This is a genomic window from Vibrio phycocola (genome assembly GCF_053850235.1).
The window spans coordinates 229,975-287,645 of sequence record NZ_JBSQDJ010000006.1 but is presented as its reverse complement, the minus strand read 5'-3'; the positions used below and the strand labels follow the sequence as shown (position 1 = coordinate 287,645).

Sequence of the window (57,671 nt, the reverse complement as noted above, 5' to 3'; positions counted from 1 at the left end):
CACTATGCTCAAAACGATATGGCACTTCAGCGGTTGGGCTCTCGCCTCAGTACCAAACCCTTTGATTTAACGAAATAAAGAAGGGAAGCGTTGTACAAATTGTCCGTAAATAATCTATTTTTTCTGACAGTAGTTCTATTGAGGAATTTTAATTCACAGTGTAAATTCTAACGTTATTAAAATCTTCTTTTCTGATTCAAGTTTCAGTAGGTCAATCTGTAATGTCAAAAGCGATTATCATTGTCCACGGCTTATTTATGTCACCAACTGCGATGCGAGTAATTGAATTACGTTTTCGGAAGCTCGGTTACGATACCTACAACTTTGGCTATTCATCTCGTCACTATTCTCATAAAGTTCTCGACCGCTTACATGCGTTGTGCTGCTCTCTTAAACACGACAACGTATACTTCCTAGGCCATTCCCTAGGCGGTATTGTCATTAACCAATACCTTGGTGAATATCAAGCTCCAGCGAACTGCAAAAGTGTCGTAACACTTGGTACGCCTTATCACGGCAGTAAGATAGCACAATACTTCTCCAGCACACCTTACCGTGACTTTCTGTTTGGGCATGATAAAACATCACAAGTGTTATCAAACGGAGTTTCAGAATTTACCCGGCTTCCCATCGGCGTAATTATCGGAACGAAGAATATTGGGGTGGGTTTGGCATTTGGTATTGAGCGTGGTGATGGGACAGTTGATATCAAAGAGGCGACATTTGATGGAGCAACCGATCAGGTTCTAATTTCTCTAACCCATACTGCCTTAATTTATTCGAAACAATCAGTAAAACTCGCGCATTCATTTTTTATGAGCAATAAATTTAAATAGCTTAAGCCATCCAAGGCCGACTGGATCAAATGAATACAGATAGATTTCAGATACCGATGAATATGAGTAGAGGGAAAGAATTATTAATGAAGATACCTAGAGTGACACCTTTCATAATTGAATGCGCGACTAGTTAACTTCTATAGGGAAAATCTTAAAATCTAAGACTGACCAGCCGCGTATCGATTTGATCAATTCCACTTCAACAACCGTTGTTGCCTCTTCAAATTCTACATACGCTTGATATTTGGCAGTAATGCTATGCTCTGATGTATCCCAAAATTTAAACCCCCTAGCTGCTTTTCCTGTCAAGCCAGTAAACTCTACAAAATCTCCAAATTCCGTATAATCGTTCATCATGGTATCAAGTTCATTAATCGAATAGCGTTCTTTAATCTGGCTACTCGCAAATTGCAAGAAATTATTACTATCAAAGCGACGAGAAATTGCTGGGATCGCTCGTTCAGCATAAACTCGGCTTTCATCATCAAGTTTTGAACCTGTGAAATATCCTGTAAATAAGCCCAAAAAAACCGCTATTAGAGCGATGGCAAAAAGCCATTTCTTCATGGTGTAGGCGTCCTTAAAACAACGATTAAATATATAGAAATATGAGGATAATTGTAGACTGAATTTTTGGCTTATGCATAAACTAACACTCCAAAATCATAGAATTGGTAAGGTTTTATTCTATTTGTTTTATATCCGAGACATCAAAAATGTTTGATTTTATACTGACAAAGATCAAATAACCCTTAACAAATCGATGACATTACTCAATCATTCCTATTGAGTTTTTACATAATAATGACATAAAGTGATTTCACGCCAGAAGAAACCCCTATTACCTGGCTATTTATAATTAAGATAAAAAATGGCATGAGTTCAATCTACGAGTTTAACTCCTAAGCTCTCCAATAAATTCAGTGCTTCAAAACGACTAAATACCGCATTCTCCACTTGGTTATTTAGTACATTGATGTCGTAATAACATGACTCGCTCAAATCGACATTTTTCAGATTAGTGTTCATGAATAAGCTATTTGAAAAGTCACAACCTTTCCAATTTGAATCGACAAAGTTTCCTTCTCGAAAATCGGCGTCTATGACTTTACATTCAGCAAAGATCAATCGATTCAATGTCAAACCAAACATAGAAATACCGTTTAATATTGAACGGGAAAACTGCAGTTCAAAGTCAACATGAAACGTTGGCCAATCAACCTTAGTAAAATCAATACCAACCAACTTTGATTCACTGAATATAACATCGAATAAACGACTCGCGGGTAAATTCACTAAACTCAAATTACAGTTAACAAATTTGCATTCATTAAATGTACAATTGAGAAAAGTAGATTGAGAAAAATCACAGTCGACAAATTCACAAACTTCAAAAGTAACACCTTCAAATTCGAATTCTGAATAACAGAGCCTATTAAACCGCTGATCATAATATTCATCGTGAGAATTAATTTTAGTTTGCGACATATTTGCTCCAAATAAGCCTTTATACTAATAGATAAGATTTTTAAACGATTAAATGAGTCGCTAACGCATATTTGGTTTACGTGTCGAAGCGAGTACCAAAACTGATTGCTTTTCTTTGATCGTCATCGTGTGCCAAGAAATAATTTCCTCGTAACTGCGAAAACAACCAACACAAATATCATGTTGATCAAGACAACAATTCCGAATGCAAGGATTTTCAATCTGCGCAGCACCATTGGCGTTCGATTTATCTTTCATTATCACGATTCCAACGTAAGTTACCCAGTAAATCTAATGAAATGTTTCGATATATACTGCTTCGACTTTGTTTCTTGCCCATTCGGTCCGACGTAAAAACTTCAATGACGACTTAATTGATGGGTTTGAATTAAAACAATTAATCGGAATCATTTCACCAAGGCGTTTCCAACCAAAATGTTCGACCAATCTCGTTACAATCATCTCTAAGGTAACGCCATGAAGCGGGTTATTGGCTTGAGAGGTATTCATATCACTTCCTTATTCATATTTTTCTCGTGATGCTCAAGACGGCAAGCCTATCATAGTTCAATACGCCTTCGCAGCACTAACAAAACCCGTTACACTAATGATCTAATCCTCGATATGACCCAGAATGTGAAACTCGGAACTCGCTTAACTCAACTTGCCTCCATGACAGACGGACAGTATGACCATATTTGGGATTGCTGCTGCGATCATGGCTACCTAGGCTCACATTTGCTCTCTAAAAGCTCCACAAGTACGGTGCATTTTGTTGATATTGTTCCTGAATTAATGGCACAACTTGAAGATAAACTTAAGCGACACCTGCCCGACTGTTCCCAGCGCTGGCAAGTTCATTGTGCAGATGTCGCCAAACTGCCCTTAGAGTCCTTTTCAGGTCGCCATCTTGTGATTATCGCTGGTATTGGCGGTGATTTAATGGTCACGATGCTAGAAGCTCTGCTAAAAAACACCCAATACGACAATATTGAGCTGTTGCTGTGCCCTGTCAACAACGCATTTCACGTTCGAAAAACGTTACGACATCACCACTTATCGCTCATCGACGAAACCGTTTTAGAAGAAAACGGCCGTTACTATGAAGTCATTAAAATTAAAAAGCAGATAGATACAGCAGGCTCAGACGTAGCGTTAGTTGGAAGTAGAATGTGGCAGGTTAATCGCCCCGAACAGTATGCAATAGTGCAACAATATTTAGATAAAATATTGTTGCACTATCATCGCAGTGCCAAGAGTGACCCAATAATGGCGAGCAAGATCATCGCGGCTTACCAAAAGGTGAATATTAAATCAACGTGTCGTAGCAATTAAAGGTCGAAAAACGTCATAAATTGGCGGTAAGCATCAGATTCATTCTCAATTTCAGCTCGATAAAAATTTAACCGCGTTCCTGGCTTGGCTTGAGCTAACTTCATCAAACTCATCTTTGAAACACAGCCAAGCTTGGGATAACCACCGAGCGTTTGACGGTCATTCAATAAGATAATCGGTTGGCCATTGGCTGGAAACTGAATAGCTCCTAACGCAATGCCTTCGGAGATAATGCCCGACACATCACACTGAACCACATTCCCCTCTAATCTCATCCCCATTCGATCCATCTTATCAGTCACCATATAGGGTTTCTCATAAAATGCACATCGAGCCTCAACAGAAAACTTGTCTGCTTGATAAGATTCAATAACCCCAATGCTTAAGCAATCAGAATACTTTGGAATAAAACGACGTGGTACCCAATTATCGATATCATCTCTTATAGCTTGTTCATTTGCCTTAACAGGTAGAATATCGTTCACCGCTAACGCCTTTCCAGCACGTTCAGCTAACCCACCTATCCCGTTCCTGACGACTGTTGACGCACTATCAAAGACCATCGGGACATCATATCCACCTCTCACAGCAAGGTACGCTCTCATACCTGTTTTAGCGTATCCCAGCTTAAGAGTTTGACCTTTACGGAGGGTAAATGAGCGCCAATTCCCTATCGGTTTTCCGTCAACGTTTGCACACAAATCGGCACCACAAATAGACAGCATCACGTCGGAAAGTGCGCTAAAAGCCGCTCCCCCCATCGTGATTTCCAAAGCAGGTGTATTGGCTGAGTTATCTAATAAATAATTCGCCCAACAAAATGCATGCATATCGACGGGACCACCGACGCTCAAACCTTGCCGTGCAACACCCATTCTTCCTAGATCTTGAATTAGCGACAACACACCGGGAGCAACGACCTTTAATCCCATTAGATTATCCCCCCAAGATCCAAAAACTGTTCACGACTAATTGCAGAAAACTTAATACGGTCACCGACATTAAATGGCATCATTGGATCACTGTTCACATCAAAGAGCGCCAGCGGGCAATTTCCAATAATGTTCCAACCTCCAGGAGTTTCCAGTGGATAAACAGCGGTTTGCGAATCGGCAATACCAACGCTGCCTTTCGCAACCTTGAGTCTCGGCTCTTTATGACGAGGAGCAGAAATTCGTTCATCCACCGATCCTAGAAAAGCAAAACCCGGAGCAAAACCTATCGCATATACTGTGTATTCAGCCTGCCGATGAATATTAATGACATCCTCAACTGAAAGGCCTTTAGCAAACGCGAGCGCCTCAAGGTCTGGAGCGACTTCTGGGTGATAATAAACGGGTAGCTCTACCACATTTTTCAGATCGTTTTGGGACGTATCTCGATCTAAATTCACAAGTTCGGTTTCGCACCATTCGAGTAACTCTCTAACTGCCAACTTTAATGGATGAAATTCAATCAAAACTGACGTATATGAAGGAATAACATCAGTTACTTGCAGAGGAAATTGTGCATGAACCCGTTGTGTAAACAATGACAGTTTGTCTACTAATTCTGGAGAGATTTCATCACCAATATAGGCAATAACACTCGTCTCCGATATTTGAGAAACCTGTATTTCCATCAACGAATCGCTTTTCGTAATTTTTCAATTGTCGCCACGGATTCTTTATTGTCTCCATGAACGCATATTGTGTCAGCTTGCAGTGCCAAAGTATGACCATCAATGGTTGTCACCGTACCTTGTTCTGTGAGTTGCTTAACCTGGTCAATAATAAGCTGAGGATCGTGATATACCGACCCAGCAATCTCACGTGATGATAAAAAGCCCTCAGTGGTATAGGCTCGGTCAGCAAACGCTTCAAATAGCAGTTTTACGCCATAAGACTCTGCAATTGCTTGGTAGGCTTGGTTATCTGCTTTTGCCAGAATCATCAATGGTACTGAAAAATTCGCTTCTGAAATGGATTCAACAATTGCGGTAAATACACGCTCGTTGGCCATCATGTCATTGTATAAAGCACCATGAGGCTTGATGTAATCCATACTCGCCCCATTTAGCTGACACATACCAAGCATTGCTCCGACTTGATAAGCGACTAAATTCTTGAGTTCGTCATGGGTATGCGGAATTGAACGGCGCCCAAATCCTTTCTTATCATCATACCCAGGATGTGCACCGATCGAGACACCATGGCGCACTGCATTTTTAATTGTTCGTCCCATAACATCTGGGTCTGAGGCATGAAAACCACACGCTATATTTGCCATATCAACAAAAGGCATTACCGCGTCATCCATGCCAATTGTCCAACAACCGTAGCTTTCACCTAAGTCACAATTCAGTTTCATAACAAGCTTCCTTATTCAACTAACGTCATCCATGATAATACAATTCACTTTTAAATACATTTTGTATGCACTTTAAATCCTAATCACTTTTTAATTGTTGTCAAACTGTTTAAATGCCGTTAAGGTAAAGTTGAATTCGTTGATTATTCCAGCAACAAGCTAGTATTTATTATGCGTTATGGAATATTCAGGTGATTTTTACTCCACATCCAATTTTCAGTGCCATGGAATTACTTTCGAGGAATAGGCTATGATCAAACCAATATTGAAAAAATCTCTCATCGCGATTGCACTTCTCACGAGCAGCACCAGTTACGCTGCAACTCGTTGGGACATGGCAACGCCTTATCCAGATGCGACTTATCACACCCAAAACATTGTCCAGTTTGCTAACGAAGTGAAACAAGCAACCAATGGTGAACTAGAGATTGTTGTACATACAGGCTCATCTCTAATCAAGCACCCAGAAATTGCTCGTGCAGTTAGGACTCAACAAGTCGCGATTGGCGAAGTTTTCATTGGTATCTTAGGGAATAGCGACCCAATTTTTAAACTTGATAACATTCCATTTTTAGCGACCAACTTTGAGCAAGCTAAAGATTTATATGCCGCATCCAAAGCCGCTCTTGAAGCAAGACTAGACGAAGATGGTTTAATGTTACTGTATTCCGTTCCTTGGCCACCTCAAGGCATTTACAGTAAAAAACCAGTCAACTCTGTCGACGATATCAAAGGCTCCAAAATGCGTGCTTACAGCCCAACGCTCTCTCGCCTGGCGGTATTGCTTGATGCGACTCCAACAACCGTACAAAACGTTGAGATTCCGCAAGCCTTCTCCACTGGTATTGTCGATATGATGATCACTTCATCAAGTACTGGTGTAAATAGCCAATCTTGGGACTATTTATCCAACTATACCGATGTACAAGCGTGGATTCCGAAGAACATGGTTATTGTTAACAAACGCGCTTTCAAACGTTTACCAAGCGAAGTGCAGAGCGAATTACTGGCGACAGCTGAGCTTGCGGAAACTCGCGGTTGGGAAATGGCAGAAAAAGAAACTGTTGTTCAAACTGCAGCCCTTGCAGAGAACGGAATTGAAGTGGCAGCGCCAACGGAAGATCTGATGACATCGCTTAAGTCTGTAGGCGAAACAATGGCTAAAGAGTGGGCCGAGGAAGCTGGAGACAACGGAAAGGCCATTTTAGCTGACTATCAAAAATAGTCTCTCATCTCAAACTAAGTCATAAAATGCGAGAACAGGGAGTTCGAACATGCAACGGATACTTGATAAAACCTATGCCATGGCAGGCGCAGTGTCAGGGTTATGTATCGTACTAATTTGTATCACTATATTAGTTCGAGTCATAGGTAGATGGTTTGGCATAGTCATACCGTCGAGTGATGATTTTGCTGGATACCTTTTAGCCGCCTCCAGCTTCCTTGCTTTAGCCTATTCATTTCGCCAAGGTTCACACATCCGTGTAACGCTGTTTCTTCATCGTTTGGATGAAAAGCGCAATGTTGCTATCGAACGCTTTGTTCTCGTATTGGCTTCTATTTTAGTAAGTTACCTCTGTTATCAACTAAGTTATATGGTCTGGGAATCATGGGTTTTTGAAGAACTCACTCATGGCTATATTCCCATTCCACTTTGGTGGGTTCAACTTCCCGTCGCTATCGGAGCAATTGTTTTCTTCATTTCAATTGTCGATACAACGGTGAGACATATTTATAACGGCGACCGTATTCCAAAGTCTGACGAAGAAGAGCTCGCAGAATCCCAACCTATCGAATTGTCTTCTGAGAAAGGAGATTCTCTATGAGCGAAATATCCATTGGCATTATTTTAGTTGTCCTGCTTTTAACTCTCCTTGCAAGCGGGACGTGGGTTGCACTGTCTCTTATCTCTGTTGGTATCGTAGGTATGATGCTGTTGGGTAATGACTCTTTTGGGCTTATATATTCAACATCGACATGGGGCGCCATTTCCGATTGGTCTCTAGCTGCACTTCCACTTTTTATATGGATGGGAGAAATTCTCTTTCGTACTCGATTATCGAAAGATCTTTTTGAAGGATTAACGCCTTGGTTAAGCCGAGTGCCAGGTGCTCTTTTACATGTGAACATACTAAGCTGTGGGATCTTTGCTGCGGTTTCAGGGTCATCCGCAGCCACCGCGGCTACCATTGGTAAAATGACACTTCCAGAGCTTAAACGAAAAGGTTATGACGACAAAATGGCGATTGGCACATTAGCGGGTTCTGGTACGCTGGGTCTGCTGATTCCGCCATCAATTATCCTCATTGTCTACGGCGTATCCGCTGAGGTATCCATCGCTCGTTTGTTCATAGCGGGTGCTATCCCAGGAATCATGTTGCTGTTATTGTTTGTTGGCTACACCATGCTTTGGTCGGTCAAACACAAATCAACCATTCCTCATGAAGAAGCTCGTTACACCTTTGCCGATAAACTGGCTGGGCTAATCAAACTGGTCCCTGTCAGTTGTCTCGTTCTCTTTGTACTTGGCTCTATTTATGGTGGTATCACTACCCCGACCGAAGCGGCATCATTTGGCGTCGTTGGTTCACTCATTCTCGCCATTACCAGTCGAACATTAAGTTGGGATACCTTTACTGATAGCTTGATGGGTGCGGTAAGAACATCCTGTATGATTATTTTCATTCTTGCTGGCGCGGCCTTTCTAACAGTTGCAATGGGCTTTATTGGCCTCCCAAGAATGCTGGCTGAGCAGATAGGATTACTCGAACTGTCTCCATTCATGCTGCTATTTTATCTTACAATTCTGTTTGTCATACTTGGCTGCTTTCTCGATGGTATTTCTGTTGTCGTGTTAACCACATCAGTAGTACTACCAATGGTGACACAAGCCGGTATCGACCCATTGTGGTTTGGTATTTATATCGTCCTCGTGGTGGAAATGTCTCAAATAACGCCCCCTGTCGGATTTAATTTATTTGTTATTCAAAGCTTAACGGGTAAAAATATACTCTACGTCGCGAAAGCAGCATTACCTTTCTTTTTCGTTCTGCTCTTCGCCGTAATATTAGTCACAGTATTCCCTCAAATTGTAACGTGGCTACCAATGAGTATGACTCAATAATAAAGGAATCAACAATGGGTAACTCCGACTCAAATACACCACATTTGCCGATAGTTTCCTCATCTCATTTAGCCAGTAATGAAGCGATGGCCTTGAGTGAATTTGAATACGCATTAACTATGATGCACAATGCTTTCCAGCGCTGGACCCAATCGTGCAGTTCCACCGCTGGCATGCCGGAGCTTAGCCCTCTTGATATTCTGGTCGTTCACAATATATACCACCGCGATCGACCAAAACGCATAGCCGATGTCGCCTTTACGCTTAACATCGATGACCTTCACACAGTGTCTTATGCAGTGAGAAAATTAGTCAAACTCGACTTAGTAAAAAGCATTCGTCAAGGAAAAGACACGTTTTATCAGGTCACCGAATCGGGTGAACAGTTTTGTATTCAATATCGAGATGTCAGGGAGCAATGCCTCGTCGATGTTATTCAGCGTATCGGCATTAACGACCAATTGGGAGATGTCGCAACATTAATGCGAACCCTTTCGGGATTTTATGACCAAGGCTCTAGAGCGGTTCGTTCATTGTAAGTGCATCTCCATCCCCATTGGGCTGGGGATTATATGAATGACTGCAACTAATCAAAAAGAGTTAGAAGAATTACCGCAAGCGATCCAACACGACGGCTTGATCTAGCTCCATTTGATAATCGCTGTAATCCAGTCCTTTATCGAAAACAAATTCGGTGATTAGAGTCCGCACACGAGCCACTAGCTGCTCTGATGTCCATGGTTTTTCAAAGTAGCTGTCTATACGAGCATGATTGATTGCGGTAATGGTATCGCTGTGAGTTGCTTGGCCAGTAAGTAAGATTTTTCTGGTTTGACGAAAGCGATCGTCTTGAGAAATTTCGGTTAACAGCTCGACACCAGTCTTAATTGGCATAATATGATCTGAAATAACCAGCGCAACAAAATCTCCTTCAGCATCCAGCTCTTCCATCAATTCCGACGCTTCATTTGCAGATTCACAATCCTCGATATAAACCCAACTACTTAGGCTATCAAGATCATTCAATACTGCATCCAATACTTCTCGCTCATCATCAATACAAATCAGATTTAGCTTTTCCATGTCATTCCCCTATTGGTAATCAATTACTGTCGGTTGCTCTACATGCTATTTCTTGTACCCATACCTTAAAACTTAACCTATAAATCCCACAATATTCAGAATCCACACTAAGACAAAACTGCCCAATACCCCAACAACACCCAACACAACGCCGACTTGTGCCATTTGATTACTTTGAACGTTCCCCGTCGCATGTGCCAACGCATTTGGTGGCGTGCTGATAGGCAATGACATACCGAGTGAAGCAGCAAACGTCACCACAAGTATGAGCGTCATTTCCCCACCAAGTGGATCCAGCGATACCATAGACGCGCCAAGTGCAGCCATAATCGGCATTAACAGGTTTGCCGTTGCGGTATGAGACATAAAATTCGCCATCAACAAACAAAGGAAGGCCGCTCCAAATAACACGACATAGGGCGAATAAGCATCGAAAGGAATACTGTGAACTAATGATTTGGCTAATCCGGTTTTATCAAGTGCTAAACCAAGGGCAATCCCCCCCGAAACGAGCCAAAGTACGTCCCAGGAAATTTTCTTTAGGTCTTCTCGATTGATAATTCCAGTAATGGAAAATACAGCAACAGGAATTAAAGCGACCGTATACGAGTTCATACCGTGAGCTGATCCCATCAACCAGAGCAAAATCGTTCCTGCGAAAGTGATATATACCGTAATTGCTTTAGGCGTTTTTAAAAACTTACCTTTAATATTTAACTCAATCGTTTGCTGTTCTGCACAGTACAAACTTTTGATTAGAAACCACGCTAACGCCATCATAATAATCACAAACGGGACACCAAAAACCATCCATTCTCCGAAGGTGATCAAGCTGTCATCAACCAAATATTTTAGCGCGATGGCATTTGGTGGCGTGCCAATTGGCGTACCTATGCCACCAATATTTGCCGCGACTGGAATACTCAACGCAAAGGCAACACGCCCGGGGTCTTTCGGCCCAAATACGGCGATAACCGGAGTAAGAATCGAGAGCATCATCGCTGTCGTGGCGGTATTGGACATAAACATTGAAAAAACGCCGGTAATCAACATCAATCCAAGCATGACGAACTTCGGATCTTTACCAAACGGCTTAAGGAGAATTCTCGCCAAGTTGACATCCAAGCGATACTTAGTTGCTGCAATCGCAAGAAAAAAACCACCAAGAAAAAGCATAATAATTGGGCTTGCGAAGGTGGCCATAATGTCTTTGTAACTTAGTAAATCGCCAAACCCAGCCTCCCCGGCACCACTGCGTAAAAAGATGATCCCTTTATCGGATAAGAGCATCAGTTCAAGCACAATAATGACAACGGAGGTGGCATAAATGGGGATGGGTTCAAACACCCAACAAAGTGCCGCAAGTAGGAATATTGCAATCACGCGCTGCTGGATAACAGTAATATCGTCAAATGGAAATGCCGATTGAGGTAATAGCAAAATTATCAAAGGGATGAGGAGCGGAATGATATATTTAATATACTGACGCATGATGAATTAGCTTCCGGTTAAAAATTAAATTAAGACCAGAAAGTACCGTCGGGCAGGATGAAAAATACGATGGCATTTTTCACACAATCAAGCAAACTCGTAACGGACTTATCAATGTAGTTGTCGCCAACTGTTAGCATAACCACATTAAGAGCTTAAGCTCAAAATAGGTTAAAGAAAACACAATTAGTCCGAGACCGTGACCAGTGTAATACCATTCATTTTAATAAGGGTATTAACCTAAGATCTTCCCATCACTGATCTACGCAAACACCGTTCTTATAATTAGCAGATGCCATTTATATTTGATAAGTGTACACTATTCAAATCACACTGATAATGAGAGCTGATTGTGAACGATCACGACAATAAAAAGCATCGTTTCTGCAACCGAGGTGGACCAAGACCCGGTTGTGGTCGTAAACCTGGCGTTAAAACTCGACCAGTACGCATTCCTGAATGGTTACTAGATGCATTAGAAGAAATCGGCGAACCTCGTAAGTGCATTGTTAAAGCCTGTATTGCTCATTATGGAATTGAACACCCACGTAAGAAAGAATCTCATGACTAAAAAAGCGTTCATCATCCACTTTCTACAAATGAACCGCACATCATACCTACTAGCAATTGTTCTGATTATTCTTGTTAACTGGTTGCAAGTGGAAATTCCGCGTTATATTCAATTGGCGATTGATTTGATCGACGATGCCTCCGTTACGGGTCACGATCAGCTTATAACCTATGTATCAATCGTCATATTGATGTCGGTTGCTATGATCATAGTTCGAATTTTTTCACGTATTTATGCACTCAACCCAGGCCGTATCACCGAAGCGGCATTAAAAAATATTCTTCTAAATAAACTCAACCGCTTACCTAATCGGTTTCATGGTCGATTTGCATCGGGGAAGCTTATTTCGATCATAAATAACGATCTAAATGGGATTCGCTTGTTCTTTGGGGCCGGCTTTCTTCAAACATCTAATGCGCTGCTTGCTCTTTCATTTACACCAATCTGGATGTGGCATATTTCACCAGAGCTTACTCTTTATTCTATGATCCCAATTGTTATTGCATTCGTGATATTTCGAGTCGGTTTTAGAAAAATGAAAACATTGCACATGGAACACATGCACCGTTTACAAAATCTATCGGCTCAATTGATGAATTTTTTATCCGGTATCGACCTTATAAAAAGCCAACAAATGTCGCCTTGGGTACGTGTAGAGGCTGAAAAACTGAATCAACAGTTGCTCACCTGTCGGATGCAAATAACCCGCATCCAAGTGTTCATCATGCCGGTTCTCGATTACGCCAATAACCTAATGAAAATCATGATCCTTGGGCTTGGAGGCTACTTGTTAATGAGCCAGCGGTTAACGTTGGGAGAAATTACCGCTTTTCTCGCCTATTCCGTGTTGCTCGCAATGCCGTTAATGCAATTAGGTAGAATTGCCACGATTTATCAAAGAGGCATGGTCGGTATCGATAGTGTCCAAACAATATTAAATGCAGAAGTACCTGAACAAGATTCGCAACACCTTCCTCAAACAGAGGTAGAAGAATTAAAAGGCAACACTCTTTCGGTGCGTAATTTGAGCTTCAAGTACCAAGGTGATGATCGGTTAATTTTGGATAACATCAGTTTTGATATACCGGCAGGAAAAAAAATAGGTTTTCTTGGAAGTATCGGCTCGGGTAAAACAACCTTGGTTAACTGCTTAAATCACCATCTTGATGTTCCAGAAGGCACTATTTTCCTCGGGAACAAAGACATCACCACATTTGCTCGTAACGATTTACGCCGCTATATAAAAACCGTGACCCAAGACCCCTATTTGTTCTCAGCAACCATTGAAGAAAATATCCGTTTTGGCAGTGCCAATAAAGGTTTCGACAAGTCCTACATTAATGAAGTGCTTGAACTAAGCCAATTGGCTAGCGATGTGTCTCGGTTTGAAAAAGGTGACCAAACACTCGTCGGTGAGAAAGGCATTATGTTATCTGGTGGTCAAAAACAACGTCTCAGCATTGCCAGAGCATTACTTAAAACGAGTGATTTAATCATCATGGATAACGTGCTTTCTGCCGTTGATTATGAAACCGAGCGTAAGATTCTAGAGGGTTTGTTTGAACGTCTCACCAATCAGTCGGTACTTGTGGTTTCTCATCGGGTCAATGCTCTAGAATATATGGATGAAGTTATCGTTCTAAATCACGGCAAGATTATCGCAAAAGGCGACCACGCTACTCTGCTTAAAACATGCCCTTATTATTACGAAACCTGGCTATTACAGCAAAATGAAACAGAGGCTGAAGCATGTTAAAAACGGACGATCTTCAATACCTAAAGCACTTTTTTAAGTTTGCGAGAACATACAAAACATCCGCAGTACTTGGAATTGCTATGCTGCCTCTTTCTGTGATCACCAACTTACTGTTTCCTTGGTTGATCATCCAGGTCATCGACATTCATCTCACCCATGAAAATATGGATGGATTGTGGCTCCACATCGGTTATCTACTGATCGTACTCGTTGCTAACTATGTCGTCGATTCAATCTATTCGTATAATTTACGCAAAACTGGCCAATACACCGTCACCGATATGCGCTCGGTCTTGTTTGATCGCGTACTTAAATTACCACGCAGTTATTTCGATAACATTCCAACCGGAGTCACGCTGTCTCGACTAACCAGCGATCTTGAAACCATTGGTGATTCATTTGTTCAGTCTATTGTTGGGCTAGTGAAAGATTCAATCAATACGATCGCCTTACTTATTATGATGCTGTTCATCGACTGGAAACTCACTCTCATCGTCTTAGTTATCATGCCTCCGGTGATCTATCTGACCATGTATGTGCGTAACCGCCTGCGGGCAATGCACCAAATCACACGTTCTGCGTTGGCACGAGGAATTGGATTCTTACAAGAAGTTTTACTCGGTGTTAAAACCGTTCAACTCTATCGCGCAGAAGAAGAAGTCGAACAAAAGTACAAGACCTATAACGACGAATTTTTGAAAGCACAAAAGAAAGCGAATAAGTACGATGCGATATTGTTTGCGTTTATTTCAGGCGTAACGTCAATTACGATGGCGTTGATGATTTGGTATGGTTCAGGGCAAGTACTGCAAAACACACTAACATTGGGCGTACTGATTGCCTTTATAAATACACTGGAGAAGGTTTTCGTCCCGATTCGCGACTTTACCTCACAAATCGCGTCTATTCAAAGCTCGTTCGCCGCGTTCGACCATATTGAAGAACTCTTTGTTCAAGAGACTGAAGAAGAAGGCCGAGAATTACACCCCTCCGCTAAAGTGAGAGATGTATTAAGCCAATTCAATAGCCTAGAGTTTAAGAACGTCAGCTTCCGTTACAACGACGACTTACCTTATGTCCTTAAGAACGTCTCATTTGTCTTAGAAAAAGGCCATCAAATTGCATTAGTCGGTTCAACAGGATCTGGAAAATCAACCATCCTACGTTTAATTTCAAAAACATATCAAGACTACGAAGGCAGTATATTACTCAATGGCATCGAACTATCGAAGATTTCAATCGAAGACTCGACCCATCTATTTTCACTGATGATGCAAGATGTCTTCCTATTTGAAGAGAGCATTCAATTTAATATTTCACTAGGTAAATCTGAAATTTCAAGTGAGGACGTTAAGCAAGCGGCTCGTTATGTCTACGCAGAGAGTTTTATCGAGCAACTTCCTGCAACCTACGACTTTCAGTTGGACAAAAACGGGTCCAACCTTTCTGTCGGCCAAACTCAGCTGATCTCTTTCGCTCGCGCCGTTGCGCAAGGTGGACAAGTTATGATGCTAGATGAAGCGACTAGCTCGGTCGATTCTATTACTGAAGAGTCTATTCAAAAAGCGATGGATCGCCTATTTCAGGAAAAAACGGTGATTGCGATTGCACACCGTTTAAGTACGGTTCGTCATTCCGATACCATTTTGGTGCTTGAAAAAGGAGAGATCGTTGAGCGAGGTAATCACAGTCAACTTATTGAACTCAATGGTGTGTATTCAAGCTTACTCAACGAATCGATTGCACAAGTACCAGAGGTGGATCAAAAGTTGGAAGCTTATGTGTAATATGAAATGAAAAAAGTCGTCGTAAGTACCCATTAATTCCTTGGACAATTACTGCATAGCTTACCATCGGTTTTTTTATAGACAAAACAACAACTTTTACGGGTAAAATCGATTTCAACACCATTTTGTGCAATGACAAAACTCCCCTCAGGCGTTGCAGGCAACCCGAACGCGGCTAACCACAAATGAGACTGTTGAAGTACGTAGTCTGGGGATAATAACGTTGGACTGTATTTTTTCAATTGCAATAGTGCTGTAAGCAATATATCTCCTAACAGAGCTTGCATAAAATGAGGGCGACAACGATAGGCATCATCGAGTAACTCTCGATAATATTCGAAGCTTTGACTGAGTTCTTTGCCCACAAGCTCAATCAAACGCTCTGTCGATTCAAAGTGGAATGTGATGGACGAGAAATACATGCCACGCAATTCAGTTCCTCTTCGTCCCTGTTTAAACTCAGAAAAACTGGGCACATGGTGCAGTCCATAAATACTCACCAAGGCAGCATAAATAGGTTGCCAAACAAGCAGTGTGCAAGTTCGAGTAAGCCAATAGCTATTATCCGCTTCTGGATGCAATAGTTTTAAATGCTGGTATAAGTCGGTAACAACTTTCTGATCTCGTTCCCAATTTTCAGGAATATTTGTTAACAAGAAATCTTCTTCCTGATCTTGGAAATTCATGTCCGGCAAAAAGGATTGAGTTAACTGTTTGAGCTGCGTCGCTAAAAGCGAGTCATTGTGTTTCATTATTTAGATTCACCATTGTATCCGACTATGCTTTTCGATAAGCGACAAGCAGCAGCATAAGAAAATACGCGCTACCAATTACCGACACCATCAGCCCTGCAGGAATCTCATTCGGCGACATAATACTACGCCCTAAATAATCGGCCCACACTAACAAGATCGCTCCTGTCATTCCTGATGCCGGTAGCAAGTGGCTGTGCCTAGATAAACCAAATAGTCGAGCGCAATGTGGAGCAAGTAACCCCACAAAGCTAATTGCACCGATATTCGAAACGCATATAGCCGTCATCACGGCCGCCACACTGAGTAATACGATCCTTTGTCGTTGTAAATGCACCCCTAAGGTTCGAGGTAAGACTTCTCCTAAACTGAGTAAATCTAAATGACGTAAACTTGGCAAAATAACCACGAAAGACAAAGTAAGTGTCAGCAACAATATTAATAACTGCTCGCTTGAAGCTCCATAAGTCGTACCTGCTAACCACATCATGGTTACCGACGCCGTTGAGGTACCAAAGGTCAACAATATCTGAGTAGCCGTGCCTGCAAATGCAGTAATCACAATCCCGAATAGAGCAAGCTGTGACACACTCAGTTGTTGTTTAATTCCCCAAGACAGTAACCCTATCACAATACCGGAGCCAGCAAGAGCAGCTACCATTAAGAGAACCTGATCGGCCGCAGGGTAAACCACCAAAACGCAGGCGATGATTAAAATAGCAAATGCACTCACACCTGATATATCTGGACTCGCCATCGGGTTTTTAAACAATGTTTGCAACAATGCGCCAGCGCACGCCAGACCTACCCCCCCAAGCGCAGCCAACATCACGCGTATATTAACCCAATTCGCCCCTTCTTCATTCCCGGAAGCCAAACACACGTATAATGTGATGATGAGTAGTACGCTTAAAACCGTTAACGTCCTCTTAGGAGACCAATGGAGCAAGGGTTTTAACGCAATATTTTGATTTTCCGTTGCTGCGAGCACGCGCCCAGAGCGTTGAAACAACAAATAAATAAAGTAAGGCGCTCCTAATAAGGCAGTGAAAGCACCGGTCGGCAGTCGATACCCCAAAAACAACAAGCTTCTTGAACACCATTCAGCAAACAATACGAGCACTGAACCTATGATTATGGTTAATAACCATTGCCCCAAGAAATGACGACCACTAAGTTTAGACTTGGTAATCATCAGCCTAGTTAAATGTGGGGCCATCAAACCAACAAAGCCTATCATTCCCACTATCGATGTCGCCAATGCTGCTTGGGTAATCGCCAGCAATAGGATAATCCAACGCCAACGTTTAACCGATAACCCTAAACGCGCTGCATGGGTATCGCCCAAGATAAATAATGCCAATTTCGGTAGGACTGCGAGAGTCAGTAGCAGGCTTACTAACATCGGCAAAACGGTATGTTCCAATGTATGACTGCTGGTTTGTAACACTTGCCCGCTGCCCCAAAGGAATAAGCCATCCATTTGATTTTCAAAATACAGAATAAAGAGCGACGAAAACGCGCCGGCGCTGAGACCAAGCGTCATTCCAATCAATACAACAGGAAGTTTTCCACCACCAATTAATTGACTCAATAACAACACGAAAAACGAAAGCAACAACGCACCAACTAGCGCACCACTCCAAACAAAAACAAGCGTTGCTTCGGGCACAAATACTCGTATTAGTACAGCTCCAAGCAACGCACCAGACGCGATACCCAGAGTAGAGGGAGACGCAAAATCATTATCCAGCGTCGTTTGAATCAATAGTCCAGAGCTACCTAACAGTGCTCCCGTTAATAAAGCGATCAATGCTGTCGGTAGCCACACGTTATCGCGCATGATCTGACTAAGAGTCGGGTCACTAACATCGGGATGAAACGTTAAGTACCCAAAAACTAACAGCGAGACCAAAAACAAATTGATAGAAAGCAATTTAGTCATTAGATTGAGCCTGCCAAGTGAGTAACGACTGGGTAAATGCTTGCGCCATTTTTAAGCTAGACAGCGGGCCACCAAAACTAAAAAGAGGTTCAACACTTGAATGATTATTTTGTTGCATGAAGGGTAAGTGAGGCCAAACCGGCGATGTCGTCATTCTTTCGCTATCAACCTGATTTCCCGCCAATATTAAATGTGTATTGGTTAATGCTGGAAGCTGCTCTAATTGTAGATGAGTGAAATCTTTGCCCGGTAATGCCGAATTCCAGGTGTAATCTAAACCCAGTTGTTGTGCGATTTCTCCTGCTAGGCTGCGATCACTAAACATTCTTAGCCCATACCCCATGCCGACAAATTTCCCGAAGCTAACCGGAAGGTTCTCCAAATTCGCTTGCGAAAGTTGATGACTTAATTGACTCAATTTCTCTCTCATCGACGCAACAATACTTTGAGCTTTAGCTTCTTCATCAACCGCCTTAGAAATCGCAAAAAACACCCGTTGTGAGGTGTCGAAATAGCTAAAGTTGGGTTGAGACACATCACCAAATTGTTGATATAGCAACGTGGGTGCAATTTTCTCAAGTGCTTCGAGTATATGACGGTGACGAAATTCGTATCCCACGATAAGGTCTGGCTTTAACGCTGCTATAACCGCGAGGTTAGGTTCTTGACGGCGACCTACCTCGGTAACAGAACGCGGCAGTTCTGGGGTGTTTGTCTGCCACTTTCGGTAACCGTTTCCTTCGGTTACTCCGAGGGGAACCACATCGAGTGTCAGCAGCATTTCAGCAACCGTCCAATTTAATGCCACAACTTTTTTTGCTGGCTTAGTCACATCGATGCAAGTCGTTAAGCAAACGGAGCTTGATGCCAGCGAATAAGAAGCCTGAGCCAAACACATACTCAGAAAAAGCAGACGCAATACCAACACTTTCACCTCTGTTCCTCAGGCCACAACACGTGTTGATTACCAAGAGAATGCATCTTCATTGGGGTTTGATAAACCTCGCTGACGTCTTGCGGGTTCACGACCTGATTAACCTCTCCTTGATTAATGATTTTTCCGTCATTAATCAAAATGGCATTGTCGCTAAATAAGCGAGCTTGATTTAGGTCGTGTAACACCCAGACGATGGTCTTATTTTGTTCTTTGTTTAAACGACGAACGATGTTTAAAAGGGTCAACTGATGAGAGATATCGAGCCAAGATGTGGGTTCGTCGAGCATAATGATATCGGTATTTTGAGCCAATATCATAGCCAGCCAACTGCGCTGTAATTCTCCACCAGACAAATCCGTTAAAAACCGATTCGAGTAACAGGTAATGCCCGTTTCACTCATTGCCCAATCGATGATTTCCTTGTCTTCTTGGGCAACACGTTGATACCACGGACGATGAGGATGTCGGCCAAAGGTCACTAAATCCTGTACCGTTAAGGTCGCTGGAACCGGGTTTCGTTGCGGCAACATCGCCAGTTGTTTAGACAATTTCGAAGGACTAATACTCGATAACGCTTGCTGATTAAGTAATATTTGTCCTGTAGTTGGCGGTGTTAGCCCACACAACAGAGAGAGTAACGTGCTTTTGCCTGAGCCATTCGGCCCAAGCAAAGCGGTCACAGAACCAGACTCGATGTCACCGGTCATCTCTTTCAAGATCGCTTTTCCACCAAGTTGAAGAGAAAGCTTGGAAAAATGGAACAATGACATTCCCTAGAACTCTAAATTATAAGTGACTGCGAACGTTCTTCCTTTACCCTTAAAGCTAACCAAGCTCTCGTTGTAACCGCTATAGAGCATTTGGGCACGCTGAGACCAAAGCGTGTAGTAGTCTTTATTTAGTACGTTTTGTATTCCAAAACTTACTTTGCCAACAGGAAGTGAGTAATAAGAGCTTAAATGCACCAAAGAATAACCTTCAAGTTCACCACCATCGTCGTCGTGATAATTTGCAATGGTTTGCAACTGTAGATCTGCGCCATAATCGTAATTATCATAACCAGCTCGTAGCAATGCATTCGATGGGCTAGCAGTTTCAGCAGCTAAATTCGACCAACTGCCATCAGACTTGGTTTCACTTTCGATCAGATGGCCTTGTAATCCAACGTACCATTCGTCAGTGAAGTGATAATTGAGTTGCCCTTCGAGACCATAAATTCGTTTTTGATCATCATTAACGATAATGGCATAGGTGCTCGAGTCATAAGAGGTTGTTTTATCGGACAACGAATAGTACATCGCCAATTGGGTTTCAATTTTATCTTGCGCTAAGCGCCAGCCCAGCTCAAGAGAATTTGTTGTAACGCCTTCTAATTCATTATCAGCAACAGAAATGCTGCTGACTAACGTCGAACCACTGTATGTACCGTTACCGTAGTATTTAGCAGGATCAGGGATTTCAAAGCCTTGGCTAAAATTAGCCCATAGCTGTTGATTATCATTCACATTGTAAATACTACCTAAGTTGGCTAACCACTCCGTATAATGAGTCGTTCCACCCTCGATTTCATCTGCAGCATCACCGTATATCAGCTGTTGTGAGATTCCGGTGTAGTCTCCGATTTCATGCCCAATGTATTGAAACCTTAATCCACCAGAAACTCTTAGATCTTGGTTAACTTGCCATTCAGCTTGTGAGAATACGCCTATCTTCTGTGTCTCGACATCTGGGTAGCGTTGGACGGTATCAGTCTGAGTAAAAGAGGTACCGCCAGACAAAAAAGCGGAAGTAATATCATAGACGAGCCAGTCAGCAGAAAATGACTCCTTCGAGGCATCAATACCGTAGTTCAATTCAACGTCACCAATCTCTTTACTGAGTACGACTTTTGCGCCGAGAATGTCTGTTTCCTGTAACGAGGCTCCATATAAGTAGTAAGAACCATTGCTGTTATAAGGATCAAAAGAAGGAAACGGGAAGAACTGCATTGATTCGTTACGATAATAAGCTTGGGCCAGCATTGAGTGCCCCAACACATTTTTATTGCTGTATTGAACGTTGACCATCACACGCTCGGTGCTCGGTTGGTCGTCCAAATCTAACTCATCACTGATCGTGATTTCATCGCTACCCGTGGCTTTGGTTAACAAAACACCAAGATCTGGTGTGTAGTCAGTATCCTGTTTGCTACTGTAATACTGCGCTGCTACTGAAACAGCTTGATTTTGATCCGGTTCAAATTCAACGTTCGCCATCACATCAATAATTTCGTTGAATTGCATATCGGTTTGAGTGATGTCTGGTAAGATCATCTCTCCATTTGCATCATAGCTTGCACCACTTCCTTCGTAAGACGCTGACAAACGACCTCGCAACTGTTCGCTACCGCCAGAGATAGCCACTGCTATGCTTTTAGTTCCATCATCACTGTCTTGAAAACTCGACGTTGCGCCTACTTGCAACTCTACCTTCGCTTCACCTACAGACGATTTCTTCGTGATGATGTTAATGATCCCACCGGATGCACCTGCACCATAGATAGATGTTGCGCCCGAAAGCACCTCTACTCTTTCAACGTTAAACGGCGAAATACTATCAAGCTGACGACTGATCGAACGGGTTGAATTGAGTGATACACCATCAATCATAATCAATGCCGATCGGCCACGCATATTCTGAGCGTAGTTTGTTCTGCTCTCTCCACCAAAATCATAACCGGGAATTAATCGCCCCAAAGCGACCTTCAAATCAGCGCCAGTATTTATCTCTTTTGTTAGCTGATCATGATCAACAACCCACATTGTTGCGGCAACATCAGAAATCGTTTTATCCGCGCTGTTGGCGGTAACGATAATCGTATCGAGATTACTTTCAGCCTGTGTCGAAAGCGTAAATAGTACCAAAGCAAGAGGCGTAAGTTTGGTGGTTAAGTTATTCATTTTATTCCTTCAATTCATGAATACTGCAGATTATGGCAAGCCTCAACTGATCAAAACGTACGATATCCGTTTTAATCGAATGACCATGTCAATTCCATTGAGAAGTTTGGCTTTAGTTCGAAGTTCTTAAGGAAAGAAACTCATTCTTATCCAGATGATGCAGCATTATTCAAACACTAATGATAATAATTTGTATTATCATTGATCGTTTGTGATATTCCTGTCAATCATTTCTCGAGGAAATTGAACGGTTTTGAAAGCAAAGATTCTAAGCAATTGATTCACATATTGAATCAATTGCCTCATAGATACAGTAAGAGTTATTTATTGAAAGGAATTTCAGCTTCTAAAGCAGGTTTGATATCGATGAGTTTCGTCCCTGTTAAGCAATCCAAGCCTTTAACAAAGATCTCTCCATACTCGATTTTTTCGATTGGAAGCACGGCGATGCCAATAGGATTAGGCCGGTGAGGTGAGCGTAAGGCAAACGTCCCTCTTTGTGTCGCTCCATCTCTGCTCATTTGCTTCAAAAGGTTTCGGTCTGTTCCTTCAAACCAATAGACAAGTAGAATTTCTTGGCCAGCATGTAATCCAGATAACCCAACTTGGTAACCTTCATAAAGAACAATTTTACATAGAGGCCCATCAGGTTGAATAGTATGAGGGCAATCAGCCATATATTGATAAGGCGTTAATATATGACCGATAAAATTGAGTTCAGCGTTCATTTATACCTCCCCAACCGTGTCGATTTTAACGATAAACATTCTCAATGCTAAAATGGATGGTATTCAGATCACGACCCCTCACGAATCGATAAAAACTTGAACATCACTCAATTGCATCAAATATCATCTAACATTAACACTAAATGTGATCTTCTTTCCATAATTTAAAGGGTAAAAGTATTCAGTTAGAATTGAATAACATCAGAAAAAATCAGATACAACAAAGATAAGTTAGGCAGAGGAGTTGGAATACTGAGCGGGGGAAACACGCTGATAAAATCACTGTACCCCCTTTTTTCGAAGCACTATCATATAGTTGCAACTGATTAGCAGTAGTCACCTGCACTGGCGAGATCTTCCCCATCCCAGCACCGTTCGATATCAACATAACCATATTTTTCTTTTGGATTTCGGTCGACAAGAATTCCTGACAACTCCGATTCATGCTTCAATTCGTAATCTCCATTTTCATAAGTCACAACAAACTTATCCGAGGTGTTATCGAATAACATCACAGCACGTTTGTTAAATTGAGTGGTCATTGTACATATCTCCAAAAGGTAATTTCATTGAATAAAATGTACGACAAAAATGCACTCAATCGAACCCTATCGATATGAAAGCTGTTCCCGTTGATGAGACTATGCAACAAACTTACCCAGCTGCGCTTATGACAAAGCAATACATGAAGAAGTCATGTTAACCTGAACGGTAAGCAAGCCCATTGGTAAAAGAGATCACCTCCAAAGGGGTAAAAGACAATGTTATCCCTGTTTTATCTTGGGTGTTGTTTTTGAGCGTTTTGGACAACAAATTATCCCAATGTATGTCACTCTGAACCATAATTTGCAGCCCATCACCATGCTGCCAATCGACAAACAACAAGCTTGCACTAGGATTTAGATGTAAGTTACCAAGCGTATTATAAAACCCATTGCCAACGTAATCTTCGACCAATAATTGCCCACTATCATTAATCTTTACAAACCCCGGTTTCCCGCCACGGTGAGAGATATCTGCACCCCGATTATTTAAAGTTTTTCCATCATTGAAACGACTGGCGATAAAAAATGTATCAGCATTGGTTATGATATCGAGGTCTTTCTCATTGAATTGATGGCGAGTTTGAGTAGAGAATTCACCATAATGGCGATTGGTTAATAACGTCTTAGGTTGAATATACTTAGGGCAATTACCATAACTTTGAAGTACTTTTACTTTAATTATTTTTTGACCAACATCGACCACGATAACATTGACTCGATTACGCCTTTTCGTTTCAAACTCGATTCCCAACAAACCAATCCTATCGCCAACATCAACAAAATCTGGTAAAAAATCACCCATGGTATTTTGGGTATTTATCACCAATTCAGTATCCGATGGCGATTGAATAAACCCTACAGCACCAAATAGGACACTGGCTTGAGCAAGAGAACGGTGATCGTCATAACCAATAAATATCATCGTCAACGATTCAAAAAAATCACGGTGTTGCTGAGGCATAAATTGACGAATGAACTTAGGACCGATTTGGGCCATCAGCTGATCCGTACCTACCTTTTTCTGGACACTTAACTCGCCCTCATGCCATATAGGTGAAGATTCATTCGCCATAGCCATCAATTAACCACAAATCAATTCAAGTCGAATGCCACCTGGAATCGCACACATCATATGATGCAGAGGTGTTCCAGCCAGAGCTTCCGGTGCAAACTCAACGTCAACATCTTCGCGCAACTTAAACTGCTCGTTCAAAGCTTCGAGCTGTTCCAAACTCTCAACTTTAAGCGCAAAGTGGTGCAATCCGACATTCTGTTGGCGATTAAATTCTACCTGATTATTACTCTCTTTTATTTGCCATAGAGTCAGCATTACCGTGCCATCAGAGACAAAGATTGCTGGGTAATCGGGTTTTCCACCTACTTGTGTAAAGTTAAGTAGTTCGATAAAGAACGCCGCCGTGGTTTCAATATTTGGCACACTTAATCCAAGGTGATGAATACCACCCGTACTAATGTTTTCCCCAGTTGGCGTTTGGTTTGGAGTTGGATGACACATAACACGCACCTTTAAATAAGTTAAATAAAACAAGAGTGAACAGATCTGTCTACACTATAGGTGAACAGATTTGTTTACGTCAAGTTAAAACGCGTTATAATTTGAATAAGTCAATGAGGCAGAATTATATGCAACCAAGAAAACAACACTTAATCGAAACAGCGCAAATTCTATTTAATCAGCATGGGTACCACGCCACTGGAATCGATTTAATTCTGGCTGAGTCGAAAGTATCCAAAGCTACCCTATATAAACATTTTCAAAGTAAAGAAGATTTAATTTTGGCTGCGTTAGCTCTTCAGCACGGGCGAGTTTTGGAAATGATCAATAAAAAGTTTATCGAAGCAGAAAATTCAGATGAGCCTCAAGTACTTGCACTCTTTGATGCCCTAGACGACTGGTTTAATAGCGAGCACTTTTTTGGGTGTAATTTTATTAACGCCAGTGCTGAATATTCTGATACCCTTCATCCAATATATAAATACGCTGCTAAGCACAAACGAGCGATGGTCGAACTCATTTCGACAAAACTCGATGCCCACAATGTCGGTAAAGCCGATCAAATTGGCTTGCTAGTCGAAGGGGCGATTGTGATGGCGCATACTCACGGAATAAAAAACTCTGCGCCAATGGCGAAAGAGATGGCTCGACGTATTATCGCCGATTAATAGCAACTGATATTATTGCTAGTGTGACGACTGACATAGGGCAGATTCACCGAACCAACTCGATTGCTTCTGCCATCTATACCAGATCTCGGTATTGTGGACGTTGTAATGAATTTATTTCTTATTTTATAAAACGATGAAGTGAACAAATTCGGCAATCTCTTAGATGTCGATACCATCGCTATTTTGGGTTAATTTATACATGCAATATAGCTCTGCTAATGCCTCTTCAAACAAGTTTCGTCTATGCCTATATAGCGCGCTACTGGGCGTTTTCGTCATCATGCTGTTTTTTGGATTAAGACCGAAAAGTGGACCATTAAATGAGAACTTTTCATTTATACCAGAACAAAGCGCTGCTCAATTTGCCAACGACTCTATGCTTCTTGTACCGTCTCTTGTTATTCCAGAAAGAGATGAACACGATAAATTAAACCTTCACATGGTGTTTAAACCAGGAGATACGAAACGCCTCCGACTAAGATTTCTTGTTCAAGTTCGATCTGACGAACCTCAAAATGACTTCGTTATCGCTCAATGGGATCAATCGCTCATTATTTTGAATGGTGATGATTTTTCCAACGCTAAAAAGCAACCTAAAATTTACGTCAAAATACCGCAAACTGAGCAACCAGTATTATTGTCGATCACTTCCGACAATACAGGCACATGGGTATACTTCGATGGCCAGGAAGCTGCTCACAATAAGCACGTGATTCTCACGCTTCCTGAGGTGTATGCTAATAACTTAATTTTGGGAAATGATGATACCGAAAGTCGCCCTTGGTTAGGTCGCATGTATGGAATAAACCTCTTTTACACACCAGATGAATTTACCAGTACGGTGTTACGTCATCATCAAGAGTGGCAAAAAGAAGGGATGCTACCCACGATATCTGGCAATAAAGCAATTACAAATCTGAATTTCACTAAAGAACAAACCGACAATTTAATGCTGGTAAAAGAGACCCCGTATGCTGATCGCTCTGTACTCGAATGGCCAGCAGCACAGCTATTTCACCTTGACCTCTATTTTATCTTCGATATCGTGATCAATTTCATCGGCTTTATGCCATTTGGTTTGATACTGATGATGCTTCTTCCGACCAACATTTCCCTTAGGTATCGTTTGCTCTGTGTGTCGTTGGTTTCATACGGTTTTAGTCTTTCTATTGAAGTTTCCCAGATTTGGATTCCTCTAAGACACTCTTCTTCTCTGGATCTACTACTCAATACCTCAGGCGGCTTAGCTGGCGCTCTCAGCTTTATTCCATTGTTGAAAAAGAGTGAGCAAATTTGTTCTTTCTATCATCTAATTAAAAAAAGAATTCGACGAGTTACATAACCCACTACCATTAAAAAAATAGGCAACAACCGTTGCCTATTTTCTTCGAATTTTAACCTATTCTACTGCGACAAAATGCCCCGGCTCACATTCAACCAAACGGAGTTTCGTTGGTGGATCTCCTGCCTCCCTTACTGGACTAGGAATGTCGCCCGAGAGCATAGTGAAATCAGTACGCTGAGTAGGATCCGCGATTGGTACAGCAGAGAGCAGTTTACGAGTATAACTGTGTTGCGGGTTTTCAAATATCTGCTGTCGAGTCCCCATCTCTACAATCTGACCTAAATACATAACCATAACTCGATGGCTAACTCGTTCGATAACCGCCATATCGTGAGAGATAAAAAGGTAACTGAGTTTGAGCTCCAATTGCAGCTCCAACATCAAATTAAGCACAGTGGCTTGAATAGAAACATCGAGAGCTGAAACCGCTTCATCGGCGATAATTACCCCAGGTCGGGTCGACAGAGCTCGTGCGATCGCAATACGCTGACGTTGTCCACCAGAAAATTCATGGGGATAACGTTCTGCATGTTCCGGTTGCAACCCAACTCGTTTTAATAATGCCATTACACGATCTTTTTGCTCTGCTTTTGTCCCTTGATTGTTGATCACCATAGGCTCAGCGATCGATGCGCCTATGGTCCTACGTGGATTAAGCGATGAAAAAGGGTCTTGGAAAATAAATTGAATATCTCTACGCAACTCACGCATCTGCTTTTTATCGAGGGTCATCAGGTCTTGTCCCTTGAACATCACCTGCCCTGATGCCTGTATCAGCTTGAGTATAGAAAAACCCGTCGTCGATTTACCACAACCTGACTCTCCAACAATACCGAGAGTTTCACCTGGGTAAAGTTTGAAGCTCACATCTTCCACTGCATGCACTAGATGAGTCGGGCGACCAAAAAAATTCTTGTTCGAGACAAATTGGGTATGCAGATTTTTCACTTCAAGGACGGGATCACCATTATAAAGTGCTGTATCAACCTCTTTTTCTTCTGGAGGCGTTTGATTAGCAGAACCATTAAGCTCTTGCTCCATCTCCAACACCGGTAACGTTGCAGGGTTCTTTTTCCCGGTCATACATCCGAGAGTCGGCACAGCACGTAGCAATGCTTTGGTGTAAGGGTGTTGCGGACTTTTGAATATGCTGGTGACGTCATTCTCTTCGACAACGTGGCCTTTGTACATCACAACAACACGATCAGCCAGTTCAGCGACAACTCCCATGTCGTGAGTAATAAAGATGACGGCCATACCAAGATCGTGTTGCAAATTGCGCATAAGTCCAAGAATCTGTCCTTGAATCGTCACATCCAGCGCGGTCGTTGGCTCATCGGCAATCAATAGTTGCGGATTACAGGATAATGCCATCGCCGTCATAACTCGTTGACGCATCCCCCCAGACATTTGGTGTGGATATTCATCGAAGCGCCGCTCGGCATCAGGAATACGAACCAGATTAAGCAACTCAATGACCTTGCGCTTGACGTCACTCCCACTTATCTGTTGATGGGTCAGTATAGCTTCACTGATCTGATCGCCAATGGTAAATACAGGATTAAGTGACGTCATCGGCTCTTGAAAAATCATCGACATATCGAAGCCACGAATCTTTGAAGCTTCCTTTCGAGAGAGATGAGTTATATCATCAACAGATCCGTTGCGACGACGTAAATAAATATTGCCCGAATCCGTAATAACAGTATCCAATAACTGCATAACACGGTTCATAGTCACGGTTTTTCCCGATCCCGATTCACCAACAATCGCTAACGTTTCTCCACGCTTAACAGAAAAAGAAACGTCATGCAGTACCTTTGTGTTGCTATTAAAACCGGGGAATGACAGCGACAAATTGTTAACCGATAAAACTTCGTCATCGGCTATAGAAGCATTCTTTGTTAAAGACATGGTATTTCCATTCCTATTATATTTTCACACTCATCAATGATGCTGATCAGTTAATACACTGTTTGCGTCTATTCGAAATAGCCTTTTTTCTCAAGCTTTCGATCCCGCATCATAATTTGACCTTTAGCGATGACGTCGCGCAGTTCCAAACTGTCTCGTTCCATGATAATCAGATCAGCATCTGCTCCCACAGTCAGTTCACCTTTCCGCCCAGTTAACTTATATGCTTTAGCTGGAGTCGTTGTTAAAGGTCTGAGTGCTTTTTCTAGAGGAATATTGAGGTCGTTAACCAAACGTTTTAGCTCAAATAACATGGAACTTGGAGAACCGATGTCCATGCCTATTATCTGACTACGGTCTTTACTCCATACCGGCAGCGAACCTCCAGCATCGGAACTAAAACACACTTGGTCGTATAAGCCTTCGCTACTTGCTCTTAGGGAGAAATCGGCCGCATTTGTATGCAGCCCATCTTTTGTTCTGACCTCATTAGCACAGGTCGCATCAATAAATGCCCCCATGGAAGCAAGTTCTAATACTTGTCGATTGAGCTTTTCTGCTGGCCGATTAACATGAGTCGGGATAAAGTAATCAGCACGAAGGCCATGCTTCTCGATTGCAGCAAAAATTAAATCAAGTCCATCGTCAGCCGCACCACAGTGCACCGTAATAAATCCAGGTTTCCCGGAAATAATCGCAGCACGTCGCACATCAACGGTCAGCTTTGCTAATTCATCGGCACTGTATCGACTCCCTCTATGGTCAGCCATGGCAATCTTTAATCCAACAATCGGATCGTGATAAGTAATATCACGCCCAACATCACCACTGATGGTCGGTGACGGGACACTATAGGCGCCAGTGAGCATAAAAGCCGTCATGCCTTCACTGTTGAACGCTTGGGTTTTGGCGTAAAGATTCTCAACGGTTCTCGTTAGTGAGTCGGTACCAAGCAAACCAATGGCTGTCGTTACCCCATTAGCGATGTTCATTGACAGAGTCATCTCAGGAGTACGTGAACGAAATCCATCCTCACCTCCCCCACCTGTAAAGTGTTGATGCCCATCAACAAAGCCTGGGATAATATTCATACCTTCAGCGTTAATACAGGTTACTTCACCCGGTAAGTTTTCCGGATTGATGGTCTTTTCCATCGCAAGAATTTTGTTGCCACCGATAAGAACATCACCTACGCCTCGATATTCTGGAGCATATAATTCTCCCTTTTGAATTAAAATCATCCTTATCTATACTCCTTTAAAATGCCTCTGTAGATCGGCAAATTGACATGTTCTTCATTTTTAATCAGCGCTTCATTTTCGGGTTAAGTTCATCACGCAGCCAATCCGCAAATAAATTGATACCTATAACTAAAAGAATAAGCGCGGTAGCGGGAAATAAAGTCATCCACCACATGCCGGCATAGATATAATTTTTGCCAATTGCAATCATCATTCCTAATGAGGGTTCAGTGATAGGAACACCAACACCTAGGAAACTTAATGTCGCCTCCAGCATAATAACCACGGCCAAATCAACAGCCATAACAACAAAAATAGGCGGTAGAGCATTGGGCAAAATGTGATAGAAGAGAATACGAACATCATGTGCGCCCGCTGCTTTAGCGGCCATCACATATGGATTGTCTTTAATTTCTAATACGCTGCCTCGAATCGTGCGGGCATATTTGACCCAGTCGGCAATGCAAATGGCCAACACAACGGTAAATAGCCCTCTGGTTTCAAAAACACCGAGAAGCAGCACTGCGAGTAACGTGGTAGAAAATGAAAATACGGTATCGGCGCTGCGCATCACAAATGTATCGATCAGGCCACCATAATAGCCACCGATCAACCCTAGCAGAATGCCGATACTGCCCGCGATGGCAACAACAGAAAAGCCGACAATCATTGAAGTGCGTAAGCCGTAGATAATGGTCGATAAAATACCTCGGCCCTGATCATCAGTACCAAGCGGAAATGAAGTCGAACCACTCTCAGCCCAGAATGGTTCCAGCAGCATATTGCCAAGATCTAGGGAAGCCAAATCATAGGGATCCATCGGTGCAATCACCGGGGCAAAAATTCCGACAATAGCAAAGCAGAGCATAATTACAGCACCGATTACTGCCGGTTTGTCGCTAAAAAAGCTACGTAAGCGTTTGTTTGTCACTGTAGTATTCATGAGTAACCTAACTGTAACGAATTTTGGGATTCAGCACGGCGTATAGCAAATCGACCATAATATTGATGGCCAAAATGATACATGCAGCGAGCATAATGTAAGTGACGATGATCGGCTGATCGGTCTCGAAGATAGAGGTCAGCAGTAGATTTCCCATACCGGGCCACTGAAAAATAGTCTCAGTCACGATCGAAAAGGCAATCAATTCACCAAAAGATAAGCCAGCAATCGTGATAACCGGAATCATGACATTGCGAAGCGCGTGTTTCAGAATAACCTTCATCGGAGACAGACCTTTTGCCCAAGCTGTCTTGATGTACTCTTCGTTCATCACCTCACGCATTCCTGCACGAGTTAGGCGCATCATTACGGCCAGTTGATAACTGGATAGGGTAAGAGCGGGTAGAATGATATGGGTTAGACCATCCCATGTAAGCAATCCAGTACGCCAAGACCCGATGTTCACCGTCTCACCACGGCCGAATGAGGGTAACCACTCTAGCCATACTGAAAAAATCATCACCAACAAAATGCCCGTTAAAAATGTCGGTATGGAAACGCCCAGTAATGAACCTGACATGAATAGCCGAGAAGCAATCCCCGAAGGCCAAATAGAGACAACTATCCCAAGTCCCACCCCAACGACAAAAGAGATTGTCAGAGCAACAAGAGCAAGCTCAAATGTTGCGGGAAAACGTTCTAAAATCGAATCAAGTGCATCAACCTGACTCACATACGACTTGCCAAAGTCTCCATGCAAAGCGCCTTTTAAAAATCGGAAATACTGAATATGGGTCGGCTGGTCTAATCCGTATTCCACTCGTACCTGCTCTTGCTCTTGTTGAGTGGCGTACTTACCAGCCAGTAATAACACTGGATTACCGGTAAAACGAAAGAGACAGAAACAGACAAAAGAGACAACCATCAGAACAAGCAGTCCCTGCAGTATTCTGCGAAAAATATATTTTGCCATAGGTCCTCAAATGAGGCCGCAAAGCGGCCCTCATGAAGTGAAAGGTTTGAGAATTAGTGTATTTCTTTGACAGTGATCCAACGATCAGGACGCGGTGAAAACTTAATTTCCTTATCCTTTACAATCGCGTAGAGATCTTGCTGGTAGTGAAGAGGGATAATGCTGACATCTTCTAATGCGAGACGGTTAAGTTCTTGCAATGCCGTATTGCGTTCGTCGCGATCAACTATTGATGATGATGCAATCAACTTCTGGTCAAAGTCAGCGTTAGAATAAACTGCGCCGTTATACCCTCCCATGCCTTTGTCTTCGTCTGGAGTGTGAAGAAGTTTTTCAGCACTTCGTCCGAAGTCATAAGAACCATCGAACCAACCAATGAGATAGAAAGGAAGCTTGTGGCTGGTAACTTCATCAAAGAAAATTGATTTAGGTTTCACGTCTACTGTCACGTTAAGCCCAACTTTGGCGAGATATTTTGCAATCGCTTCAACGATTTTTTCATCATTAATATAACGGTCATTAGGACCAGAAATAGTGATATCGAAACCATCTGCATAACCTGCTTCTGCCAATAATTGCTTAGCTTTAGCTGGATCATACTCAATACGTTTAAGTGACTGGTTATAACCTACCGTTGCTTGGTCAGGAATCTGATGAGCTTTAGTGGCTTTGCCCTGCATAACCTTTTCGATTATTTCATCTTCATCGATCGCATAAGCAATTGCTTGGCGAACTCGCTTATCTTCATAAGGCGTGCCTTCTGCATTACCAAGTGATAGAAAAATACTGCGGCGAGCCGCTCGCTCAATCACATCGATGGTAGGCATCTTAGCAATGCGGTCAGCCAAAGTTAGAGGCACTCCGCTTACCATATCAACTTGCTTGCTAGATAATGCTGCAAAACGAGTTGCTTCTTCAACAATTGGGCGGAATTCGACACTTTTGTATTTTGGCTCCCCTTCCCAATAATTGGAGTTAGCGGTCATACGCACATAAGAACCTTTAACCCACTCGTCAAATATATACGCGCCAGTTCCAATTGGGCGAGTGTTGTAATCTCCAGTATCACGATCGATAGAAGACTCTTTATCTACGATGAAGTTCTGGTGCATCGTTTCCGCAAACCAAGGCACCGGTTTGACGGTTTTGAAAATAACTGTGTAAGGATCGGGCGTTTCCATACTTTCGATGGAGTTACCAAAGTTAAGCAGCTTAGAGTACTTGGAATCTTTCATTCGTTCGAAAGTGAAAATAACATCATCGGCATTAAAATCATTTCCGTTACTAAACTTAACGCCCTCGCGCAATTTAAACTCCCAAGTCTGTGCATCAACACGTTTCCACTCGGTTGCTAAGGCCGGTGAAAGAACACCATCCTTTCGTTGGAGCAACCCGTCGAAGAAGTTAGACATGTAAGAAAAATTGGCATCAGAAGAGTGAGCTTGTGGGTTCATAGATTTAGGTGGAGCATCTGTTGCTATCACCAAGTCAGCCTTGGCCAATGCCAAAGATGGACTAGCCATCGCAGCAGCTATCGTTGTAAGTACTACCAGACGTTTCATTAGTAATTCCCTTCACACAAAAAGTTAATGGTAAAAAACACAATACGCTCTTGAATGCATATATTGAGTTAATTAAGAATTGGGATATCCCGCTCCCAACGGATAGAAATAGAGAAGATACAGGCTAGAGATAGGTAATCTTTCTGCGAATCGAGAATACGAATTCAGAGCCTATATGACTTAAATTAATCAAATGGCCACGGTGAGTCAATATTTTATTTAAACGAGGTGTTATTTTTTTTTAAACCAAAAAAGACAAAAAAATATTCAGCTTTAAAATAAGAACAAGCCATCAAATGCCATCGCCTCTTCGAAAGCTTCATCGAAAAGATGACCAACGTTTTGTTTCTTAAAGTGCTCAGAGATATAAGCATGCAACCCTTCTGGGGTATTGCGTTCATCCTCTGGGTTGATGGAATCAACGCACATTTGGACTTCAAGATTAAACAGTTCTAACGTTGCGGAAGAATCTGTAAAAAAGCCACGAAGGTCATGTTGATCGTAGGAGTTACCCCCAATATGAGGGCCAACACCGATAAAGTTAACCTTGGGTTTTGGTAAATTAGTTCCTTGAATTAATACCTCAAAACAAGGACAACGTTCAACAATATGCAGCTTGTGTTGCTCGGGAAACTTTACGGCACAAGAAACCGCATTGGCCCAGTATTGTGCATAAAGACGTAAGTGAAAAATATCATCTTTAGCCTTAAGTTGGTTCAGGCATTTATTGATATCTTCATCAAGACAATGATGACAAATATACTGCGTTACCTTGTCACCTTTCGGAGCATTTTCTCTAAATAAATCCAAGCGCTCACGAACAATTGCAGCGGTCAGATCATATTGAAAACGAGCGACATCATCTTTAACTTCATTTTGAAACTCGCGTTGCATGTAGAGAGAGTACGGCTGATACACGCCACTTGGACGTGACTTAATCAATACCCTATCTCCACCAAAGTGCTCAAATACCGTTAATAATAATTCGAAGTTAAGCCGCTCATAAACCGGCAACATCCGCCCTTCAAGCTTACGTCTTCGGTTATTAACCAGCAGATTAGGAATATCGAATTTATTCAGGCTTTGATAATCGTACTCAGCTAAGATTTGATTGATCTCAGCGATGGTGTAATTGAGAGCAAGCAGAATCGAGGTGATTTTATCTTTACCAGGATGATTGATTTGCTTCTTACTTAATTTCGTCAGATAAGTATTAGAAACCCCAGATAGTTTACTAATGTTATTCAGATTAAGAGCACTACTTGAAATGATATCAAGTATAGTATCGGGATATATACGCATAATCAGCCTGATTCAAAGTATGAAGAATGTCCCTTCTCTGACTCTTAACCGCTTGTTAAAACTCAGCTAAAAACTTGTTGAGATGAGACTAGGAGCGCGAGTATAGAAAGTATAAGCGCTGAGTAAAAGAGTCAAATACTCTTCATTATCACAATGTTACCGTTTTCTGCTATTCAAAATAACAAACAACTGAAAATTATAAGAAAAAAAATGATAAATATGAGGAGTAAAGGTCAAGGTATAATGTAAAACTTTGTTAATCAATATCTCGCTTGATACCCATGGCTCCCCTCCCACAAAAAAATAAAAAAATAGGCAACCAAAGTTGCCTATTATTCGAATGGAGATTAGACACCTCACTCGCTCAATTCATGTTTGATGATCAAAAGAAACCAAGTGGATTTTTATCATAACTAACTAATAAGTTTTTAGTTTGTTGGTAATGTTCTAAAGCCATTTTATGATTTTCTCTACCAATACCAGACTTTTTATATCCACCAAAAGCAGCGTGTGCAGGGTATAAATGATAACAGTTCGTCCAGATTCGTCCTGCTTGTATTTTACGGCCCATTCGATACGCTTTATTCATATCTCTTGTCCAAACACCTGCGCCTAAACCAAATTCAGAATCGTTCGCTAATGCTAAGGCTTCCTCTTCATCTTTAAAAGTTAAGACTGAAATAACAGGACCAAAAATTTCTTCTTGGAACACACGCATTGAGTTATTACCTTTTAATAATGTTGGCTGAATATAATAACCCTCGTTATAGTCATTATCCATTTGTGCAACACTACCGCCCATTAATACTTCAGCGCCTTCTTCTTTACCAATATCTATATAGCCTAGAATTTTATCAAATTGGGCTTCAGACACTTGAGCGCCAACCATTGTTTCTGTATTGAGTGGGTTACCTCGAGTAATAAGTTTGGATCTTTCGATAACTTTTTCAATGAACTGATCATAAATATCTTCTTGTACAAATAATCGAGATGGGCAGGTACATACTTCACCTTGGTTAAAGAACGCTAATATTGCCCCTTCAATACACTTACTTAAGTACTCATCTTCATGATCTAATACATCATTAAAGAAAATATTCGGTGACTTACCACCTAGCTCTACTGTTGAAGGAATAATATTTTCAGCTGCACATTTTAAAATGTGAGAGCCTGTTGGAGTTGAACCAGTAAACGCTATTTTAGCGATTCGAGTACTAGAAGCCAAAGCTTGACCTGCTTCTTTACCAAAACCATTTACAATGTTTAGTACCCCTGGTGGCAAAATATCTTGAATTATTTCCATTAATACTAAAATAGAGGCTGGCGTTTGTTCTGCTGGTTTTAAAACCACACAATTACCTGCCGCTAATGCTGGTGGAAGTTTCCACGCGGCCATAAGCAATGGAAAGTTCCAAGGAATAATTTGCCCGACAACACCTAGTGGTTCGTGAAAATGATAGGCTACCGTATTTTCATCTAGTTCACTTAAGGTACCTTCTTGTGAGCGTAAGCAGCCAGCAAAGTATCTGAAATGATCTGCTGCTAAAGGAATATCAGCCGCTAAGGTTTCGCGAACAGCTTTACCGTTATCCCACGTTTCTGCAACAGCAAGGATTTCTAAATTCTCTTCAATTCTATCAGCGATTTTTAGTAAAAGGTTTGAACGTTCTGTTACTGAAGTGGCTGCCCAAGCATCTTTTGCATTGTGCGCTGCATCTAAGGCAAGCTCAATATCAGCCTCATCAGACTGGGGGATTTTACAAAATACTTTGCCATCAACAGGGCTTCTATTATCAAAATAGCGGCCATTAACAGGCTTAACCCATTCGCCTCCAATGTAATTATCGTAAACCTCTTTAAAGTTAACAATTGAGTCTTGTGTGCCTGGCTGAGCATAAATCATAAGGTCATCCTTCCGTTAGATACGTGTCGTTAGATACATTTCGTTTTATGGTTTTAGTCGCACTCTGTTGTTGTCGAGAGCTCAGTTTTGCTACGCAATTCACACGCCAACATTGACACTATTGAGTCAAACCAGTGTTAACATTATGATTACATTTCATTAACAGTGATTCCCCAATCTAAAACACCGTTATGTTCAATCTGTTCACTTTGTTCAACTGTCTTAAAGTGGCACACTCAAATTGTTACATTATGGAACACTTATGCAGCTACAACTCGACAATACAATTGATTGGCTCAACAATTCATGGCACCGAAGTAATGAAGCGGGACTGCGTGAACATCGCCTACCTGACGATATTCGATTAGAGAAGTATCAGCTCAGTGAGCGGCGAGAAAACGCGAAAATTTTGATTGCCAGCATCGAAGAAATGGCCCTGCCTTTGTTCAATCAAATGTTTGCCAGAACCAATAGCCGCTTGATTCTGACTGATACTCAAGGTGTTATCATTCGTTCATGGGGACAAGAAAAATTCGCCAGTCGACTTACCTCTATTGCGCTAGAAAGTGGCGTGTGTTGGCAAGAAAAGTTAAAAGGCACCAACGCAATTGGAACGGCCATTGTCGAAGCCAAACCCATCACGGTGATTGGCAAACAACACTTCATCAATCAGCATAGATTCATCAGTTGCTCAGCCAGCCCGATCTTTGATTATCAAGGTAATATGTTGGGCGTTTTAGACATTACTAGCGAACAGCAAGCTCATACCAACACCACTCAATTGTTAATTCAAAGCATGGTGCAGAAGATAGAAAATCGCTTGTTATTTAACATTCCTAATGGCTCAATCAGAGTCAATATCGCAGGTGACGATTCACTGCTCGATAGTGATTGGCAAGGCATTATGATTGCCAATGAAGTCGGAAAGGTTATCGCTCACAATCAAGCCGCTTCTCATTTGCTCAATAATCCCAATATGGTTGGGACATCACTCGACTCGTTGCTTAAAAAAGAGACGTCTTCTTTTGTCTATCGCTTGCACCAACAACCGACAGCAACTGTCACCAAGTCCACCACCTACTCCCCATCGTGTAATTTGCATCATGGGGATGATCGGATCGAGAATGCATGGCAGCAGGCGTGTCGTGTGATTGATAAGCAGATCAATTTACTAATTCTAGGTGAAACTGGTGTGGGTAAAGGCGAGTTTGTTAAAGCACTCCATCAACAAAGCGAACGTAAACGCTCTCCCCTCGTCGTGGTGAATTGCGGTGCTCTGCCGAACGATCTGATTGAGTCCGAACTGTTTGGTTACGCTCCCGGCGCTTTTACCGGAGCCAACAGCAAAGGGTTTCAAGGTAAGATTCGTCAAGCTAATAATGGGATTCTATTTTTAGACGAAATTGCAGACATGCCGCTTGATGCGCAATGTCGATTATTGCATGTATTGCAAGAAAAAGAAGTCGTTCCTATCGGGTCTAATCAGTGCCACAAAGTTGATATCCAGATTGTTGCCGCGACGCATAAAAACCTCGAACAACTGGTTGAACAAGGTGCATTCAGACAAGATCTGTATTACCGACTTAACGGCCTAGTGTTCAATCTTCCTGCGCTACGAGAACGAAAAGACAAATCCGCATTGATCCAAGAGATTCATAAAGAATACAGCAAGCCCAACCAGCAGATCGATGCTGGCTTATTGGCCTTGTTAGAACGCTATAGCTGGCCGGGAAACATAAGAGAGTTGGATAACCTACTCCAAGTTGCCACTCTACTTGCTAGCGAAGAATCAACATTGTTACTAGAACACATTCCCGATCAAATTATGCGCTCTCTTTTATCGGTAGACACTCTCTCATCACCGACTACGCCAAACCATGCTGATAAATCACAAGAGATCAGTTTACAAGAGACCGTTGAAGAGACCATTCTCAATACCTATCGAGCCAATAACGGCAATATCAGCCGAACCTCTAAAATGCTCAATATTAGTCGCAATACGCTGTATCGAAAGTTGAAGAAATTAGGGATATTGTCGTAAATAAACAGTCTGATGGTCCATCAACATCGAGTCTATCGACCCGAAAATCATCTTGAATTCTCTGCAAATTCAATTTATTAAAGCCATACCATTCATGTTATTTTAATGATAAATTAAACTCAAATGAGAATCATTATCGAGAAAATAAAGTGAACATACCAGCACCTAAAAACCTAACCGTCATTGCATCACAACACATCACTCCCAACATGCAACGTATCACCCTACAAGGCGAATCACTTGCCCTATTTCCCAGTGACTGTGAAGGTGGGTATATAAAGCTGCTATTCAATAAAAAAGGACTGACTGATTTAAGTTCAATGACTGAAGAAGAACGCCCTGTCATGCGAACTTACACCATTCGTCACTTTTCACCGGCTAAACGCACAATCGATATCGATTTTGTCAGACATACCACTCCCAATGTCATTAGCGGATTTGGGGCTCGCTGGGGAATGCAGGCTCAAATTGGTGACACCATCGATATCAAAGGCCCTGGTTCTATTAAAGAAATCAATACCAATGTTGACTGGTTTTTTATGGTTGCCGACATGACCGCATTACCCGCGTTATCAGCAAAAATCAGCCGACTTCCTAGTGATGCAAAAGGCTATGCCGTTATAAAGGTTCTCGAAAAAGAGGACATACAAACCATTGCAGCGCCAACTGGGATTAATATTGTCTGGTTAATCGACGGGGAATCACTTGCTGATATTGTTACATCTCTACCTTGGCTAAACGGTGGGGTATCAGTTTGGGTAGCATGTGAGTTTGATTCGATGCGTCAATTACGCACTTATTTCCGCAACGAGAAAGCGGTTGAGAGTGACAATATTTATATCAGCAGCTATTGGAAGCAAGGCGTTACAGAAGATGGACACAAAGAAATAAAGAGAAAAGATGCCAGTGAACATAATGGCTAATAGATAAAATACTGACATTATTACAAGTGTGTTTTCACGTATACCGCAGTACCACTCAGCTCTCCCGATGGAAACCTGCGGTCATTGCGCAATGTTGCCAGCGCCGTTAATCAAGCACACATTCTGCATAACCCTCTCACGATTTTCTAACTATCTACTCTCTTTTCTGATTGAAAAATAAACGCCATCATAACGCAATAGAAATGTATTTTTTCCGTCATATACGAGTGCTTAACTACTGTTCGACATTGACAAGCATAACTTGTCTACCACAGCACTATTTATATCCAACGAGGAAAATATGAATAAAGTTACCGCACTTTTACTATCACTGATCTCAGTCTCTGCCAGTGCACAAACCACGCTATTACTGTATACCAGCCAGCCCAATCAAGATGCCCAACAAACCGTTGCCGCATTTGAAAAACAGAACCCAGAAATACGAGTGAATTGGATACGTGACGGTACAACTAAATTAATGACGCGCTTTCAAGCAGAACAAGAAGCGGGAGTTAAAAGCCCAGATCTACTTTTGATTGCTGATAGCGTCACAATGGAGTCACTCAAGCAAAAAGATCTGCTTTATCCGTACCAATCAAAACACCAAAAAAACTATGACTCAGCACTTTACGATGCAAAAGGTTACTATCACGGAACCAAGATGATTACCTCGGGGATTGCCTACAACACACAGGCAAGCTTTAAACCTACATCATGGTGGGATTTAACCAAGCCTGAGCTAAAAAATCTAACCGCAATGCCTAGTCCTCTTTATTCTGGCGCTGCTCTTATTCACCTTGCGACGTTGACTGAAAATGAAGATCTCGGGTGGGATTATTATCAACAGCTTAAAAATAACCAAGTTAAAGCCCAAGGTGGAAACGGAGGCGTACTTTCCGCTTTGTCATCAGGAACAAAAGCGTATGGCGCTATCGTAGATTTTTTAGCCATTCGTGAAAAAGCGAAAGGCGCTCCAATCGAGTTTGTATTTCCTAAAGAAGGCGTGAGCATGGTTACAGAACCTGTCGCAATTCTTGCAAATAGCAAACACACAGAAGCAGCCCAGCAATTTGTAGACTTTCTCTTATCGGAGCAAGGTCAAGAATTGGTAAAGAGCCAAGGCTACATTCCCGCATCCAATCAAGTCAGTACTCCAGAAGGGTTTCCTTCGCGTGATCAAATTAAGATGATGACATTTGACGCTAACAATGCGTTAAAGAATGCCAATTCCAACAAAGCTCGTTTTGCTGAGATCTTTAACTAAAAATGAAAACAGCCACCATGATCAACTATACAAGCCTCTATCGGGGGCTTGTCATACTGTTGTTGCTAACCGTTGTCGTGCTGACGGTTTTACCGTCATTGCAATTATTCATCACTTCTCTATCCGATCTAAGCCAGGGTTTGAACTCCAGTCTTTGGCGAGTCTTGTCTAAACCATCGACTTGGGTAGCGCTGTGGCATAGCTTATATACCAGCACACTTGCGATGCTCTTATCACTCGCGATTGGCGGCTTCTTATCGATACTGCTCGCATTAACCAATATTCGGTATAAGCCACTTTGGGCGTTCCTTTTCATGCTCCCAATGATGATTCCCCCACAGGTTACCGCTCTTAGTTGGATTCAATTATTTGGCCCAAGCAGTACCATTCTAAAGAGTCTCGGAATGGCGCCTCCACTAGGTAGCCCAAACCCTATCTATTCAGCAGAAGGCATCGCTTTTTTACTTGGCATTCAACATGCCCCACTTGTCTTTTTAGCGTTGAGAACACAATTGATTTCTCTACCTAACGAGCAAATCGAAGCTGCGCGCTTATGTGGGACATCTACGAAACAGATTTTGTCGGATATTATTTTGCCATTGTGTTATCCCGCAATACTTGCAGCGGCTGCGCTTGCTTTTGTTTCGTCCTTGGGTAACTTTGGGATTGCCGCAATGATTGGAATCCCAATTTCCTACCAAGTGCTACCGACCCTGATTTATCAATATATGGCTAATTTCGGTAGTCATGTTCTTAATGATGTTGCAAGTTTGTCTATCATTATGGCGTTACTGGCTTATCTGATTATTTATGTTCAAAATAAAGCGCAGCAAGCCAGTTCGACACACCTTATCGGAAGCAGTGGACAAGCGCTCTATATTCGCTTGGGAGCATACCGAAACCCTGCCGAATGGGTGCTCGCTCTGCTACTTTTCCTAATTTTGATGTTGCCACTGCTCGCATTAATATTCAGCTCTCTAATCCCAACAATGGGCGTACCTTTAAACTGGAACACATTAACCTTTGACGCTTATCAGACCATTTTAGCCAAACACAGTTCAACATACACCGCACTGACTAACAGTATGTTTCTTTCAATAACAGCTGCGATTACATTGGTGGTTATTTGTCTACCTCTTGCGTATTTTTCAACTCAGTTTCCAAGCAGAAAAACTCAACTTCTCATCAGTATCATTGACATTCCATATACCCTTCCCGGCATCGTTTTAGCCATCGCGTGTATTCTACTATTTGCCCGCCCGATACCATGGCTCGACTGGAGTCTCTATGGCACGTTAGGTATCATTTTTATCGCCTACCTAGCGCGTTTTATGGCGGTTTGTTTTAAAGCCATCTTTACCCAAATGAAACAAATTGATCCAGCAATGGAGGAAGCTGCTCAGCTTTCAGGCGCAAGTGTCATGGTGCGTCTAAGAGATATCATTTTCCCACTGCTTGCACCTTCTGCTTTTGCTGGCGGATTGCTTGTTTTTCTCACCGCCGTCAATGAATTAACAGTCTCCGCTCTGCTTTGGAGTGCAGGAACTGAAACCTTAGGTGTCGTGATCTTTAACTTGGATGAAAGCGGCAATAAAGTTCTGGCTTCGGCGGTTTCAGTGGTGGTTGTTTTACTGATTGCCATTGTGATGTGGTTACTCAACTCTCTGTCTCGATTTTTACCCAAAGGAGTCATTCCATGGCAAAACTAATTCTCGATAATGTGTGTAAAGCCTATGGCAATCAAATGGCCGTTAACGACCTCTCATTAACGATTCCGAATGGCGCATTCTGTGCACTGCTTGGCCCAAGTGGCTGCGGTAAAACAACGACATTGCGCATGATTGCTGGTTTAGAAAACCTAACATCTGGCTCACTCATTATGAATGACCAAGTTCTCGATAACGGGTGTAACGCTATTCCACCAGAAAAGCGGCGAATGAGTATGGTTTTCCAGTCCTACGCTTTGTGGCCCCATATGACCGTCAAAGAAAACGTCTCTTATCCGCTAAAAGTACAAAAGCAAACAACAGCTCGAACTCAAGCAACTGTTAAACGAGTATTAGAAACGGTAGACATGGCGCAATACGCAGAGCGAAAGATCCAAGATTTGAGCGGTGGACAGCGCCAAAGAGTGGCCCTTGCTCGCTGCCTCGTTGCTGAGCCTGAAGTGGTGTTGCTTGATGAACCGCTAGCCAATCTCGATCGTCACCTACGCTCAGCCATGGAACAAAGCTTTCGAGAATTTCATCAAGAAACGGGAGCCACTTTCGTATTTGTCACACATGATCAAGCCGAAGCTATGGCGTTGGCTACTCATATTGCGGTAATGAATCAAGGTAAGTTAGTACAGTGGGGAACACCTGAGTCGCTTTATCAACAGCCTAAGTCTTCTTGGCTGGCCAGTTTTATTGGAAAAGGGAGCGTTGTTAACCTGCCAATCAATCAACATGCAAAAAGAAAGCTCGATGCTCATGATTTAAATACCCATACTACAGCTCTGCCTTTGCCCGTATTGCTGCGCCCTGAGCATGTTCACCTTGCAGAAACCGGTATCGCTGCTTACGTGAAAGATTGCGTATTTTTGGGAGAACGTTACCTGTTAACCCTAAGCTTTCTTCACGATCAACAGTCCGTTATTTGCTATCACAATTCCGCCATCGCCGTTAATACAATGGTCAATGTCGCTTTAGAACAAGGCTGGCGAGTGGATGTAGCATGACGATTTCTATCGATATTCTTAGCGGACTAACCCTTAAAGCACCCGCGGCAATTATACTGCGTATCGCTAAGCGGAAATTTCTGCTTGATGCAGGTGCTTGTATTGGTTCAACAGAGATACCTTGGCAGCTTCCTAGTGATGTTGATGCGGTGTTTATCAGCCACGATCACCACGATCACATAGGCGGAGCGACGCAACTTCCTCATCATATTCCAATTTATTGCTCAAAGTTTGTGGCCACCAAACTCACCAACCATTCCAATGTGCATATTCTGCCGATCTCTGGCTGTACTGAAGTAATGGGGATACAGGTGCGCACTGGTTCAAACGGACATGCACTCGGTGGTCTCTGGTTTCATTTTAATGCTGGCAGAGGCATTTTCTATAGCGGTGACTACTGCTTAGAATCGGACACTTATCGTTTTGACTCACCGCCAATCGCCGAGATTGCCTTGCTTGATACTTCGTACGGCAACTATGACACTCCTCTATCGACACAAAAAATAGAGTTAATGAACACACTAGAACACGCTGCTAATAAGGGTAGTATTCTACTGCCAGTTCCCGCTTCTGGGCGCAGTATTGAGATAGCGTTGTGGTTAAATGAATGGTGCTCATCAACAATTTGCTTTGATCAAAATGGTCTGGAACATATCAATGAAGCACTAGTTGAAAATGATACAGGGCTGAAAGAAACGAAAAAGAAGCAATTGAAAACCCTTAGCCAATTTGTGCATGCCATTCAAAATATCTCCGACATTGAGCCGGATAATATCGTTCTCGCCGGCTCTCCTGATCTCGATGGTGGGTTAGTTAAGACTTTGATTTCTTCTAACGATACTCCAATCAACAATATCATTTTTACCGGACACATCGGTATGTTAGCAAAACAACTATGCCAACAAGGTGAGGCCGACTTTCATCGTTGGAATGTACACCCCACACTGACCGATACAATTAGCCTCGCACAGCACCTTCAATGTCAAACTCTTATTCCTTTATTTCACCCCGATCTATCGACGTTTCAGACTCACTTATTTAACTGCGAGATTCATACAGACAATCACTGGGAACCCTCTTATGTCACTAATTAAAAAACCATTCATTTTCATGCGCCACGGCGAAACTGACGCGAATCAAAATAACGTTTTTTGTGGTTCGACCGATATACCACTGAATGCAAGTGGAAGACAGCAAGCACTCGATGCAAGAAAGCCCGTTGCAACAGTCATCAAAAACGATATCAAAATCGTATCAAGCCCGATGCAAAGAGCCGTCGAAACCACCAAATTAGCGCTACCAAATACCGAGTTTTCTACCGACGTGGATTTATCAGAACGAGATTGGGGCGATTTAGAACTTCAACCAATAACCAAACAGGTGTGTTACTTCGATACCCCACCAGGTGGGGAACCCTGGGGGCCATTCATTACTCGAATAACACAAGCAATAAACCGAGTTTTGTCAGAGTATGATAACCCGGTAATTATTGCGCATTCTGGCGTCTATCGAGCCATTCAATTTCACTTAACTGGCACACCAAGTGGGCCACGAATTCCAAATGCGACCCCAGTTAGATTTTGGCCAGATGCAACAAACGAGTGGAAACAACAAATTATCAGTGAATCACTTGTTTGCTTGGACTCACACGAAAAGCAATAAAAGCAATAAAAGCGCTCCTTGCGAGCGCTTTAAACAATCATTCCCAATCCAATATTACTTTCCCAGACAGCCCACTGCGCATGGTGTCGAAGCCTTGTTGGAAATCATCGACTTTAAAATGGTGCGTAATGATTGGCGTTAGATCTAAGCCAGATTGGATAAGGCTTGCCATCTTGTACCAAGTTTCAAACATCTCACGGCCATAAATACCTTTGATCACCAAGCCTTTAAAGATCACTTGATTCCAATCGATGCCCATATCTGATGGTGGAATTCCCAATAATGCAATACGACCGCCGTGGTTCATCTCTTTTAACATGCTATTGAACGCCATTGGGTTGCCCGACATCTCTAAACCGACATCGAAACCTTCGGTCATCCCCAGGTCGGCCATTACTTGTTCCAACGGTTGCTCAGCCACATTGACAGCTCGAGTCACGCCGACTTTCTCAGCCAACTCCAAACGGTAAGGGTTCACATCGGTGATAACCACATGACGCGCACCCACATGTTTAGCTACCGCTGCAGCCATAATGCCAATTGGACCAGCTCCGGTGATCAACACATCTTCGCCGACCAAATCAAAAGAGAGCGCTGTGTGTACTGCGTTACCAAACGGGTCAAAAATTGAAGCTAAATCATCAGAAATACCATCTGGGATCTTAAACGCATTAAACGCTGGAATCACCAAATACTCAGAAAATGCTCCAGTACGATTGACGCCCACGCCAACGGTATTACGGCACAAATGGGTCCGTCCACCTCGGCAGTTGCGACAATAACCGCAAGTAATATGCCCCTCGCCTGAGACGCGATCGCCTAATTCAAAGCCGCGAACTTCTTGACCCATTCCGACCACTTCGCCAACGTACTCGTGACCCACCACCATTGGCACCGGTATTGTCTGCTGCGACCATGCGTCCCAGTTATAGATATGAATATCGGTACCGCAGATAGCCGTCTTTTTAATCTTAATCAACAGGTCATTGTGGCCGACTTCAGGTTTATCTACCTGTGTTAGCCAAATGCCTTCTTTCGTTTCTAATTTTGCTAAGGCTTTAATTTTCATCGTTTTAACCCTAAATCAAGCCCATCTCTTGCCCGACTTCAATAAAGGCATCAATCGCTTTATCCAACTCGGCCAAGCTATGAGCGGCAGACATTTGAGTACGAATGCGCGCTTTGCCATTCGGAACCACAGGGAAGGAAAATCCGATAACATAAATGCCTTTGGTGAGCGCGCGTTCGGCAAACTCAGCGGCAACTTTGGCATCACCAAGCATGATCGGAATAATGGCGTGATCCGAACCACCTAAGGTAAAACCAGCTTGTTGCATGCGACTGCGGAAATGGCTCGCATTGCGCCAAAGTTGAGCTCGCAGTTCATCGCCTTCTTTAAGTAAATCCAATACCCGAATAGAGGCCGCCACAATCGCAGGAGCAACCGAGTTAGAAAAGAGATACGGGCGCGAACGCTGACGCAGCCAATCGATGACCTCTTTTTTACCCGAAGTATAACCACCCGATGCCCCACCCATCGCTTTACCCAACGTGCCGGTGATTATATCAATTCGGTCAATCACATCATGATATTCATGGGTACCTCTTCCTTCTGCGCCCATAAAACCTACCGCATGAGAATCATCCACCATGACTAACGCCGAGTATTTATCCGCCAGATCGCAAATAGCTGGTAAGTTCGCCACCACACCATCCATCGAGAAAACACCGTCGGTCACGATAAGCTTATGCCTTGCGCCTGCTTTATCCGCATCGATAAGTTGCTGCTCCAACTCAGCCATATCATTATTGGCATAACGGAAGCGCTTGGCTTTACACAGGCGAACACCGTCAATAATCGAGGCATGATTGAGCGCATCAGAGATAATCGCATCTTCTGGGCCTAAAATAGTTTCGAAAAGGCCGGTATTTGCATCGAAGCACGAGGTGTAAAGAATGGTGTCTTCCATCCCGAGAAATTGAGAAAGTTTTGCTTCTAACTCTTTATGCGCATCTTGCGTTCCACAAATAAAGCGCACCGAAGCCATACCAAAACCGTTATCGTCCATACCCTGCTTGGCCGCTTCAATTAGTGCAGGATCATTGGCTAAACCTAAATAGTTATTCGCACAAAAATTAAGTACCTGCTCGCCACTTGAGATTGACACCGATGCTTGCTGCGCCGAGGTAATAACACGTTCAGATTTATACAGGCCATCCGTTTTGGTCTGTTCTATCTGTTGCTTGATCTGTTCGTAAAATGCAGCACTCATAGTCGGGCTCCTTACTCAATGTTTGGAAGAGATTCAAAATCACACAAAGAGTGGATGAATGTTCTCTTTGCCGTGTAAACCTATATTAAAACATCACGATTAATACTATTATCCTGTTACATGGAAAATCATTAGTGAATCGCAGGCACAAATAGATGATTTCAAATAAGCTCATTACTCTGTTGCCCGACCTTGCTGCCTTTATTTTGGTGGTAGAGGAGAAAAGCTTTACCGCCGCGGCCAAGAAGTTAGGCGTTACTCCTTCAGCATTAAGTAAAACCATCAGTCGATTAGAAAAAGCGTTGTCGGTGAAGCTATTTGAGAGAACCACTCGCCGCTTGTTGATCACCGAAGCTGGAAGTCGAATTGCTCAGCAGTGTCGAACCATGGTCAATTCTGCCGAGCAAGCGGTCGAACTGTCTAATGAACAACATGCTCTCGCGGCTGGGCCGATTACAGTATCGGCGCCGGAAGCCTTCCTCAATATCGTACTTCAACCCTTGGTGATTCCGTTTTTAAAGCAGTACCCCGACATCCAACTTAAATTGCGCGCAGTTGATGGCCCTGTTGATATTTTTAGCCACGGTATTGATATCTGCTTTCAACTTACGGATAAACCCAACCCCAATTTAGTCCTGAAAGAGATCGGCGCAACCTCGTTAGTGTTGTGTGCGAGCCCAGAGTATTTAGCGTCAAGAGGCACGCCAAACCACCCTACCGAGTTGTTAGATCATGACTGCCTCTATTTAGCCGAAACCGACAACGATAATATTTGGCATTTTGTTCAAGATGATGAGCAACACTCGGTCGCGGTCACCGGGCGTTATGCGGTGAACGAAGCGCAAATGCGTTTAAATGGGGTTATCGATGGTCTAGGGATCGGTATCTTTCATGATTTTGTGGTTCGTCGCGCCATAGAAAAAGGCGAAGTTGTTGAGGTGCTGAGCGACTGGGAGATAAAAGGCAATTACCACGGCACCATCGCCCTGCAATACGCACAAACCAAGTATATGCCCGCTCGGTTTCGGGTGTTTATTGACTACATGATGGAGCAAGTTCCCACGACTCTAATATAAGCATAATGAACGACGAATATACTGCGCTCTACTTAACGTGGGGCATTCCGTCACCTACTTCTCACGGCCAACCATACCCCACCAAAAAGTCGTCATTTGTCATTTTATATGAGTAAAGCTGTGGTAATTGGACTAGAACAAATTCACTGTCTACACTGAAATGTATCAATCCTGGGAATGTTAATCATTCACACCAAAAATATATTAGTCGTGAGAATATAGTGAAGAAAATTATGCAAATATGTATTAATAGGTTAAGTTTTTTTCTGTTTATAACATGCACTCTACTTAGCGGAACCTCTTATGCAGAAAAGAAATACACTCCAAGCGATGTTTATGCCAATATTGATTATGCGTCTCGGTTATTAGTAAAGGTATTAGAAGAGAAAAACATTACTGATATTGCTTTACCTAAATCTCATGAAACAGCCGTTAAACCCATGCATGTTTATGAGCTTAATGTGGCAACTATTGCAGAGATATATCAGTATACGTTGGAAAACAAGCTCACCCCCCCACCGTTGACCTTTTCGTCTCCTATTAACTATTCACCTACCGATGTTTATTATCTAACACAGATAGTCACCGATGCCATAGAGCGAATCTATGAAAACAATGTTGGTGTTAATGTATACGATGTGGAACGTTTTTCTAACAAAAGTCCAAAGGATGTATACGATAAATTATTCAAACTTTATGCTAAGGTGCTGCGCTTACGAGGCTATGACAAAGTTAGCCCCAATCAAGTTTATGCGCAAACCTATCGTGCTAAGACCGATCTAAAATCTATTATTTCAACACTCTCCAATCGCTTAGATGACTTAAATTTTGACCAAAAAAGACTATTGGTTACAGCAGCCTATGGCATGCATCCTGATGGCTCTAAGATGGAGGCTTACGAGAAAGATAAAACGCCAAAAGATGTCGTCATATCTGCACTATCCGTTAGAAAAAAAATCAATCAGCTCAAAGAAATCTACAAGATGGAAACCTTAGCCATACCACAGGAAAACTCTTTTTCAAAGGTGACTCCATCAGATGCTTTTTTACAAACTCAGTACATCATTGCCGAAATTAATTTATTAAAAAAACCATTAAACATAAGTCATTCAACAGATATCGCAATTGAAGTTAAAAATAAAAAACCTTCTGATGTCTATCAAGAAATGAAGCATATCAACTATTTATTAGACAGATTGATAGATCAAAAAGGAGCTTCTTTATAATGCTAACGTCTTTAAAACAAAAAATATTTTTACTCAATACAAGCTTTATCGTAATTGTAATTATTGGGAGTATTTTTCTTGGCTATCAAATAAATAAAACGCAGCAAGGTTCTAGCGAGCAAGACACCAGTATCGATCAACTATCAACTCTGAGCGAGTTAGATAGTCAGTTTTCAAAGCTAAGAGAAAAGAGCTTATTGTTTGCCATGCTATTTAGGGATGACGCTAAAGAAGCCGTAGAAAAACACTATAAAAATACCATGTCTATTATTGGTGGAAGCGGATCTTCGGAATTAGAAAAGCTGGCTAAGCCTATTGATGAGTATAATAATATACTTCATAAAATGGCGGTTTCTTTCATTAACGATGATAAAGTCAATGGAAGCTTATTACTAAGCGATGCTTATAAGATATCAGACGATATAGAGAGAACCATTACAACCAAGATGCAAAATCTGGAAGAGCATATTCGCCAGTTATCTGCTGAGAATCGCGCAAAGCAAGCCGCAACAAGCAGCACAATTAAAATATCTATCTTACTGCAAATCGCATTAGTCATTATATTAGGTACTGGCTTTACATTTTTATTATCTAAAATCATCGTAACACCTCTTAATAGTTTAAGAAAAACCATTAATACCATTCAAGAAAACGGTGACCTTACATTAAGAGCAGATATAAATTCAAAAGACGAAATTGGACAATTAAGCCAATCTTTCAACATCATGATTGACAACTTGAACTCTATTGTCAGCAATGTTCGTACACAATCTGAAGAGGTATCTATATCGGCAAGCGAGTTGTCTGGCATAACAAAAACCACAGCAACAGGTACTCACAAACAACTAGAAGAAACACAACATCTAGCAAACACCATTGAGCAGCTATCGATTGCCATCGAAGAAATTGTCAATAACGCAACTGAGACCTCTAAATCTGCCGAAGAAACAAATGCTACCGCTTTATCCGGACATTCTATTGTTGGTAATACCGTTGACGAGATTAATCAGCTTACTATCGATATGGAACAGGCTTCGGTCGTTATCGAAAAGGTAAAAGCGGATAGTGAGAATATTGGTACGGTGCTTGATGTAATTAAAACCATTGCAGAACAAACGAATTTATTGGCACTAAATGCAGCAATTGAGGCCGCGCGTGCAGGTGAACAAGGCCGAGGGTTTGCGGTTGTTGCCGATGAAGTAAGAACACTGGCACAGCGAACGCAAAAATCGACCATAGAAATAGAAAACCTTGTCGCCACATTGCAAACTGGTGCGCAAAATGCGGTGACGGTTATGAACACGAGCCAAGACAAAGTCAATACAACGGCATCACAAGCTCAGCAAGCAGGTAAAGCGCTCGATAATATTAAGAATGAAATTCAAGCGATCTTAACAATGAATACCGATATTGCATCGGAAGCGCGGCAACAAATAGAAGCCACAAACAATGTACGAGACAACATTAATACAATAACCGAAATATCTCAGCAAGCCGCGAATGCTACTGACCAAACATCAACCGCGAGCGCTCAATTGGATAATCTCGGTAATCAGCTAAAAAGTAGCATTAGTCAATTTAAAGTATAAAATGCTTCTTAGTGAAGACTGCGGCCATCGCTTATGGAGCACCAGTCACTGTTAATTTATGGCGAACCCTAAATTTATCGCGGTTAACTAAAATTGGCCGCGGTTTTAGGGTTTGCTCGATACAACCCTTCAGACGATACCAAGCGTAATCCCCACTTCTTGACAAGTTAAATACAAAGGCGTTCATTTGGAAATTTTAAGCGACATACTAAAATCGTTACGTGTAAGTGGCAGTGTCTACTTTTGTAGTCACGTTGAACCCCCATGGGTTAAAGAATATTTCAACAAAACCACCGCTGGGTTTCATTTAATTAGACGTGGAGCATGTTGGGTAAAAATAGGCGATCAAATCGAGCAGTTGTTTACAGGTGATTTGATCTTTTTAGGGCCAGGCATTGACCATATTCTTACTAGTGAGCCACCTGAAGGGCAAATGCCTATTAGTGGAGACTCTACTTTGCTGTTATGCGGATACTGTTCCTTTGAAAATGATGCATTGTCCCCGTTAAATAACATTTTTGAACAGGTCACAATCGTACGTGAGGATGAACTTAATAAACACGCTTGGTTAAAGAGCACGTTTGATCAACTCAGTTCAGAATATATGGCGCAAAATCCTGGTAATGAAATTATTGTTAACAAACTGACCGAAGTGGTGTTAGTTGAATTAATACGAATAAACTTTGGTCGCCAAGAGCAGCATTCCTTTGTTCATGCTTTACGTGATAAACGTATTAAAAAAGCATTACAGTTTATTCATGAATCGCCTGCCGAACCATGGACCATCGAAAATTTAGCATCTAATGTCGGGATGTCTAGAGCAGCATTTTCCAAAAAATTCACCTTATTAGTTGGAAATACGGTATTCACGTATTTATCGAACTTGCGGATTCAAAAAGCGAAGGAAATGATCGAAACCACAACGTTACTTATTGATGACATAGCACTTCATGTGGGCTACGAATCCGAACGAGCTTTTACAAAAACCTTTAACAAATATGTGGGTATGACACCAAAGCAATTTCGTAAAATGAAAAAGAACGAGCTGCCGTAACTAAATCAGTCGCATAATGAATTCATCGAGTAAAAAGGGGCTAAATATATATAGCCCCGATTTGTTATTTTTTCGCATTAAGCGCCTTGCCAAGTAAAACGACTGATGCCGCTAATAAGACTAAGTCTTTCACTAAAAACTGTCCTGGTACGACGTTAAGCGCTGGAAATCCACCTAATGACGCTTCCCATACAGGAGCCGTTAATAATAAGCTTGAAGTCACTGCGAAAGTAGCAATAGCCCCCAAGCTACCAACAATACCGACAATTCGGTTAACTGGTGTAAGTAAAATAGCAATGGCTGTTGCTATTTCTGTAGCGCCGATAAAGTTTGAAGCACCTTGGACTGTAAATACACTATAGAGCCAAGAAGTCAGTGGGCTTGATGCGACAAGACCTTGAATGGCACCAGCTTCATAAGCGGTAAATTTCATGCCACCAATCCAAACTAAAATTAGTGCAATGGATAAACGTAGCGCTGTATCACCAACAGCTGTAACATTTTGAGCAAGTTCTGAGGCATTAATTGCAGATTCTTGGTTAGCATTGTTTTTTGTATTTTGAGCTATATTAATCGTTGTCATGACCGTATCCTTATTCAAGTATTTTGTAATTTTTTAACTGGTTTTCTGAGTTAATAAATGTGTTAGTGCCCCACTACGTAGCGCTTGATGAAAGTCATCACAACCACCAATATGTTCGTCATTAATAAATATTTGCGGTACAGTTCTTCGCTTGCTACGTGCCTGCATTTCACGAGTTAATTTATCGCTCCCGGTAATTTCATATTCTTTGAAAGATAAACCTAAGCTTTTAAGTGTCGCTTTTGCTTGTTTGCAATATGGGCAATAGCCTTTGCTGTATACTTCAATTTTAATCATAAGATCATCTCCATTTTATTTGATTGATGCTTTATCTATATTTCGCTTCGATGGAGCCATTATGACGGCTATTGAAAATGCAACAACGTGCGAAAGTATTCAATTAATACATCAATCGTCTTTTTTATGGAGTTTATAAGGTCAGTTTCTTTTGGAAGGTGGGTAAATTATTAGTGCGCAGGTAGCTGGTAAATGAATGTTCAATAGAGATGACTTAAACGCACTAAGCAGCGGTCATGAGACGCTCAAGCAGAGAATATGACTCGACTACGACCTGCATGGTGTGTGCTGATGTAGGAATTCACTGAATTGCTGAAGTGTCAGTTACTTATTGGATTGCACCTTTTTATTGGTGTAAATACACAGTTAAATAGCCTTAGTGCCTAAATCAACGTCGATAATTGTCGTATTCATCGTCTTCTCCCAAACTCATTTGCTCACCTTTAAGGTTAGCTTTGTATTCGAGCGGGAGTCCGATTATCTTGTTAGACGCCTTGAATGCTATTACCAATGATAAAAATTAATTTCAAAAAAATTGTATTCATCGACTTGTACAGGGTGATATGGTAAAAAATCTTTAACTACTTCCGCATGAGGATGTTGAAAAGACTGATGCTCTGGATTTGACGAAAAAACACTAATGCTAGGTGAAAAGGTTCTCGCAACTCCTTGACGCCAATTTGCACTAGCACCATGGTGCATAACTTGGAATACTCCAAGATCATTAATTCTTCTTTTTCCTAAAAATTGAAGTAGATTTTTTAATCTATTGTCTGTATTTAAATACCCATCACCTGTAAAAAGTATGCCGTTTTTTCTACCATGTATAGTATGACTGTAGTAACTATTTTGATTACTCTTAATTACCTGATTACCATACTTAGTTTTCAGACAAGAACCAGCAAATAAAAAAAGAGATATAATATTTCTATTAAATGCAGAATTCCCAAATAGTTTATCGTAGCTAGCTTTGATTCTTCCTAATGAATCTTGAGTCTTTTTTATATCAGAAGAGCTTAAAAGAATTTTACGCTCATCTATTACTTCCTTAATAAATTCTTTTGTTAGTTTAGGTACGCCTGACGAATCATTGTATGGAATGAATTCAAATATTTTATTGTAAACCAATCGACCACCTGCTTTTAAATGTTTGGCATTAGGAATATCTAGCTCGCTACCAACTGCATTAAAATCAATAACAAACTCATCAATATCTTCTTGTTCAACTTCCTCAAAAATTTCTTGTTTCACTTCATCACTCTCAACTTGACTCGGTGAAACTAAAACTATCTGTGTTATTTTTTCATTGTATTCTGACATTAGAAACTTAACTGGGTCTAAATAGAAATTCATAAATGAATCATTGATATCAAGGTTATTTGCTAATGCAACAAATAATCTTTCTGGAAGAGGAATGTACGGCATTAATAATGTTTTAACATGACACTTTTTTAATAACCTTCCCAAACCGCTAATATGATCATGGTCAAAATGAGAAATCACTAGCAAATCTATAGAGTTTATACCTGACAATGAAGATATTGCATCATCTAATAGTGACTGCTTACTTGAGGTGCCACAATCATACATAAAGTTAAATTCACTTCCATTTTGATCATGTACTTTACCCGACGAAAAAAGCCCTTGTCCTACTGGGTGGAATTTAACTATATATTCTAATTTCAAAATATCTCTCTATATTATGATTGGAGTCTAACGCCATGCTCACCAGTAAATTAGGAGCAAAGCGAGTAATTTATCCGAGTGCAGCAACTTGATACTCATTGAGCCTTCTCCCTCACATTCTGCATTAGCGGTATGCTTAAGGCGACCAAACCAACAGGAGAAAACTCATTGAGATTTTATAATAACTCACATCCGTACTACTGTGATATCGATCTCCATGCTCGTGTGCTCTATGTCTATATTATTGACGCGCAAGCCAATGTTATCGTTCATAAAAAGATTGCCACTAATAAAGACGGCTTATTACTCATCCTTGAGCCCTATATCGGTAATGTCATTGTCGGTGTTGAATGCATGTATTGTTGGTACTGGGTGTCCGATTGGTGTCGAGAGCTTAATATCGACTTTATTCTTGGCCATGCTCTGTATATGAAAGCAATCCATGGTGGCAAAACCAAGAATGACAAAATCGATTCATTTAAAATAGCTGCGCTGCTCCGTGGTGGTAATTTCCCCATTGCTTATGATTACCCAAGAGAAATGAGAGCAACTCGCGATTTGCCCGCTACCGAACTTAATTTAAAAAATATCTCAGCCAGACACAAGCTCCGAGAGCAATATCAGGACCCAATTGTTCAGCGCAATATTGATATGGATATGCCCACCCTCGATTTTTATGCAAAAGAGCTGGCCCAAGTTGAATGGTTTATCGAAAAACAAGCCAAGACACATAACCCTGTTTATCTTGAACTCCTTAAAACCGTTCCTTGTATTGGAAAGATACTATCGCTTACTATTTTATATGAAACCGGGGATACCTCCCGATTTGAAACGGTGCAAAATTTTGCTTCGTATTCTCGTCTTGTAAAATACAAAGCTGAATCAGCAGGCAAAACTTACAGAACACAAGGTAACAAAATAGGTAATGCACACCTAAAATGGGCATTCTCTGAAACGGCAGTGCTCTACTTGCGTGGTAATGAAAAAGCTCGAAGATATTTGAACCAATTACAGAAGCGCATGAACAAAGCCAAAGCACTTTCGGCCTTGGCTCATAAGCTAGGTCGGTGTGTCTACTTCATGCTTAAGAACATTAAGAACATTAAGAACAAAACGGTGTTTGATGAGCAACGGCTCTTAAAAGGTTAAGTCGCGCAATAAGGTGAGCTGTTCGTCTAACTAGATAAAAGCGAGTACTACCGTCGATGATGTCGCCAATGAAGCATGACTTCATTTTCCATCATCACTGTGCCATTAGCGTAAGCTACTTCGCCTTGATTAGACACCTTATTGTCGCGCACTCAATGCAATCAACAAAATCGTTTACACCTTAAATGAGCCTGAAACTAACTGTGCATACAGCATCTGAGCTTGAATAGTGCCATCTTAGGGTTAACCGATAAATGTCTAGTGCCCCTGTTTTTTCAATGAAATGAAAACCGCAGGCAGCGGTAAGGCCGCAATAAGAGAGCCTATATATGTGTTTGCTGTAAACGATGATTAACAGCCATATGACAGACGAAGTAAATGCATTTGTTGATTGATTTGAATCTGACTAAAAAACAGCCAGATCCGTTAAATTCGTTTATTGACAGGCGGAAGGCTCATATGTGTTAGTTTTTAATACGACACTGAACTACGATTAAAGGCTGAACGAAGCAATCCAATGCCAGCAATAGAAAATAAAAATGAAGTAACACCATTTATCCATCGACTTGCACGTTGATACCAGTTCATAACCCCACGATATGAGAAGCAAATTGAATACATAGCATTTGTAGCAAATCCGACAATCATGCAAACTACCACACCTGAAGCAAGAGAAAGGATCCCGTCACTTGAACCCAAACCTACAGAAAGTGCAGCCATCCAAGCGATTACTGTTTTTGGATTAGAAATATTCAGAATAACACCACGAAAAAACCAGTTTTTACCAGAAACATTCTCATCAATCATTTCAATGTTAGATGAATTAGGTTTCATAGTGTCTTTAGCAGAAAAGTAAGCAAGTCTTAATAGATATAGACCACCGAAAATTTTCAATGCCATTAATAAATAAATAGAACTTTGAAGAATAGCACCCATACCACTTGCGGCGATAATTCCCCAAAAGACTAAGCCAGTAGACAGCCCTGCACCATAAATTAAACTAGTTCTTCTACCTTTACTCATTGCTATGGTTGCATTAGAAATAGTTGCGGGTCCCGGTGAAACAGCTATGACAAAAAATGCGATACCA

General features: G+C 41.8%; 54 protein-coding genes (1 of these 54 running past the window's edge). 23 read left to right on the top strand and 31 right to left on the bottom strand.

Annotation, left to right across the window (positions count from 1 at the left end):
* The first annotated feature begins 221 nt into the window (after window positions 1-221).
* A complete protein-coding gene (locus ACWU4D_RS10325; protein WP_456051343.1) occupies window positions 222-836 on the top strand; it encodes an esterase/lipase family protein in 615 nt (204 codons plus the stop codon).
* Between the two features lie 129 nt (window positions 837-965).
* On the opposite strand, the gene ACWU4D_RS10320 is transcribed toward ACWU4D_RS10325, so the two are convergent.
* From ACWU4D_RS10320 to ACWU4D_RS10305, 4 genes are all read right to left on the bottom strand, one after another.
* On the bottom strand, window positions 966-1,406 hold the full coding sequence (locus tag ACWU4D_RS10320; protein WP_456051342.1) for a hypothetical protein: 441 nt from the start codon (window positions 1,404-1,406) through the stop codon (window positions 966-968).
* 315 nt (window positions 1,407-1,721) lie between these two features.
* Complete coding sequence (locus ACWU4D_RS10315) at window positions 1,722-2,327, bottom strand: pentapeptide repeat-containing protein (protein WP_456051341.1); 606 nt, start codon at window positions 2,325-2,327, stop codon at window positions 1,722-1,724.
* Between the two features lie 60 nt (window positions 2,328-2,387).
* Complete coding sequence (locus ACWU4D_RS10310) at window positions 2,388-2,585, bottom strand: DUF1289 domain-containing protein (protein WP_456051340.1); 198 nt, start codon at window positions 2,583-2,585, stop codon at window positions 2,388-2,390.
* A 33-nt stretch (window positions 2,586-2,618) separates the two neighbouring features.
* Entirely contained in the window at window positions 2,619-2,837 is a 219-nt protein-coding gene (locus ACWU4D_RS10305) for a VF530 family protein (RefSeq protein WP_456051339.1), read from the bottom strand.
* Between the two features lie 114 nt (window positions 2,838-2,951).
* On the opposite strand from ACWU4D_RS10305, the gene ACWU4D_RS10300 reads away from it, so the two are divergent.
* Window positions 2,952-3,662 (top strand): tRNA (adenine(22)-N(1))-methyltransferase, encoded by a 711-nt coding sequence (locus ACWU4D_RS10300; RefSeq protein WP_456051338.1) that lies wholly within the window; start codon window positions 2,952-2,954, stop codon window positions 3,660-3,662.
* Here ACWU4D_RS10300 and ACWU4D_RS10295 read toward each other — a convergent pair.
* From ACWU4D_RS10295 to ACWU4D_RS10285, 3 genes are read right to left on the bottom strand one after another with little or no spacing between them, the layout of a single operon-like run.
* Window positions 3,659-4,594, bottom strand: a complete 936-nt coding sequence (locus tag ACWU4D_RS10295) for a 5-oxoprolinase subunit C family protein (RefSeq protein ID WP_456051337.1) — start codon at window positions 4,592-4,594, stop codon at window positions 3,659-3,661. The genes ACWU4D_RS10300 and ACWU4D_RS10295 overlap by 4 nt on opposite strands.
* Window positions 4,594-5,283 (bottom strand): 5-oxoprolinase subunit PxpB, encoded by a 690-nt coding sequence (pxpB, locus tag ACWU4D_RS10290; protein WP_456051336.1) that lies wholly within the window; start codon window positions 5,281-5,283, stop codon window positions 4,594-4,596. The genes ACWU4D_RS10295 and pxpB overlap by 1 nt, the downstream gene beginning before the upstream one ends.
* Window positions 5,283-6,011, bottom strand: a complete 729-nt coding sequence (locus ACWU4D_RS10285; RefSeq protein WP_456051335.1) for a 5-oxoprolinase subunit PxpA — start codon at window positions 6,009-6,011, stop codon at window positions 5,283-5,285. Before ACWU4D_RS10285 ends, pxpB begins: the two co-directional genes overlap by 1 nt.
* Window positions 6,012-6,261: 250 nt before the next feature.
* Here ACWU4D_RS10285 and ACWU4D_RS10280 point away from each other — a divergent pair, with 250 nt between their 5' ends.
* Genes ACWU4D_RS10280 through ACWU4D_RS10265 form a run of 4 tightly spaced genes read left to right on the top strand, consistent with a single transcriptional unit; the run spans window position 6,262 to window position 9,674 of the window.
* On the top strand, window positions 6,262-7,236 hold the full coding sequence (locus ACWU4D_RS10280) for a TRAP transporter substrate-binding protein (protein ID WP_456051334.1): 975 nt from the start codon (window positions 6,262-6,264) through the stop codon (window positions 7,234-7,236).
* A gap of 49 nt (window positions 7,237-7,285) precedes the next feature.
* Window positions 7,286-7,837 carry a TRAP transporter small permease gene (locus ACWU4D_RS10275; protein WP_456051333.1) on the top strand — a complete coding sequence of 184 codons (552 nt, stop codon included), beginning with the start codon at window positions 7,286-7,288 and terminating at the stop codon, window positions 7,835-7,837.
* Window positions 7,834-9,135: a TRAP transporter large permease gene (locus ACWU4D_RS10270; protein WP_456051332.1), complete on the top strand. Its 1,302-nt coding sequence runs from the start codon at window positions 7,834-7,836 to the stop codon at window positions 9,133-9,135. Before ACWU4D_RS10275 ends, ACWU4D_RS10270 begins: the two co-directional genes overlap by 4 nt.
* Before the next feature lie 14 nt (window positions 9,136-9,149).
* Window positions 9,150-9,674: a winged helix DNA-binding protein gene (locus tag ACWU4D_RS10265; RefSeq protein ID WP_456051331.1), complete on the top strand. Its 525-nt coding sequence runs from the start codon at window positions 9,150-9,152 to the stop codon at window positions 9,672-9,674.
* Window positions 9,675-9,744: 70 nt separating this feature from the next.
* Here the strand turns inward: ACWU4D_RS10265 and ACWU4D_RS10260 are convergent, their stop codons facing one another.
* Both ACWU4D_RS10260 and ACWU4D_RS10255 read right to left on the bottom strand, forming a co-directional pair.
* Window positions 9,745-10,218: a response regulator gene (locus tag ACWU4D_RS10260; protein ID WP_456051330.1), complete on the bottom strand. Its 474-nt coding sequence runs from the start codon at window positions 10,216-10,218 to the stop codon at window positions 9,745-9,747.
* A gap of 72 nt (window positions 10,219-10,290) precedes the next feature.
* Complete coding sequence (locus ACWU4D_RS10255; RefSeq protein WP_456051329.1) at window positions 10,291-11,709, bottom strand: SLC13 family permease; 1,419 nt, start codon at window positions 11,707-11,709, stop codon at window positions 10,291-10,293.
* Between the two features lie 352 nt (window positions 11,710-12,061).
* On the opposite strand from ACWU4D_RS10255, the gene ACWU4D_RS10250 reads away from it, so the two are divergent.
* The 3 genes from ACWU4D_RS10250 to ACWU4D_RS10240 are packed head-to-tail and all read left to right on the top strand — an operon-like array spanning window position 12,062 to window position 15,823.
* Complete coding sequence (locus ACWU4D_RS10250; RefSeq protein ID WP_456051328.1) at window positions 12,062-12,280, top strand: hypothetical protein; 219 nt, start codon at window positions 12,062-12,064, stop codon at window positions 12,278-12,280.
* Window positions 12,273-14,036: an ABC transporter ATP-binding protein gene (locus ACWU4D_RS10245; RefSeq protein WP_456051327.1), complete on the top strand. Its 1,764-nt coding sequence runs from the start codon at window positions 12,273-12,275 to the stop codon at window positions 14,034-14,036. Before ACWU4D_RS10250 ends, ACWU4D_RS10245 begins: the two co-directional genes overlap by 8 nt.
* Window positions 14,030-15,823 (top strand): ABC transporter ATP-binding protein, encoded by a 1,794-nt coding sequence (locus ACWU4D_RS10240; protein ID WP_456051326.1) that lies wholly within the window; start codon window positions 14,030-14,032, stop codon window positions 15,821-15,823. Before ACWU4D_RS10245 ends, ACWU4D_RS10240 begins: the two co-directional genes overlap by 7 nt.
* A gap of 32 nt (window positions 15,824-15,855) precedes the next feature.
* On the opposite strand, the gene ACWU4D_RS10235 is transcribed toward ACWU4D_RS10240, so the two are convergent.
* From ACWU4D_RS10235 to ACWU4D_RS10195, 9 genes are all read right to left on the bottom strand, one after another.
* Window positions 15,856-16,575, bottom strand: coding sequence for a siderophore ferric iron reductase (locus ACWU4D_RS10235; protein ID WP_456051325.1), 720 nt, complete (start codon window positions 16,573-16,575; stop codon window positions 15,856-15,858).
* A 25-nt stretch (window positions 16,576-16,600) separates the two neighbouring features.
* On the bottom strand, window positions 16,601-18,520 hold the full coding sequence (locus ACWU4D_RS10230) for an iron ABC transporter permease (RefSeq protein WP_456051324.1): 1,920 nt from the start codon (window positions 18,518-18,520) through the stop codon (window positions 16,601-16,603).
* Window positions 18,513-19,454 (bottom strand): ABC transporter substrate-binding protein, encoded by a 942-nt coding sequence (locus ACWU4D_RS10225; protein WP_456051323.1) that lies wholly within the window; start codon window positions 19,452-19,454, stop codon window positions 18,513-18,515. Before ACWU4D_RS10225 ends, ACWU4D_RS10230 begins: the two co-directional genes overlap by 8 nt.
* Window positions 19,451-20,227 (bottom strand): ABC transporter ATP-binding protein, encoded by a 777-nt coding sequence (locus tag ACWU4D_RS10220; RefSeq protein ID WP_456051322.1) that lies wholly within the window; start codon window positions 20,225-20,227, stop codon window positions 19,451-19,453. Before ACWU4D_RS10220 ends, ACWU4D_RS10225 begins: the two co-directional genes overlap by 4 nt.
* Window positions 20,228-20,230: 3 nt before the next feature.
* Window positions 20,231-22,396, bottom strand: coding sequence for a TonB-dependent receptor (locus ACWU4D_RS10215; RefSeq protein WP_456051321.1), 2,166 nt, complete (start codon window positions 22,394-22,396; stop codon window positions 20,231-20,233).
* A gap of 320 nt (window positions 22,397-22,716) precedes the next feature.
* Window positions 22,717-23,124: a TrmO family methyltransferase domain-containing protein gene (locus ACWU4D_RS10210; protein ID WP_456051320.1), complete on the bottom strand. Its 408-nt coding sequence runs from the start codon at window positions 23,122-23,124 to the stop codon at window positions 22,717-22,719.
* A gap of 326 nt (window positions 23,125-23,450) precedes the next feature.
* Complete coding sequence (locus ACWU4D_RS10205; protein ID WP_456051319.1) at window positions 23,451-23,666, bottom strand: hypothetical protein; 216 nt, start codon at window positions 23,664-23,666, stop codon at window positions 23,451-23,453.
* Window positions 23,667-23,823: 157 nt separating this feature from the next.
* Window positions 23,824-24,747, bottom strand: a complete 924-nt coding sequence (locus tag ACWU4D_RS10200) for a hypothetical protein (protein ID WP_456051318.1) — start codon at window positions 24,745-24,747, stop codon at window positions 23,824-23,826.
* Between the two features lie 3 nt (window positions 24,748-24,750).
* Complete coding sequence (locus ACWU4D_RS10195) at window positions 24,751-25,185, bottom strand: VOC family protein (RefSeq protein WP_456051317.1); 435 nt, start codon at window positions 25,183-25,185, stop codon at window positions 24,751-24,753.
* 128 nt (window positions 25,186-25,313) lie between these two features.
* On the opposite strand from ACWU4D_RS10195, the gene ACWU4D_RS10190 reads away from it, so the two are divergent.
* Both ACWU4D_RS10190 and ACWU4D_RS10185 read left to right on the top strand, forming a co-directional pair.
* On the top strand, window positions 25,314-25,853 hold the full coding sequence (locus tag ACWU4D_RS10190) for a TetR/AcrR family transcriptional regulator (protein WP_456051316.1): 540 nt from the start codon (window positions 25,314-25,316) through the stop codon (window positions 25,851-25,853).
* Window positions 25,854-26,055: 202 nt separating this feature from the next.
* Window positions 26,056-27,198, top strand: a complete 1,143-nt coding sequence (locus tag ACWU4D_RS10185; protein WP_456051315.1) for a VanZ family protein — start codon at window positions 26,056-26,058, stop codon at window positions 27,196-27,198.
* 57 nt (window positions 27,199-27,255) lie between these two features.
* Here the strand turns inward: ACWU4D_RS10185 and ACWU4D_RS10180 are convergent, their stop codons facing one another.
* From ACWU4D_RS10180 to exaC, 7 genes are all read right to left on the bottom strand, one after another.
* Window positions 27,256-29,115: an ABC transporter ATP-binding protein gene (locus ACWU4D_RS10180; RefSeq protein WP_456051314.1), complete on the bottom strand. Its 1,860-nt coding sequence runs from the start codon at window positions 29,113-29,115 to the stop codon at window positions 27,256-27,258.
* A gap of 68 nt (window positions 29,116-29,183) precedes the next feature.
* Window positions 29,184-30,356 carry a beta-aspartyl-peptidase gene (gene iadA, locus ACWU4D_RS10175; RefSeq protein WP_456051313.1) on the bottom strand — a complete coding sequence of 391 codons (1,173 nt, stop codon included), beginning with the start codon at window positions 30,354-30,356 and terminating at the stop codon, window positions 29,184-29,186.
* Between the two features lie 64 nt (window positions 30,357-30,420).
* Complete coding sequence (locus tag ACWU4D_RS10170; RefSeq protein WP_456051312.1) at window positions 30,421-31,299, bottom strand: ABC transporter permease; 879 nt, start codon at window positions 31,297-31,299, stop codon at window positions 30,421-30,423.
* A 7-nt stretch (window positions 31,300-31,306) separates the two neighbouring features.
* Window positions 31,307-32,272 carry an ABC transporter permease gene (locus ACWU4D_RS10165; protein ID WP_456051311.1) on the bottom strand — a complete coding sequence of 322 codons (966 nt, stop codon included), beginning with the start codon at window positions 32,270-32,272 and terminating at the stop codon, window positions 31,307-31,309.
* 53 nt (window positions 32,273-32,325) lie between these two features.
* Window positions 32,326-33,834: an ABC transporter substrate-binding protein gene (locus tag ACWU4D_RS10160; RefSeq protein WP_456051310.1), complete on the bottom strand. Its 1,509-nt coding sequence runs from the start codon at window positions 33,832-33,834 to the stop codon at window positions 32,326-32,328.
* Window positions 33,835-34,107: 273 nt separating this feature from the next.
* Window positions 34,108-35,136 (bottom strand): hypothetical protein, encoded by a 1,029-nt coding sequence (locus ACWU4D_RS10155; RefSeq protein WP_456051309.1) that lies wholly within the window; start codon window positions 35,134-35,136, stop codon window positions 34,108-34,110.
* A 382-nt stretch (window positions 35,137-35,518) separates the two neighbouring features.
* Window positions 35,519-37,039: an acetaldehyde dehydrogenase ExaC gene (gene exaC / locus ACWU4D_RS10150; RefSeq protein ID WP_456051308.1), complete on the bottom strand. Its 1,521-nt coding sequence runs from the start codon at window positions 37,037-37,039 to the stop codon at window positions 35,519-35,521.
* A gap of 262 nt (window positions 37,040-37,301) precedes the next feature.
* Between exaC and ACWU4D_RS10145 the strand changes: the two genes are divergently transcribed.
* The 7 genes from ACWU4D_RS10145 to ACWU4D_RS10115 all read left to right on the top strand — a co-directional run bounded on the left by ACWU4D_RS10145 (window position 37,302) and on the right by ACWU4D_RS10115 (window position 45,648).
* Window positions 37,302-39,080 (top strand): sigma-54-dependent Fis family transcriptional regulator, encoded by a 1,779-nt coding sequence (locus ACWU4D_RS10145; protein ID WP_456051307.1) that lies wholly within the window; start codon window positions 37,302-37,304, stop codon window positions 39,078-39,080.
* A gap of 209 nt (window positions 39,081-39,289) precedes the next feature.
* A complete protein-coding gene (locus ACWU4D_RS10140; protein WP_456051534.1) occupies window positions 39,290-40,003 on the top strand; it encodes a siderophore-interacting protein in 714 nt (237 codons plus the stop codon).
* Window positions 40,004-40,304: 301 nt separating this feature from the next.
* Window positions 40,305-41,267: an ABC transporter substrate-binding protein gene (locus ACWU4D_RS10135; protein WP_456051306.1), complete on the top strand. Its 963-nt coding sequence runs from the start codon at window positions 40,305-40,307 to the stop codon at window positions 41,265-41,267.
* A gap of 2 nt (window positions 41,268-41,269) precedes the next feature.
* Entirely contained in the window at window positions 41,270-42,976 is a 1,707-nt protein-coding gene (locus tag ACWU4D_RS10130; protein WP_456051305.1) for an ABC transporter permease, read from the top strand.
* Window positions 42,964-43,986: an ABC transporter ATP-binding protein gene (locus ACWU4D_RS10125; RefSeq protein ID WP_456051304.1), complete on the top strand. Its 1,023-nt coding sequence runs from the start codon at window positions 42,964-42,966 to the stop codon at window positions 43,984-43,986. Before ACWU4D_RS10130 ends, ACWU4D_RS10125 begins: the two co-directional genes overlap by 13 nt.
* Window positions 43,983-45,080, top strand: coding sequence for an MBL fold metallo-hydrolase (locus ACWU4D_RS10120; protein ID WP_456051303.1), 1,098 nt, complete (start codon window positions 43,983-43,985; stop codon window positions 45,078-45,080). Before ACWU4D_RS10125 ends, ACWU4D_RS10120 begins: the two co-directional genes overlap by 4 nt.
* Window positions 45,067-45,648: a histidine phosphatase family protein gene (locus ACWU4D_RS10115; RefSeq protein WP_456051302.1), complete on the top strand. Its 582-nt coding sequence runs from the start codon at window positions 45,067-45,069 to the stop codon at window positions 45,646-45,648. The genes ACWU4D_RS10120 and ACWU4D_RS10115 overlap by 14 nt, the downstream gene beginning before the upstream one ends.
* A 37-nt stretch (window positions 45,649-45,685) precedes the next feature.
* On the opposite strand, the gene tdh is transcribed toward ACWU4D_RS10115, so the two are convergent.
* Both tdh and ACWU4D_RS10105 read right to left on the bottom strand, forming a co-directional pair.
* Complete coding sequence (gene tdh, locus ACWU4D_RS10110; protein ID WP_456051301.1) at window positions 45,686-46,717, bottom strand: L-threonine 3-dehydrogenase; 1,032 nt, start codon at window positions 46,715-46,717, stop codon at window positions 45,686-45,688.
* Between the two features lie 10 nt (window positions 46,718-46,727).
* Window positions 46,728-47,921, bottom strand: a complete 1,194-nt coding sequence (locus tag ACWU4D_RS10105) for a glycine C-acetyltransferase (protein ID WP_456051300.1) — start codon at window positions 47,919-47,921, stop codon at window positions 46,728-46,730.
* A gap of 155 nt (window positions 47,922-48,076) precedes the next feature.
* Between ACWU4D_RS10105 and ACWU4D_RS10100 the strand changes: the two genes are divergently transcribed.
* From ACWU4D_RS10100 to ACWU4D_RS10085, 4 genes are all read left to right on the top strand, one after another.
* Window positions 48,077-48,997, top strand: coding sequence for a LysR family transcriptional regulator (locus tag ACWU4D_RS10100; RefSeq protein ID WP_456051299.1), 921 nt, complete (start codon window positions 48,077-48,079; stop codon window positions 48,995-48,997).
* 221 nt (window positions 48,998-49,218) lie between these two features.
* Window positions 49,219-50,223, top strand: coding sequence for a hypothetical protein (locus tag ACWU4D_RS10095; RefSeq protein WP_456051298.1), 1,005 nt, complete (start codon window positions 49,219-49,221; stop codon window positions 50,221-50,223).
* Complete coding sequence (locus ACWU4D_RS10090) at window positions 50,223-51,812, top strand: methyl-accepting chemotaxis protein (RefSeq protein ID WP_456051297.1); 1,590 nt, start codon at window positions 50,223-50,225, stop codon at window positions 51,810-51,812. Before ACWU4D_RS10095 ends, ACWU4D_RS10090 begins: the two co-directional genes overlap by 1 nt.
* A gap of 187 nt (window positions 51,813-51,999) precedes the next feature.
* Entirely contained in the window at window positions 52,000-52,866 is an 867-nt protein-coding gene (locus tag ACWU4D_RS10085) for a cupin domain-containing protein (protein ID WP_456051296.1), read from the top strand.
* 64 nt (window positions 52,867-52,930) lie between these two features.
* On the opposite strand, the gene ACWU4D_RS10080 is transcribed toward ACWU4D_RS10085, so the two are convergent.
* From ACWU4D_RS10080 to ACWU4D_RS10070, 3 genes are all read right to left on the bottom strand, one after another.
* Complete coding sequence (locus ACWU4D_RS10080; protein WP_456051295.1) at window positions 52,931-53,449, bottom strand: YkgB family protein; 519 nt, start codon at window positions 53,447-53,449, stop codon at window positions 52,931-52,933.
* A 33-nt stretch (window positions 53,450-53,482) separates the two neighbouring features.
* Window positions 53,483-53,746, bottom strand: coding sequence for a glutaredoxin 3 (grxC, locus tag ACWU4D_RS10075; RefSeq protein ID WP_456051294.1), 264 nt, complete (start codon window positions 53,744-53,746; stop codon window positions 53,483-53,485).
* A 504-nt stretch (window positions 53,747-54,250) separates the two neighbouring features.
* Entirely contained in the window at window positions 54,251-55,432 is a 1,182-nt protein-coding gene (locus ACWU4D_RS10070) for an MBL fold metallo-hydrolase (RefSeq protein ID WP_456051293.1), read from the bottom strand.
* Window positions 55,433-55,600: 168 nt separating this feature from the next.
* On the opposite strand from ACWU4D_RS10070, the gene ACWU4D_RS10065 reads away from it, so the two are divergent.
* Window positions 55,601-56,581, top strand: a complete 981-nt coding sequence (locus tag ACWU4D_RS10065) for an IS110 family transposase (RefSeq protein WP_456051292.1) — start codon at window positions 55,601-55,603, stop codon at window positions 56,579-56,581.
* Window positions 56,582-57,052: 471 nt separating this feature from the next.
* Here ACWU4D_RS10065 and ACWU4D_RS10060 read toward each other — a convergent pair whose 3' ends face one another.
* A protein-coding gene (locus ACWU4D_RS10060) for a LysE family translocator (protein WP_456051291.1) crosses the window boundary here: on the bottom strand, window positions 57,053-57,671 show its 3' portion. Its footprint extends 29 nt past the window's final position; 619 of the gene's 648 nt are visible here — the last part of the coding sequence; the start codon falls outside the window, past its right edge; the stop codon is at window positions 57,053-57,055.

Bases quoted from the DNA above. Each gene is read 5' to 3' on its own strand.
- ACWU4D_RS10325 (WP_456051343.1), top strand. From the start codon at position 222: ATGTCAAAAGCGATTATCATTGTCCACGGCTTATTTATGTCACCAACT.
- ACWU4D_RS10320 (WP_456051342.1), bottom strand. From the start codon at position 1,406: ATGAAGAAATGGCTTTTTGCCATCGCTCTAATAGCGGTTTTTTTGGGC.
- ACWU4D_RS10315 (WP_456051341.1), bottom strand. From the start codon at position 2,327: ATGTCGCAAACTAAAATTAATTCTCACGATGAATATTATGATCAGCGG.
- ACWU4D_RS10310 (WP_456051340.1), bottom strand. From the start codon at position 2,585: ATGAAAGATAAATCGAACGCCAATGGTGCTGCGCAGATTGAAAATCCT.
- ACWU4D_RS10305 (WP_456051339.1), bottom strand. From the start codon at position 2,837: ATGAATACCTCTCAAGCCAATAACCCGCTTCATGGCGTTACCTTAGAG.
- ACWU4D_RS10300 (WP_456051338.1), top strand. From the start codon at position 2,952: ATGACCCAGAATGTGAAACTCGGAACTCGCTTAACTCAACTTGCCTCC.
- ACWU4D_RS10295 (WP_456051337.1), bottom strand. From the start codon at position 4,594: ATGGGATTAAAGGTCGTTGCTCCCGGTGTGTTGTCGCTAATTCAAGAT.
- pxpB (WP_456051336.1), bottom strand. From the start codon at position 5,283: ATGGAAATACAGGTTTCTCAAATATCGGAGACGAGTGTTATTGCCTAT.
- ACWU4D_RS10285 (WP_456051335.1), bottom strand. From the start codon at position 6,011: ATGAAACTGAATTGTGACTTAGGTGAAAGCTACGGTTGTTGGACAATT.
- ACWU4D_RS10280 (WP_456051334.1), top strand. From the start codon at position 6,262: ATGATCAAACCAATATTGAAAAAATCTCTCATCGCGATTGCACTTCTC.
- ACWU4D_RS10275 (WP_456051333.1), top strand. From the start codon at position 7,286: ATGCAACGGATACTTGATAAAACCTATGCCATGGCAGGCGCAGTGTCA.
- ACWU4D_RS10270 (WP_456051332.1), top strand. From the start codon at position 7,834: ATGAGCGAAATATCCATTGGCATTATTTTAGTTGTCCTGCTTTTAACT.
- ACWU4D_RS10265 (WP_456051331.1), top strand. From the start codon at position 9,150: ATGGGTAACTCCGACTCAAATACACCACATTTGCCGATAGTTTCCTCA.
- ACWU4D_RS10260 (WP_456051330.1), bottom strand. From the start codon at position 10,218: ATGGAAAAGCTAAATCTGATTTGTATTGATGATGAGCGAGAAGTATTG.
- ACWU4D_RS10255 (WP_456051329.1), bottom strand. From the start codon at position 11,709: ATGCGTCAGTATATTAAATATATCATTCCGCTCCTCATCCCTTTGATA.
- ACWU4D_RS10245 (WP_456051327.1), top strand. From the start codon at position 12,273: ATGACTAAAAAAGCGTTCATCATCCACTTTCTACAAATGAACCGCACA.
- ACWU4D_RS10240 (WP_456051326.1), top strand. From the start codon at position 14,030: ATGTTAAAAACGGACGATCTTCAATACCTAAAGCACTTTTTTAAGTTT.
- ACWU4D_RS10235 (WP_456051325.1), bottom strand. From the start codon at position 16,575: ATGAAACACAATGACTCGCTTTTAGCGACGCAGCTCAAACAGTTAACT.
- ACWU4D_RS10230 (WP_456051324.1), bottom strand. From the start codon at position 18,520: ATGACTAAATTGCTTTCTATCAATTTGTTTTTGGTCTCGCTGTTAGTT.
- ACWU4D_RS10220 (WP_456051322.1), bottom strand. From the start codon at position 20,227: ATGTCATTGTTCCATTTTTCCAAGCTTTCTCTTCAACTTGGTGGAAAA.
- ACWU4D_RS10215 (WP_456051321.1), bottom strand. From the start codon at position 22,396: ATGAATAACTTAACCACCAAACTTACGCCTCTTGCTTTGGTACTATTT.
- ACWU4D_RS10210 (WP_456051320.1), bottom strand. From the start codon at position 23,124: ATGAACGCTGAACTCAATTTTATCGGTCATATATTAACGCCTTATCAA.
- ACWU4D_RS10205 (WP_456051319.1), bottom strand. From the start codon at position 23,666: ATGACCACTCAATTTAACAAACGTGCTGTGATGTTATTCGATAACACC.
- ACWU4D_RS10200 (WP_456051318.1), bottom strand. From the start codon at position 24,747: ATGGCTATGGCGAATGAATCTTCACCTATATGGCATGAGGGCGAGTTA.
- ACWU4D_RS10195 (WP_456051317.1), bottom strand. From the start codon at position 25,185: ATGTGTCATCCAACTCCAAACCAAACGCCAACTGGGGAAAACATTAGT.
- ACWU4D_RS10190 (WP_456051316.1), top strand. From the start codon at position 25,314: ATGCAACCAAGAAAACAACACTTAATCGAAACAGCGCAAATTCTATTT.
- ACWU4D_RS10185 (WP_456051315.1), top strand. From the start codon at position 26,056: ATGCAATATAGCTCTGCTAATGCCTCTTCAAACAAGTTTCGTCTATGC.
- ACWU4D_RS10180 (WP_456051314.1), bottom strand. From the start codon at position 29,115: ATGTCTTTAACAAAGAATGCTTCTATAGCCGATGACGAAGTTTTATCG.
- iadA (WP_456051313.1), bottom strand. From the start codon at position 30,356: ATGATTTTAATTCAAAAGGGAGAATTATATGCTCCAGAATATCGAGGC.
- ACWU4D_RS10170 (WP_456051312.1), bottom strand. From the start codon at position 31,299: ATGAATACTACAGTGACAAACAAACGCTTACGTAGCTTTTTTAGCGAC.
- ACWU4D_RS10165 (WP_456051311.1), bottom strand. From the start codon at position 32,272: ATGGCAAAATATATTTTTCGCAGAATACTGCAGGGACTGCTTGTTCTG.
- ACWU4D_RS10160 (WP_456051310.1), bottom strand. From the start codon at position 33,834: ATGAAACGTCTGGTAGTACTTACAACGATAGCTGCTGCGATGGCTAGT.
- ACWU4D_RS10155 (WP_456051309.1), bottom strand. From the start codon at position 35,136: ATGCGTATATATCCCGATACTATACTTGATATCATTTCAAGTAGTGCT.
- exaC (WP_456051308.1), bottom strand. From the start codon at position 37,039: ATGATTTATGCTCAGCCAGGCACACAAGACTCAATTGTTAACTTTAAA.
- ACWU4D_RS10145 (WP_456051307.1), top strand. From the start codon at position 37,302: ATGCAGCTACAACTCGACAATACAATTGATTGGCTCAACAATTCATGG.
- ACWU4D_RS10140 (WP_456051534.1), top strand. From the start codon at position 39,290: ATGCAACGTATCACCCTACAAGGCGAATCACTTGCCCTATTTCCCAGT.
- ACWU4D_RS10135 (WP_456051306.1), top strand. From the start codon at position 40,305: ATGAATAAAGTTACCGCACTTTTACTATCACTGATCTCAGTCTCTGCC.
- ACWU4D_RS10130 (WP_456051305.1), top strand. From the start codon at position 41,270: ATGAAAACAGCCACCATGATCAACTATACAAGCCTCTATCGGGGGCTT.
- ACWU4D_RS10125 (WP_456051304.1), top strand. From the start codon at position 42,964: ATGGCAAAACTAATTCTCGATAATGTGTGTAAAGCCTATGGCAATCAA.
- ACWU4D_RS10120 (WP_456051303.1), top strand. From the start codon at position 43,983: ATGACGATTTCTATCGATATTCTTAGCGGACTAACCCTTAAAGCACCC.
- ACWU4D_RS10115 (WP_456051302.1), top strand. From the start codon at position 45,067: ATGTCACTAATTAAAAAACCATTCATTTTCATGCGCCACGGCGAAACT.
- tdh (WP_456051301.1), bottom strand. From the start codon at position 46,717: ATGAAAATTAAAGCCTTAGCAAAATTAGAAACGAAAGAAGGCATTTGG.
- ACWU4D_RS10105 (WP_456051300.1), bottom strand. From the start codon at position 47,921: ATGAGTGCTGCATTTTACGAACAGATCAAGCAACAGATAGAACAGACC.
- ACWU4D_RS10100 (WP_456051299.1), top strand. From the start codon at position 48,077: ATGATTTCAAATAAGCTCATTACTCTGTTGCCCGACCTTGCTGCCTTT.
- ACWU4D_RS10090 (WP_456051297.1), top strand. From the start codon at position 50,223: ATGCTAACGTCTTTAAAACAAAAAATATTTTTACTCAATACAAGCTTT.
- ACWU4D_RS10080 (WP_456051295.1), bottom strand. From the start codon at position 53,449: ATGACAACGATTAATATAGCTCAAAATACAAAAAACAATGCTAACCAA.
- grxC (WP_456051294.1), bottom strand. From the start codon at position 53,746: ATGATTAAAATTGAAGTATACAGCAAAGGCTATTGCCCATATTGCAAA.